The 41,830-nt window shown below is 67.4% G+C and carries 37 protein-coding genes, 1 tRNA gene and 1 pseudogene; 19 read left to right on the top strand and 20 right to left on the bottom strand.

What is annotated here, in order from left to right; translation table 11 throughout:
• The first annotated feature begins 220 nt into the window (after positions 1 to 220).
• Both HG543_RS18380 and HG543_RS18375 read left to right on the top strand, forming a co-directional pair.
• On the top strand, positions 221 to 1,483 hold the full coding sequence (locus HG543_RS18380; protein ID WP_169346093.1) for a hypothetical protein: 1,263 nt from the start codon (positions 221 to 223) through the stop codon (positions 1,481 to 1,483).
• Between the two features lie 56 nt (positions 1,484 to 1,539).
• A complete protein-coding gene (locus tag HG543_RS18375; RefSeq protein WP_169346092.1) occupies positions 1,540 to 2,151 on the top strand; it encodes a polysaccharide biosynthesis/export family protein in 612 nt (203 codons plus the stop codon).
• On the opposite strand, the gene HG543_RS18370 is transcribed toward HG543_RS18375, so the two are convergent.
• The 6 genes from HG543_RS18370 to HG543_RS18345 form a co-directional block, all read right to left on the bottom strand.
• Positions 2,148 to 2,963: an inositol monophosphatase family protein gene (locus HG543_RS18370; RefSeq protein WP_169346091.1), complete on the bottom strand. Its 816-nt coding sequence runs from the start codon at positions 2,961 to 2,963 to the stop codon at positions 2,148 to 2,150. The genes HG543_RS18375 and HG543_RS18370 overlap by 4 nt on opposite strands.
• Positions 2,964 to 2,976: 13 nt before the next feature.
• Complete coding sequence (locus HG543_RS18365; RefSeq protein ID WP_169346090.1) at positions 2,977 to 3,537, bottom strand: TlpA family protein disulfide reductase; 561 nt, start codon at positions 3,535 to 3,537, stop codon at positions 2,977 to 2,979.
• A gap of 2 nt (positions 3,538 to 3,539) precedes the next feature.
• The gene (gene mpl / locus HG543_RS18360) at positions 3,540 to 5,012 is read right to left on the bottom strand and encodes a UDP-N-acetylmuramate:L-alanyl-gamma-D-glutamyl-meso-diaminopimelate ligase (RefSeq protein ID WP_169346089.1); all 1,473 of its coding nucleotides are present in this window, start codon (positions 5,010 to 5,012) and stop codon (positions 3,540 to 3,542) included.
• Entirely contained in the window at positions 5,005 to 6,186 is a 1,182-nt protein-coding gene (locus HG543_RS18355) for a serine hydrolase domain-containing protein (RefSeq protein ID WP_169346088.1), read from the bottom strand. Before HG543_RS18355 ends, mpl begins: the two co-directional genes overlap by 8 nt.
• Positions 6,183 to 7,094: a S66 peptidase family protein gene (locus HG543_RS18350; RefSeq protein WP_169346087.1), complete on the bottom strand. Its 912-nt coding sequence runs from the start codon at positions 7,092 to 7,094 to the stop codon at positions 6,183 to 6,185. The genes HG543_RS18355 and HG543_RS18350 overlap by 4 nt, the downstream gene beginning before the upstream one ends.
• A gap of 108 nt (positions 7,095 to 7,202) precedes the next feature.
• The gene (locus tag HG543_RS18345) at positions 7,203 to 8,477 is read right to left on the bottom strand and encodes an RsmB/NOP family class I SAM-dependent RNA methyltransferase (protein WP_169346086.1); all 1,275 of its coding nucleotides are present in this window, start codon (positions 8,475 to 8,477) and stop codon (positions 7,203 to 7,205) included.
• A gap of 64 nt (positions 8,478 to 8,541) precedes the next feature.
• Between HG543_RS18345 and HG543_RS18340 the strand changes: the two genes are divergently transcribed.
• Both HG543_RS18340 and HG543_RS18335 read left to right on the top strand, forming a co-directional pair.
• Positions 8,542 to 8,614: transfer RNA gene (locus HG543_RS18340), tRNA-Asn, on the top strand.
• A gap of 377 nt (positions 8,615 to 8,991) precedes the next feature.
• On the top strand, positions 8,992 to 9,498 hold the full coding sequence (locus HG543_RS18335) for a hypothetical protein (RefSeq protein WP_169346085.1): 507 nt from the start codon (positions 8,992 to 8,994) through the stop codon (positions 9,496 to 9,498).
• A 10-nt stretch (positions 9,499 to 9,508) separates the two neighbouring features.
• Here HG543_RS18335 and HG543_RS18330 read toward each other — a convergent pair whose 3' ends face one another.
• Together HG543_RS18330 and HG543_RS57155 are read right to left on the bottom strand one after the other, a co-directional pair.
• Positions 9,509 to 9,982 carry an SMI1/KNR4 family protein gene (locus HG543_RS18330; protein WP_169346084.1) on the bottom strand — a complete coding sequence of 158 codons (474 nt, stop codon included), beginning with the start codon at positions 9,980 to 9,982 and terminating at the stop codon, positions 9,509 to 9,511.
• A gap of 267 nt (positions 9,983 to 10,249) precedes the next feature.
• On the bottom strand, positions 10,250 to 11,110 hold the full coding sequence (locus HG543_RS57155; protein WP_371876500.1) for a transposase family protein: 861 nt from the start codon (positions 11,108 to 11,110) through the stop codon (positions 10,250 to 10,252).
• A 495-nt stretch (positions 11,111 to 11,605) separates the two neighbouring features.
• Here HG543_RS57155 and HG543_RS18320 point away from each other — a divergent pair, with 495 nt between their 5' ends.
• The 6 genes from HG543_RS18320 to HG543_RS18295 are packed head-to-tail and all read left to right on the top strand — an operon-like array spanning position 11,606 to position 18,160.
• Positions 11,606 to 11,818, top strand: coding sequence for a helix-turn-helix domain-containing protein (locus tag HG543_RS18320; RefSeq protein WP_169346083.1), 213 nt, complete (start codon positions 11,606 to 11,608; stop codon positions 11,816 to 11,818).
• Positions 11,818 to 13,158 (top strand): metallophosphoesterase, encoded by a 1,341-nt coding sequence (locus tag HG543_RS18315; protein ID WP_169346082.1) that lies wholly within the window; start codon positions 11,818 to 11,820, stop codon positions 13,156 to 13,158. The genes HG543_RS18320 and HG543_RS18315 overlap by 1 nt, the downstream gene beginning before the upstream one ends.
• Positions 13,159 to 13,175: 17 nt before the next feature.
• Positions 13,176 to 14,279 carry a GTPase-associated system all-helical protein GASH gene (locus tag HG543_RS18310; RefSeq protein ID WP_169346081.1) on the top strand — a complete coding sequence of 368 codons (1,104 nt, stop codon included), beginning with the start codon at positions 13,176 to 13,178 and terminating at the stop codon, positions 14,277 to 14,279.
• A 1-nt stretch (position 14,280) separates the two neighbouring features.
• On the top strand, positions 14,281 to 15,234 hold the full coding sequence (locus tag HG543_RS18305; RefSeq protein ID WP_169346080.1) for a TRAFAC clade GTPase domain-containing protein: 954 nt from the start codon (positions 14,281 to 14,283) through the stop codon (positions 15,232 to 15,234).
• On the top strand, positions 15,231 to 16,106 hold the full coding sequence (locus tag HG543_RS18300; RefSeq protein ID WP_169346079.1) for a TRAFAC clade GTPase domain-containing protein: 876 nt from the start codon (positions 15,231 to 15,233) through the stop codon (positions 16,104 to 16,106). The genes HG543_RS18305 and HG543_RS18300 overlap by 4 nt, the downstream gene beginning before the upstream one ends.
• A 2-nt stretch (positions 16,107 to 16,108) precedes the next feature.
• A complete protein-coding gene (locus HG543_RS18295) occupies positions 16,109 to 18,160 on the top strand; it encodes a GAP1-N1 domain-containing protein (RefSeq protein WP_246357129.1) in 2,052 nt (683 codons plus the stop codon).
• A 182-nt stretch (positions 18,161 to 18,342) separates the two neighbouring features.
• Here the strand turns inward: HG543_RS18295 and HG543_RS18290 are convergent, their stop codons facing one another.
• Positions 18,343 to 19,770 (bottom strand): aminotransferase class I/II-fold pyridoxal phosphate-dependent enzyme, encoded by a 1,428-nt coding sequence (locus tag HG543_RS18290; RefSeq protein ID WP_169346077.1) that lies wholly within the window; start codon positions 19,768 to 19,770, stop codon positions 18,343 to 18,345.
• A gap of 118 nt (positions 19,771 to 19,888) precedes the next feature.
• Between HG543_RS18290 and HG543_RS18285 the strand changes: the two genes are divergently transcribed.
• A complete protein-coding gene (locus tag HG543_RS18285) occupies positions 19,889 to 21,346 on the top strand; it encodes a pyridoxal phosphate-dependent decarboxylase family protein (RefSeq protein WP_169346076.1) in 1,458 nt (485 codons plus the stop codon).
• A gap of 119 nt (positions 21,347 to 21,465) precedes the next feature.
• Here the strand turns inward: HG543_RS18285 and HG543_RS56360 are convergent, their stop codons facing one another.
• Complete coding sequence (locus tag HG543_RS56360; RefSeq protein ID WP_211194012.1) at positions 21,466 to 22,140, bottom strand: 2-hydroxymuconate tautomerase family protein; 675 nt, start codon at positions 22,138 to 22,140, stop codon at positions 21,466 to 21,468.
• Between the two features lie 18 nt (positions 22,141 to 22,158).
• A complete protein-coding gene (locus HG543_RS18270) occupies positions 22,159 to 22,758 on the bottom strand; it encodes a flavodoxin family protein (protein ID WP_169346075.1) in 600 nt (199 codons plus the stop codon).
• Between the two features lie 62 nt (positions 22,759 to 22,820).
• On the opposite strand from HG543_RS18270, the gene HG543_RS18265 reads away from it, so the two are divergent.
• Positions 22,821 to 23,792 (top strand): LysR family transcriptional regulator, encoded by a 972-nt coding sequence (locus tag HG543_RS18265; protein WP_281404425.1) that lies wholly within the window; start codon positions 22,821 to 22,823, stop codon positions 23,790 to 23,792.
• Between the two features lie 148 nt (positions 23,793 to 23,940).
• Here the strand turns inward: HG543_RS18265 and HG543_RS18260 are convergent, their stop codons facing one another.
• From HG543_RS18260 to HG543_RS18245, 4 genes are all read right to left on the bottom strand, one after another.
• Positions 23,941 to 26,217, bottom strand: coding sequence for a Kelch repeat-containing protein (locus HG543_RS18260; protein ID WP_169346073.1), 2,277 nt, complete (start codon positions 26,215 to 26,217; stop codon positions 23,941 to 23,943).
• A gap of 779 nt (positions 26,218 to 26,996) precedes the next feature.
• A complete protein-coding gene (locus tag HG543_RS18255) occupies positions 26,997 to 27,455 on the bottom strand; it encodes a hypothetical protein (protein ID WP_169346072.1) in 459 nt (152 codons plus the stop codon).
• Positions 27,456 to 27,529: 74 nt separating this feature from the next.
• On the bottom strand, positions 27,530 to 27,988 hold the full coding sequence (locus tag HG543_RS18250; RefSeq protein ID WP_169346071.1) for an ArsR/SmtB family transcription factor: 459 nt from the start codon (positions 27,986 to 27,988) through the stop codon (positions 27,530 to 27,532).
• Positions 27,989 to 28,589: 601 nt separating this feature from the next.
• Entirely contained in the window at positions 28,590 to 29,489 is a 900-nt protein-coding gene (locus HG543_RS18245; protein ID WP_171817850.1) for a LysR family transcriptional regulator, read from the bottom strand.
• A 117-nt stretch (positions 29,490 to 29,606) separates the two neighbouring features.
• On the opposite strand from HG543_RS18245, the gene HG543_RS18240 reads away from it, so the two are divergent.
• Entirely contained in the window at positions 29,607 to 30,479 is an 873-nt protein-coding gene (locus tag HG543_RS18240; RefSeq protein ID WP_169346070.1) for an oxidoreductase, read from the top strand.
• 187 nt (positions 30,480 to 30,666) lie between these two features.
• Positions 30,667 to 31,239 carry a DUF1579 domain-containing protein gene (locus HG543_RS18235; RefSeq protein ID WP_169346069.1) on the top strand — a complete coding sequence of 191 codons (573 nt, stop codon included), beginning with the start codon at positions 30,667 to 30,669 and terminating at the stop codon, positions 31,237 to 31,239.
• Between the two features lie 78 nt (positions 31,240 to 31,317).
• Here HG543_RS18235 and HG543_RS18230 read toward each other — a convergent pair whose 3' ends face one another.
• Complete coding sequence (locus tag HG543_RS18230) at positions 31,318 to 32,157, bottom strand: helix-turn-helix transcriptional regulator (RefSeq protein ID WP_343073388.1); 840 nt, start codon at positions 32,155 to 32,157, stop codon at positions 31,318 to 31,320.
• Between the two features lie 65 nt (positions 32,158 to 32,222).
• Between HG543_RS18230 and HG543_RS18225 the strand changes: the two genes are divergently transcribed.
• Entirely contained in the window at positions 32,223 to 32,876 is a 654-nt protein-coding gene (locus HG543_RS18225) for a glutathione S-transferase family protein (RefSeq protein WP_169346068.1), read from the top strand.
• 52 nt (positions 32,877 to 32,928) lie between these two features.
• Here the strand turns inward: HG543_RS18225 and HG543_RS18220 are convergent, their stop codons facing one another.
• Both HG543_RS18220 and HG543_RS18215 read right to left on the bottom strand, forming a co-directional pair.
• Complete coding sequence (locus tag HG543_RS18220; protein WP_246357126.1) at positions 32,929 to 33,906, bottom strand: RNA polymerase sigma-70 factor; 978 nt, start codon at positions 33,904 to 33,906, stop codon at positions 32,929 to 32,931.
• Positions 33,903 to 34,499 (bottom strand): carboxymuconolactone decarboxylase family protein, encoded by a 597-nt coding sequence (locus HG543_RS18215; RefSeq protein ID WP_169346067.1) that lies wholly within the window; start codon positions 34,497 to 34,499, stop codon positions 33,903 to 33,905. The genes HG543_RS18220 and HG543_RS18215 overlap by 4 nt, the downstream gene beginning before the upstream one ends.
• Before the next feature lie 220 nt (positions 34,500 to 34,719).
• On the opposite strand from HG543_RS18215, the gene HG543_RS18210 reads away from it, so the two are divergent.
• On the top strand, positions 34,720 to 35,343 hold the full coding sequence (locus tag HG543_RS18210) for a YdeI/OmpD-associated family protein (RefSeq protein ID WP_169346066.1): 624 nt from the start codon (positions 34,720 to 34,722) through the stop codon (positions 35,341 to 35,343).
• A 135-nt stretch (positions 35,344 to 35,478) separates the two neighbouring features.
• Here HG543_RS18210 and HG543_RS18205 read toward each other — a convergent pair whose 3' ends face one another.
• Complete coding sequence (locus tag HG543_RS18205; RefSeq protein WP_169346065.1) at positions 35,479 to 37,521, bottom strand: choice-of-anchor Q domain-containing protein; 2,043 nt, start codon at positions 37,519 to 37,521, stop codon at positions 35,479 to 35,481.
• 323 nt (positions 37,522 to 37,844) lie between these two features.
• Between HG543_RS18205 and HG543_RS18200 the strand changes: the two genes are divergently transcribed.
• Positions 37,845 to 38,825 carry an alpha/beta hydrolase family protein gene (locus HG543_RS18200; protein WP_246357125.1) on the top strand — a complete coding sequence of 327 codons (981 nt, stop codon included), beginning with the start codon at positions 37,845 to 37,847 and terminating at the stop codon, positions 38,823 to 38,825.
• A gap of 8 nt (positions 38,826 to 38,833) precedes the next feature.
• On the opposite strand, the pseudogene HG543_RS18195 reads toward HG543_RS18200, so the two are convergent.
• Positions 38,834 to 38,957 (bottom strand): annotated as a pseudogene (locus HG543_RS18195) (helix-turn-helix domain-containing protein); the annotation flags it as partial.
• Positions 38,958 to 39,163: 206 nt separating this feature from the next.
• Between HG543_RS18195 and HG543_RS18190 the strand changes: the two are divergent.
• Positions 39,164 to 41,074, top strand: coding sequence for a sensor histidine kinase (locus tag HG543_RS18190; protein WP_169346064.1), 1,911 nt, complete (start codon positions 39,164 to 39,166; stop codon positions 41,072 to 41,074).
• A complete protein-coding gene (locus HG543_RS18185; RefSeq protein ID WP_169346063.1) occupies positions 41,071 to 41,685 on the top strand; it encodes a response regulator transcription factor in 615 nt (204 codons plus the stop codon). The genes HG543_RS18190 and HG543_RS18185 overlap by 4 nt, the downstream gene beginning before the upstream one ends.
• Positions 41,686 to 41,830: the final 145 nt, after the last annotated feature.

The raw sequence follows: 41,830 nt of genomic DNA, 5'->3' as shown, positions 1-41,830 counted from the left end.
CCCTACCCGCCCCCCTCCGCCGGATGACGTCGTCGTCCGCCCGCCCCCGGCCAGTCCCATCCGCTAACGCCTCGGGTGCCCCGTGGCCCACCGAGCGAGGCTCCATCCAGTGTCCAACATTCATTTCGGCCCGGGGGAATGCGCGTGCTATGACGCTACGGGCCGTACGCGTGAAAGGTGGGAAAAGGTATCACTCCCGCCTGGGAAGTCCTTCTGAGCCATGAAGCAGCCTGCGACATTCTGGGGGGGTTGGGCTGCGCTGGCGCTGCTGGCGCTGGGCGGTACCGCCACGGCCCAGGACTCGGTGTCGGCGCCGGCCACGGGCGGCAACGGCATCAAGGTCGGTAGCGGGCGGCTGCACCCCTATTTCGACCTGGAGACGCGGCTGGACAGCGGCGTCGGCTACTTCACGGCGCGGCCGGATGATCCTCTGAGCCCCGTCTCGCCGGACCTGTCCGGCGAGCTGGCGATGCACTTCCGGCCGGGCTTCAAGCTGGAGATTCCCTCTCCCACGCTGGCCTTCAACCTGAACGGCAACCTGGACTACGTCCTCTACACGGGCCTGCTCACCGCCAACTCGGGCGCGGCGTCGCGCATGCAGGGGGCGGCGGACCTGCTGGCGCGCCTCAACCCGGACGCGCCGCTGTCGCTGGAGGTGTCGGACCAGTTCGTGCGCTCGGACCGCACGCGCACCGCGGCCATTGGCGCGGGCGTGCTCAGCCTCTTCAACGAGGCCCGGGTGAAGCTGCCGTGGCGGCCGGGCGGTGGCGCGGTGGAGCTCGCCCCCAACGCCGCCTACGCGGTGGAGTTCTTCGAGCCGCTGGGCTCCAACAGCCCGGTGGACTGCGGCGACGGCGTCTGCGACCCCATCGCGGCGGACCGGTTCGACTACGGCAACCTGCACTTCGGGCTGGAGGGCCGCTGGCGCTTCCTGCCGAAGACGGCGGTGGTGCTGGACACGGGCGTGGACCTGCGCAGCTACTTCAACGACGGCAGCCCGGACGCCACGCTGTTCCGGGCCATGGCCGGCGTGGCGGGCCTCGTGTCCCCCAAGGTGGCGGTGCTGGCCAAGGCCGGCTGGGGCCAGGACTTCTCCGGCGACGGCGGCGGCACCTTCATCGCGCAGCTCGAGGGCACGTACCTCTACAGCCCCAATCTGAGCTTCAAGGGCGGCTTCCTGCGCCAGTTCGAGCCGGTGGCGGCCTACGGCACGTTCACCGACAACCGTGGCTACGCGGAGGCGCGGGCCCTGTTCGGCGGCAAGCTGACGATGCGCCTGGGCGCGGCGGTGGACTTCCTGAGCTTCGCTGGCGGCCGCAGCGACACCCTCGTCAGCCTCGATGCGGGCCCCGAGTACCAGTTCCGCCCCTGGCTCACCGGCGCGGTCGGCTACACGTTGGGCTCCCGGTCGTCCTCGGTGGCTGGCGGCGGCCTCAACTACACGCGCCACGAGGGGTATGCTCGCCTCTCGGTGATGTACTGAGCGCTGTAGCCCCCCTGCCCCGGCGGCCTTTCGCCGGCATGCCCGACAAACGACGGATGAAGACCTCCCGCTCCTCCCTGGCCGTGGTGCTCCTCGCGGCGTTGCCCGCCTGCTTCGGCACGTCGCGCCCGCCGCCTCCGCCTCCCACGCCCGCCGCCGAGGCGGGTGAGGCGCGCTCGAGCGGGGGCGCGCTCGGCCCCGGGGACGTGGTGGAGGTGCGCGTCTTCCAGGAGCCCGAGCACTCGGGCACCTGGCGCGTGTCCCCCGAGGGCACCATCGACTACCCGCTGTGCGGCAAGGTGCCGCTGGCGGGCCAGACGCCCAGCGGGGCGGCGGACGCGCTGCAGACGTGCCTGGCGCGCTACGTGCGCCGGCCCCAGGTGTCGGTGCTCATCCGCGAGTACAACTCGCAGAAGATTTTCGTCTTCGGCGAGGTGCAGAAGCCCGGCACCTTCCCGGTGGACGGGGAGATGTCCATCGTCCAGGCGATTACGCTGGCTGGCGGCTTCACCAAGCTGGCGGCGAAGAACAACACGCTGGTGACGCGCGTGGTGGACGGGCAGGAGCGCAAGATTCGCGTGCCCGTCGAGGACATCGGCGTGGGGCGGGAGAAGAACTTCCTCCTCCAGCCCGGCGACATCGTCTTCGTGCCGGAGAGCTTCTTCTAGCGGGGCTTCCAGCCCAGGTCGTCCACGAAGCGCTTCGCCTCGGCCAGCAGCTCCGGGGCCAGCGCGGGCGCGGAGGCAATCACGTCTCCGCGCATGACGTTGAAGGGCGCGCCCGTCACGTGGCGGATGACGCCGCCAGCCTCCTCCACCAGCAGCGAGCCCGCGGCGATGTCCCACGGCTTGAGGCCGAATTCGAAGAAGCCGTCGAAGCGGCCCGCGGCCACGTAGGCCAGGTCCATGGCGGCGCTGCCGGTGCGGCGCATGCCCTGGGCGCGGAGGATGAAGCGGTTGAAGAGGCCCACCGGCCCCTCCGGGCGCTCGCGCACGTCGTACGGGAAGCCCGTGCACAACAGCGCCCGGTCCAGCGAGGCCACGGCGCTGGCGCGCAGCGGGCGGCCGTTGAGGGTGGCGCCCTCGCCGCGCGCGGCGGAGAAGAGCTCGTCCAGCATCGGGTCATACACGACGCCAGCGAGGATGCCGCCGGGGCCCTCCACCGCCACGCTGACGCAGAAGTGCGGCACGCGGTGCGAGTAGTTGGTGGTGCCGTCCAGCGGGTCCACCAGCCAGCGCAGCGAGTTGGTGCCGGCCTGCGCGCCGCTCTCCTCGGCGAGGATGGCGTGCGTGGGGTGGCGCTCGCGGATGAAGGCCAGCAGCGCTTCCTCGGACGCCTTGTCCGCGTCCGTCACCAGGTCGATGCCGCCCTTGAACTCGATGGTGCGCTCGCCCAGGAAGCGCTCCGCGAGGATGCGCCCGGCGAGGCGGGCCCCCTCCTCCGCGGTGCGACGCAGGGCGGCGGGCGTGTCCTGGGCCATGGCGATTCCCCTCCTACGGCGCGGGCTCGGCGAGCAGCGCCTCGATGTGCGACTGGTAGCGCGCGAAGAACTCCTCGGCGAAGCCCTCCTCCACGTGGCGGACCACTCCGCGCCGGTCGATGTAATAGGTCGTGGGCATGCCCTTCACCTTGAGGGTGCGCTCGGCCACCTGCGCGTTCTCGTCGAGGAGGACGGGCAGCCCCACCTTCGCCTCCTGGAGGAACGGAGCGATGGCGCGCGGGTCCTCGTCCACGCTGAGCGCGTACACCTTCAGGCCGCGGCCGCCGTACTCGCGGGCGAGATTCTCGTAGAAGGGCAGCGCGTCCCGGCACGGCTCGCACCAGGTGGCCCACACGTCCAGCAGCACCACGCTGCCCCGGTCGCTGGCGAGGTCATACGCCTCGCCGCTCGGGTAGCGCTTCACCTGGAAGACGAGCGGCGTCCTGGGAGCGGACTCCGGGGCCTGCGCGCTCCCCGCGCTCGTCTCCGGCGCGGGGCCGGTGAGGGGCGGCAGCGTGGACTTCGTGCAACCCGCGAGCGCGAGCGCACCGGCGAGGGCGAGCGGGAGGCGCATCCTCACGCCCCCTGCCCCGCGCGGGCCTTGAGGGCCGCGAGCAGCTTGTCGATGAAGCCGCCGAAGGAACCGTTGCTCATGACGAGCAGCACGTCGCCGGGGCGGGACTCGCGGACCGCCAGGTCCACCAGCGTCTGCACGTCCGTGGCGCCCTCCGCGGCGATGCCCTGGGCCTTGAGGTCCTCGACGAGCTTGCGCACGTCCAGCTCCTCGCCGACGGGCACCTTGTCATGGCGCTCGGGCACCTTGAGGCTGGCGCGGGCCGCGCCGGTGAAGGCGTGGGCGTAGTCCTCCTGGTGGATGTTGCGGCGGCTGGTGTTGGAGCGCGGCTCGAAGATGGCCCACAGCCGCCGCTCCGGGTAGCGGTTGTGGACGGCGGCGATGGTCTCCCGCACGGCGGTGGGGTGGTGCGCGAAGTCGTCCACCACCATGATGCCGCCGGGCTCGCCGCGGATCTCCTGCCGGCGCTTGACGCCGGAGAACGTCGCGAGGCCCTTGCGAATCTCCTCGAAGGACAGGCCCAGGCCGCGCGCGGCGGCGATGACGCCCAGCGCGTTCTCCACGTTGTGCGCGCCGCCCATCGGCAGCTCCACCGTGCCCAGCACCTGCCCGCGCTCCACCACGTCGAAGCGCGCGCCGGCGGCGCCGAAGGACACGTTGCGCGGCGTGTAGTCCGCCTCCGCGCCTTCCTTCGCCACGTACGTCACCACGCGGCCCTTGCAGCCCTCGCGCGAGAGCTTCACGGCGTTGGGGTACGCGGCGCACACCACGAGCTGCCCGTCCTGCGGAATCAGCCGGACGAACTTCTCGAAGGTGGCCTCGTAGTGGGGCAAATCCCTGAAGATGTCCGCGTGGTCGAACTCCACGCTGGTGAGGATGGCGGTGCGCGGCCGGTAGTGGAGGAACTTGGAGCCCTTGTCCCAGTACGCGGTGTCGTACTCGTCGCCCTCGACGACGAAATGCGGACCCTTGCCCACGCGGTAGTTGCCCGCGTAGTTCTGGGTGACGCCGCCCACGAGGAAGGACGGGTCCTTGCCGGCCTCCACGAGGACGTGGGCCATGAGCGAGGACGTCGTCGTCTTGCCGTGCGTGCCGGCCACCACCACCGAGTGCGAGCGCTCGAGGAAGAGCGAGCCCAGGGCGGCGGGGAAGCTCATCTGCTTGAGGCCGCGCTCGCGCACGGCGGTGGCCTCGGGATTCACGCGGCGGATGACGTTGCCGATGATGACGAGGTCCGGCTTCGCCGAGTCGAGGTTCTCCGGCTTGTAGGGCGTGGAGACGGGAATGCCCCACGTCCGGAGCATGTCGCTCATGGGCGGGTAGACATTCTCGTCGCTGCCGGTGACTTCGTAGCCGGCGGCCTTGAGCATGCCGGCGAAGGAGCCCATGCCGGTGCCGGCCACGCCCACGAGGTGGACGCGGCGCACGCTGCCGGGTTCGAGGGTATCGAGGACGTTTCCGTTGTCGTCAGCCATGAGTTCCCTGCTGGAGGTCTGAGAGTCCGAGGGCCTCCACGACGAGGTCGTGGAAGAGGGGTCGGAATTCGCGGATGCGCAGCTCCTGGCGGCCGTGGGCCACGCGGTTGGTGACGAGTGCCACCACCAGCGAGCGGCGCAGGTCCACCCAGAGGCTGGTGCCGGTGAAGCCCAGGTGCCCCACGGCACCCGGCGGCGTGTCGCCGATGTAGTGGCCCGCGCTGGAGCCCACGGCGGAGGGCGAGTCGAAGCCCATGGAGCGGGTGCTGCCTTGCACGAGCGGGTCGGTGGCCAGCACGCGGTGCCACAGCGGGCCGGGCGCAATCGCTGCGCCGCCGGAGCACCCGTCCAGCACGGCCTGACCGAAGCGGGCCACGTCCACCGCGGTGCCGAAGAGGCCCGCGTGTCCGGCGACACCGTCCATCACCCAGGCGTTGTCGTCGTCGACTTCTCCGGGGCGCGTGCGGCGCGAGGGCACGTCCTTCCACATCCCCTCCTGGCCGGGCGCGGGCTCGCGAGGGCGGGTGGCGCCGGTGGGCGCGGGGGCCGCGTCGGCGGGGAAGTCGGTGAGGCGGTGGAAGCGCGCGGACAGGCCGAGCGGCTCGGCGACGTAGCGCGAGAAGAGTGTGTCCAGCGGGGAGCCCGTGGCGCGGGAGAGGATTTCGCCGAGGAGGATGAAGCCCACGTCGCTGTACGCGGTGCGCGTGCGGGGCTCGGCGGCGAGCGGCGTGGAGGCGGCGGCCTGGATGACCTCCTCGCGGACGCGCGCCCGCATGGCGGAGGGGCAATCCGCGTCGAGCAGCTCCGGGTGCGCGGTGAGCGCCTGGGCGAAGAAGGGCACGAAGGGCGGCAGGCCCGAGCGGTGGTAGAGCAGGTCCGCGACGGTGGCGCCCGCGTCGCCCACGGGCGAGCCGGGGAAGAAGCGGGACACGAGCGTGTCGGGGCCCACCTTCCCTTCGGTCCACAGGCGCAGGAAGAGCGCGGTGGTGCTGAGCACCTTGGTGACGGAGGCGAGGTCGAAGCGCGTGTCGCCGGAGACGTTGCCCGCCACGTGGCCGAAGACCTGGGCGCCGCGGTGCAAGACGATGGCCTGGGCGGCGGGGAACACGCCGTTCTTGCAGGCGTCGTCGAGGACCGTCTGGAGGATGGTGATGGGATGGCGACTGCCGCTCATGCGCGCACGGCTCCTTCGAGGAAGGTGAGGCGCGCCGCGTCCGCCTCCAACCGCACGTGGGTGCCCAGGGCCACGGGGTAGTTGATGTCGCCATGGCCAATGGGGAAGCCGGCGGCGCAGGGAAGGCCCGCCTCCCTCGCCAGGTCGCGGAGCACGTCCGCGCTGGAGAAGTTGGCGTCGCGCTCCTCGCAGCCGGTGAAGTCGCCGAGGACGATGCCGCGCACGCGCGAGAAGACGCCCGCCAGCCGGAGGTGCGTCCACATGCGGTCGAGGCGGTAGGGGCGCTCGGTGACGTCCTCCAGGAGGAGCACCGCGCCGTCGAGCGGCGGCATGTACGAGGTGCCGATGAGGCGCGAGAAGACGGAGAGGTTGCCGCCGACGAGGTGCCCCTCGGCCATGCCGGGCACGTAGGTGGCGGAGCCCGTCAGGGGCGGTGGGGCCTCGGGTGACTCGAGGAGGCGGAAGAGGTAGTCGCGCACCTCCGGGGGCTGCCGGCCGAGCTGCGTGAGGACGGGCCCGTGGATGGAGACGCGGCCGAGCGCCTGCAGGGCGCCGTGCACGGAGGTGAGGTCGGAGAAGCCAACGAAGGCGCTGTGCGACGCATCCGCGAGCGGAAGGTCGGGGAGCAGGCGGGCGCTGCCGTAGCCGCCGCGGGCGCAGAAGATGCCGCGGGCGTCGCGGTCGGTCAGGGCGCGGGCCAGCTCTCCACCGCGCCGCGTGTCATCGCCGGCGAGGTAGCGGTGGGAGGAGAAGATGTCGGGAGCGTGAACGGCGTTGTAGCGCTCCGCGATGGCGGCGAGGCCCACGTCGAAGCCCGGGCGGTCGAAGGGACCTGCGGGGGCGACGACATGAACGGTGTCGCGGGGACGGAGCGGGAGGGGCTTGAGCCAGCGCACGGGGCGCTTCATAGCACCGGGGCCGTGCGGGGCACGTTGATTCGAGGCACGGGGCCGCGAAGCGTTGAGTACCCCTGTCCGTCGGAACGAGGACACTGCGGACGCTCGGTACCCCCGCCCCTACCCGGCCGACCGCTCCATCACCGCCGCGAAGAAGGCGTCGGTGCCGTGCCGGTGCGGCGCGACGAAGAGGCAGCCATCCCGGATGCAGGCTTCGGAGAGCCATCCCGCCCCGGGGCGCACGAGCTGGAAGTCGGGCCGTGAGGCGAGGAAGGCGTGGACGACGTCCTCGTTCTCCGCGCGGTTGACGGTGCAGGTGGCGTAGACGAGCCGTCCGCCCGGACGCACCAGGTCTCCCGCGTGCGAGAGGATGTCGCGCTGCAGCGGCGGGAAGCGGGTGAGCGCGTCCGGCTGGATGCGGAAGCGCTGGTCTGGGCCACGGCGCAGGGAGCCCAGCTCGGAGCACGGGGTGTCCACGAGGACGCGGTCGGCGCCGAGGCCCGCTGGGGGCCGGGTCCGGAGCACCTGGACGCGCGCGAGGCCGGCCCGGGCGGAGCGCTGGAGGAGCCGGTCGAGCCGCTCGGGGTCGGGGTCGTAGGCCAGGAGCCGGCCGGAGTCCTTCATCTCCGCACCGAGCAGGAGCGTCTTGCCGCCAGCACCGGCGCACAGGTCGAGCACCGTCTCGCCGGGGCGGGCCTCCACGACGAGGCCGAGGAGCTGGCTGCCCTCGTCCTGGACCTCGAAGAGGCCCTCGCGGAGGGAGGGCAGGCCATAGAGGTTGGGGCGCGGGCCCTCGATGTGGAGCGCCAGGGGGCTCCAGGGGCCGGGACGGGTGGAGACGCCCTCGGAGCGGAGGCGCTCGGCCAGGGCGTCGCGCGAGGTGCGCAGCGGGTTGGCGCGGAGGGTGATGGGGCCGGGGACGTTGAGGTGGGCGCAGAAGGCCTCGGCCTCGGGGCCCAGCTCGCGGGCGAAGTGGTCGGCGAGCCAGTCCGGCAGGGATGCCCGGAGGGCGAGCGTGGGGGCCTCACCCGGGGTGAGGACGGGAGGCGGGCCCTCCCCTACCCCACTCAAGGCCGCGGCTTCGGAGGCGGGGACGCCGGCCAGGCCATGCAGCAACGCGTACAGGAGGAAGGGGGGCGTGGCGTCCTCGCGGCCCAGGAGGAAGCCGAGGCGGCGCCGCCAGAGACCGACGTTGAAGACGGCCTCCTTGAGGGCCTGGCGCTGTTCGCGGGAGAGGTGGCGGTGGTCCCGGAGGGTGCGGTCCAGGACGCGCTCGGCGGGCGAGCCGGCGAGGACCTGGGCGATGGCCTCCGAGGTGACGGAGACCAGGCCGGCGAGCGAGGACCAGGGCTGGGAGTGAAGCCGAGAGAGTGGATCGAACGGGACTGTTGACACGGCGGGCTCCGTTCTCTACAAAGCGCGTCATCACGGCAACGCCGAACCGCCGTGAGGTACATATTCCCCGATAGCTCAGCCGGTAGAGCGGGTGACTGTTAATCACTAGGTCCGTGGTTCGAGTCCACGTCGGGGAGCTGAAGAAAAGAAGGCCCTGCCAGCGATGGCGGGGCCTTTTTGTTTTCTACACAGGCCTCGCGGCGCGCGCCGTGGGGCCTTCGTGCTGAAGCCCTGAACCCCAACAGCTCCCTCGCTCCCCCCGGAGTGCCTCGTGCACTGCGTCAGGGGACACGTGCGGCGAACACACCTCGTTTCCAGGCGCCAGCCCTCCGGCTGGCGTTTTCGTTTCCGGCCGCGAGCAATCGCGCGCCCTGCCCTTCCCTCCATCGAACGATGACGAGCGCCCGCCGCGTGGGGATGCCCCCGCGAATGGGGCGTCGTGCGTCCCGAGGTTCCCGCGATGCGTCGACCCGACCTGGTCCCCGACTGCGCCTCCTGCGCAGCCCTATGCTGTGTGGCTACCTCGTTCGAGCGCTCCGAGGACTTCGCCTTCGACAAGCCGGCGGGAGTCCCTTGCCGGTACCTGACGCGCGGGAATCGCTGCGCCATCCACGCCGACCTCATCGGGCGTGGATGCCGGGGCTGCGCCGTGTACGACTGCTACGGTGCCGGCCAGCGTGCCACGCGCGCCTTCGCGACCGCGCCCGCACGCCTCCGCAACCAGGCGTTCCTCGTCCTGCGCGGCCTTCACGAGCAACTCTGGCTGCTGACGGAAGCGGCGAAGCTCTGCCCACCGTCGTGCGGCGAGCTGCGCGCTGAGTTGGCTGCGCAGGTCGAGGTGCTCGACACCCTCGCACGGGGGGACGTGGCATCGCTGCTCGAGATCGATCCCAGCCACTACGACCAGCGGACGCGCGCGCTCCTATGCCGGGTGGGCGAGGCCCTCGGTGGCCGCGCACGGTGGGTTCGCTCCTCCCCCGAATGGGAACGAGAGTCTCCCGCCAACGATGAGATGAAGTGACGGGGAGATTTCATCTCTTCAGCCAGTAGAGGCGACGCCGGGTGCGCAGCACCTGCTCCAAGAACTCCGAGAAGCAGCGAGCGACCTGCTTGCAGTAGACCGGGTCCGGCCACGCTTCATGGTCACCATCGAAGAGGGGGTAACGGTCGTTGTCCGCGCGAGCCACATCCACCAGCACGTAGTTGCCGTCCTGCACGTCGCAGAGTGCATACACGGATGCCGGGCCCCACTTGTCGTCATCCTCGCCGTAGATGGCCACCCGCGCCCGGACAATCTTGTGCAGCGGGAGGACGCGATAGGGGGTGTCTGGCAGCCGCTCAACCAGTTCCGCCCCATTGCAGTGCAGGTAGAAGGCGCGCAGGTCCGGGTCCAGCGTCCAGCCCACCCGGCGCTCGAACGCATCGATTTCTTCAGGAGCGGCGGGCGAATACGGAAAGTGCTCGCGGGAGACCTCTTCAAGCAGGCTGCTCATGGGCGTGGCCATCGTCAGTTGTCAGAGTAGGGCAGATTGGGCCCCGCTGTATTCCAGGGTGCCTGACCTCCGTAGCAGGCGGGGTATGCCCTGTTGAATACGGTATGCACGCCCGGCTCGACGGGGATGATGTTGCTGGGATCCACCGGATCGCCGCCATGGTGAAGGTCTCGGATGTGGTGCCCGGGCCAGGCTACGCCCTCCTCTTCAGGCCAGTCTCCGAACTTCTTGCTCCAGTCCCTTCTGAAGGACGTCCGGAAGTTCTCCCATCCCTGACGCTCAGCATCCTTCTTGTCTGGCGACAGCTTGGGATAGTCGCATGCCGTAGCGGCTGCCAGCTTTGACAGGAAGCGGCGGGATGACGAGGCGCCCTTCCCAATCCAGCTTGATGTCGGCCAGCCACATGCAGCCCATGACCCGGGCGCACTCCCGCTGGCATGTTCGCATGAACTCCTGCCTGCACTGCCAGGGGCCGTAGAAGAGGGTCGTCTTCATCCGCCCGCCGAGCACTGGAATCCAGGGCAGCTCTTTCTTCGTCGCGGGTTGGGCTCCTGGAGATGGGGCGGAACCAGACCCGCCCGTCCCGTGAGTCGTGGAGCACCCGGCGAGAATCGCGACCAGCACCGTCGAGCGGACGAGGATGGAGCCGTAGGTACGCCCCTTGCGCAGCGCCCAGTCGTCGAGGCCCAGGATGCGAACGGGGCTGGGTGACGGCAACGGGGCACGACGAATCAGCCGCAGGAGGGTGTCTGGACTGGTGGGCATCGACAGAGGCTTGAGCAGCCTGGCTCCAGCCTCGGCCCCCGCAGTGATTGCAACAGCGCACTGTGCAGTGGCAAGCCGACGTGTCCGTCGAGCCCGAGCCGACAATAGGCGCACCGGCCGCTCCGCGAACGTACGGCGAGAGCATTCCGGGTTTCGACAGCAGAAGCGCCGCACGCGGAGGTCAAGTTGGACGGCACGCCCAGCGGAGGGCAGGTCTGCCGGGCGTCGGACGTAGCTGCCATGCACCGAGGTACTGGGCGTCTGGCAGGAGGGACACCGGGCACCAGTGCCCTCCAGGCGCACCGCGAGGACAACATCCGCCGAACTACCGTGGGTCACCCGGTCCACCCGACAGCGAGGAAGGGAGTACAGCATTTCCATTCCCAGGGTGTATTCGCCCAGCTGTCAGCTTGCCGCGTCTGCCTACTCCCCCGAGGTGAACCACACGAAGTGCGGGAGAGCCACGGAACTGGGCTACTCCCAACTCGGTGATTCTCACCAAGCCATCAGGGAGCACTTTCGAGCGATGCAACCACGTGAAGGTGCGCCCACACCCGTTCAGCCAGGAGAGGAACCCCAAGGGCTAGGCATGCAGCAGGCGGTCGAGCCCGTCCGAAGGGTGGCATGAAGTCCCACATGGCTCACCTAGCCTGTACGATGCCCCCCCCCCACAGCTTCCACTTCTGGAGGATGCTGGACGTCCCCCAAATGAAGGCCAGTGCGAACTCGCTCTCAGCTTCCTCTTCTGCAAAGACCGGGTTCTAAGGAGGCATGCGTACGGTCTTTTCGACTTAGCTTGACTCTTGGTGGGAAACCTCGACTTCGATACCCTGCGCGCGTGTTCAGATCCGCATCAGCAGGAGGGATCCGATGACAGCAGAGCCTTGGGCCTTGGTCGACGACGTCGCTAGGCATGTCGGGGTTGCGAAGGACTCCGCGTACCTCTGGATCGAGTTGCGGAACCTCCCGCCGCACAAGATCGGCCGTCTCTGGAAGTTCAATCTCTCTGGAGTCGACGAATGGGTCCGAGCCGGAGGTGCCGACGGCAATTACGGTGGCACCGTTGAGAAGGGCGGGCGCTGATGGACAAGCTCGTCCTCGTCCATCTCTCGGACATCCACTTCACCCGCGCGTCGGGTGTCTCTGTTCATGACCTCGACAAGAACGTGCGGAACGAGCTGGTCTTGGATGCAACCAAGGTCGCCAACGAGATAGGCCCGGTCACTGGTGTCCTTGTCACCGGCGACATCGCATTCTCGGGCAAACAAGTCGAATACGACCGCGCCACCGACTGGCTTCGGGATTTTTGTCGAGCGATCGGGTGCCCCGCAGAAAACGTCTGGGTCGTACCCGGGAACCACGACGTCGATCGAGAGAAGACGAAGCGGAAGGTCACTCGAACGTTCCACCAGGGCATCAGGAAGGAAGGCTCGGACGTCGATAGGGAGCTTCGCGAAATCCTCTCTGACGAGCAGTCTGCGGCCGCACTCCTTGACCCATTGACTGAGTACAACACTTTCGCGGGGCGCTTTGGCTGCTCGATCTCGGCCGGGAAGCACTACTGGGAGCGCGACCTCAAGCTCGCCTGCGGTACCGCCATTCGACTCCGTGGCCTCACGAGCTCGCTAGTGTCGAACGAGGAAGATAAGCGCACCGGGATTGTTCTCGGCGTGGCGCAAGCGGGCGTCGAACGTGCGCCCGGCGTGCTCCACATGACACTCTGCCACCATCCGCCGGACTGGCTTCGGGATAACGACGCCGTCGAAGACCACTTGAAGTCTAAGGTCCACATCCAACTCTTCGGGCATAAGCACTCCCAACGACTCTACGAAATCAACGGAAAGGTACGACTCGTCGCTGGGGCAATGCACCCCGAGCGTGGCGAGGGGGGCTGGCTTCCCACCTACAACTTCTTGGAGATCTCGCGCCGCGACAGTGAGCGCATTGGCCTTCGCGTCTACCAGCGCCAGTGGAACCAGCCGGACACTAACTTCGTCGCATGGCGAAACCCGGACAACGGAAAGGACCACCGAGAGTTCCTCTGGGCTGGCTTTCCAGCAGCCACGAAGGTCGCGACCCCGAGCGTTGTCTCTCACGAGGCGAGAGGCGCCGAGGTCACTGCATCGCCGCTGATCTCCGCGGTGGCAACCACCGTGACCGCGAAGGACGATGCCATGCCGGCTCCGAACAACGAGCGTCGGCTCACATACCGATTCCTCACACTTCCATTCCGCCACCAAATCACCGTTGCCAAGAACCTCGACGTACTCACGGACGCCGATCGAGGGCTCAGCGACGAGGCTCTCTTCCGCGTCCTGTTCAAGCGTGCCGCCGAAAAGGGCATCCTCGGGAAGCTCTGGGCCGAGACGGAAAAGCTTCACGACGATCCGGCGGACTGCAACCCATTTGAGGCCTCGAAGTAGCCGGGAGTGCAGCATACATGCACAAGAACTTTGGCGAATGGTATCGGCAAGTCTCGCTCCCCTGCACGGACGACAGCCTGAAGAAGCGATGGGCGGGCGTCGAGAGCTGGGTGACGACAATTCGTGGTGACGTTGCCGCACTGCTCGAGACGGTCCGCATCTTCCGAGGACTCCCCGAGAAGACCTCGCGCGAGGCGTTCCTCGACGCGTTCCGAAACCAAGACTCGACGTTCGCGCAGCGAGGCAATGCTCATGAGCAGCAGGTGCTCGCTGGAGCGGCACTGGTTCGCTGCGTTGGCACGCGTAAGAAGACCGATCATGACAGCCTGCAGGCGGCGGTGCTCGCCGCCACTGCTCTTGAAGCGTCTAGCCTTCGCGCTGCAGACGTGAACAAGACGCTGGACGAGCAGGCGGGAGAGGTTCGTGCGGGCCTCCACACGATTGCGCAAGAGCAGCGCCGACGACGGCCGTTCAAGACCATCCTTCTGAGTTCCGAAGAGGAGGCGGAATTCAAAAAGACCATCGCGACCAACGTCGGAGACCACAATCAGCTCAGGGCGAGCTTCGAGAAGGCCTTCCAGATGCTGCTGAGCGCCGTCAACGGCACTGAGAGCGCGCTCGCCGCAGCTGCGCACGGGCTCCGCTGTGCGGACGAGGAGACGAACATACTCTGGTGGCTCGCTGGGGGCAGTAGCAAGGATCTCGACAAGCCGTGGAGCGTGCTCAAGGACGCGGCCCCGCTTGTTGCTGCGTGGGAACTCGCTGACCTCACCGATTCCGCGCTTGGTCCACAAGATGCCGGGGCGCTCCTTGAGCGTGCCCTGCCGGAAGCGAAGGAGAACAAGAATAAGGAGCAGGCACTGCACGTCTACGTCAACGCAGTGCCAGATGAGTGGGCTAAGACCCGTGTTGCGAGTCTCGATGCGCGAGCGCTCGATCTTGCCTCGCTGTCCCTCGCTCTTTCGAAGCGAGTCGAGGGTAACCCGACGACCTGGCAGCCGTTCTTTGAGTCGGTCAGCGGCGGACTGAAGGCGGGAACCCCGCTGGCACCGGAGCGTGTCGCCCGGCTGGTGTACATAGAGGCGATGCTCTTCCGCACCCTCGCGGACATGGAGAGTTGACATGGCCGAAGCCGCTCCCGCCATAGCAGAAGAAGGCGATGTCGCCACCGCTCCGTCGGAAGCGCAAGCAGCCGTCGATGTGTTCGCTGGCAATGAGATGAGTGCAGCCGAGACGGAGGACATCACCCTGCGATGGCCCACCCAGCTCATCGTGCTTGCCGGGGCCGAGTATAGCGGCAAATCGACGATGCTCACCGCTATCTACGAGCACTTCGGACGAGGCTCGTTCGCTGGCTTCGACTTCGCAGGTTCGCGGTCGCTGATCGGATTCGAGAAGATCTGCCACGCTAACCGCGTCGCCTCTGGCGGCACACGTCCGACCACTGAGCGAACGATCCCTTCAGATGAGGCGGGGTATTACCACCTCGCGCTTCGCGAGACATTCGGCAAGCGCCGGCGCCGGCAGGTCCTATTCTCGGCTCTTTCGGGCGAGCTTTACGGGTGGGCCCGCGACTCGCGTGAGGACTGCGAGAAGCTCACCTTTTTACGTCGTGCGAACGCCATCGTCGTGTTAGTGGATGGGGAGAAACTCGCCAACTTAGAGACGCGCGTGAACGCATATGCGGACGCTGCTAGTCTCCTCGACGTCCTTTTGGACGCACAGATGGTGCCACCTGGCTGTCAAGTGGAGTTTGTTTTCTCCAAGCTAGACCGCATTCGCGCAGCGGGGGAGTCTGCGCTCGCCTTCCTGAAGCAGACTCAGGAGAAGCTCGAGACCAAGTTTCGGGTTCGCGTCCCGCAGCTCGTGTTCCGGGAAATCGCGGCCAGGCCTGGGCCGTCGAACGAAGTGGAGGAACTCGCCAACGGCCTTGCGAGTGCGTTCGCAACTTGGGTCGAGCCTCAATCCCGCGCCAATGTCGATGGTGGGCGTGGACCACAGCCGCCGAGCGATGCACGCGAGTTCAGCAAGTTTGGATGGCGGCGTGCGGAAGAGGGCAAGAGGGCGAAGCCGTGAGCAAACCGACGAACCTTCTCTTCGTTGGTCTTCCTAAGTCCGGGAAGACAACCTACCTCGCCGCGTTGTGGCATGTGCTTGAGGATCAGAGCAGCACCACCAAGTTGAGACGGAAGCAGCTCAGTGGCGATAGGACTTACTTGAACCTGATCGTGAAGGCGTGGCGTGCATGCGCGCCCGTGCCGCGCACTACGCTTCAGACCTTCGACACCACGGTGACCTTGCATTTGGAGGGCGATGGCTTCGGTGAGTTCACGCTCTCGGTGCCCGATTTGGGTGGCGAAGCGTTCGAACAGCAGATCGAGCACAGGAAGGTGAGTGCCGCGCATGTAGCCCTCTTCCGTGAAGCCAATGGCGTGCTCCTGTTCGTGCATCCCGACGTGACGAAGGGGACGCAGATCAGCGACCAGGACCAGATCACAGCGAGTATCGGAGGTGCGACTGAGTCAGTGAGCGAGGCAAAGTCAGTGATCGAGGCAAATGGTCATGCCGAGGTGCCAATACCCTGGAAGGTCGAGATGCTGCCTACGCAAGCGAAGCTCGTCGAGTTACTCCAGTTTCTGCTTGAACTGGTCGACCAGCGACTACGCGTAGCTGTCGTGGTGTCCGCGTGGGACCTCGTTGAACACGTTGGGGCAACTCCGCGCGAATACGTGTCAGGGCGCATGCCGCTCCTGCGCCAGTTCCTTGACGCAAACGATGACATCGTCGACCACGCCGTATTCGGTATCAGTGCTCAAGGCGGCGAGATACCGAAGGACAAGTCCAAGCTGCTCGAACTCGATTCTCTGAAGCGCATCAGGGTGTATCACGACAGCGAGAACAACCACGACATCACGAAGCCTCTCGCGTGGCTACTCGGAGGCAAGTAGGGATGGCGTCCAAAAGCATCCACCAAGCTGTCCACGGATACCGAGACGGGCACCGTCTGCTCAGCAGTTCGACTCCCTTGGGCTCGGATGCGGCTCGCGCGATGCTCATTTTGAGCGACATGTCGGGCCCGTCGATGCAACCCGGCTTCGGCGAGTACCTCACGGGTTACCCGCTTCCTGGTACCGACTTCTTCGTCTTCGCGAAGACTTGGTACGCCCCGGAGATGCAGCGCCCTGGCTGCGTGTGGACCCATTCGTTGCTTGTCCCGCGAGCACAGGTCGCGAGCGTGAGAGCCGCGCAGTTGATGGGGAGGTTTCGGCGTCCACAAGTTGACGGTGTCGATGCGACCGCAACCTCGCCCGTGGACATTGACGAGGAGGCGCCCGTCGGAGGCACTGGTGATGGGTTCGCCGACGAGGGGCTCGCCGCCACGATGATTGGTGCGGTCTTGGGCCAGTCCCGCCCGGTGCTGGTGGTCGCCGACACGGCGGCCCAGTTCGAGGCGGTCTTCCTGCGCCTCTGGGAGGAACTGTGGCCTGCGGAGAGGATGCGCTTCTCGTTTTGCACGGGCGCGCTCATGCCGCGTGCGAACGCTGGCACGTTGCTCGATCTCCAAGCCGTCCCAAGGGCGATTCCGCCGTCGCAGTTCCGCAAAAGCGCCAGCGCAGCGCTCGTCCTCGACCTTCGTACGTCGGGTAAGCCAGAGGGCTGGGTGGACTTGGTACTCGATGGCGCAGTGCGGGGCGACGCGACCTTCCGCTCATGGCTTGAGGCAGCCGCCGGAGCGGATGCAGGTCGCGGAGTCGTCCCGAGCCTCGCCCCGCTCTTTGGCACATGGCACGCACCGGGCTCGTCGGCACGGTCCGCTCTCGCGAGTGTGGTGGACGCGAAGGACCTCGATCCGGGCGTGCGCAGTCGACTCATCGGCATGGTGTTCGACCGGGCCAACACGGAGTCAGGTACGGCCGGTCGGCGCGAACTCATTCAAGACCTCTGCGGGCCTCAAGACAACGACCTCGCTCCGATCGCCACGATGCTCAAGGACCAGACGCTGCGGCTCTTTGAGGATTCGCGAGCCGAGGGCGTAGCGCTCGTTCTGTCTCTGTTGGGCGGCGAGCTGACGGAGGTTGGAGAACGCATGCTTCGCGCTGCTGTGCTCCTGCTCAAGCCGAGCGACCTTGAGTCCTTCGGCGATGCGCATGCACCGTACCTTCCGACCATCGTTGGTGCGAACCACGATCTCGCGTCCTCCCCCATGCTCTGGAGTCGGGTCGGCAGTCGAAGTGGAGAGGTTCTCTCCCAGCTTGGCGGCATGAACCTGAAGGACGAGGAGCGCGCGGCGATCGTCGATGCGCTCCTTTCCTCGGGGTGCGATGTGTCCGTAGACGCACTCATTCGCTTCGGAGGGAAGACTGCGGTCTTTCGAGCGTTGTCCGCGATTACGTCGGAACAGATTCAACTCTCCTGGCCGTGGCGCTCCGCGCTCGGTAGTCAGCGGGACACGGTGCTTGAGTGGCTTGAGAGCCTCTCATCTCCGTCAATCCGCGACCTCGAGCTCGGCAGTCGTTTCCTGAGCCCGAGGACCACGCAGTCGCGGCTAGCGACGGTGTGGAAAGCTGGGACCGCCAGCACCGGAGTAATCGTGTCGCGCGTAGCGGCGTTCGGTCTGGCTCTGGCCTTCTGGGAAGGGAACCATGAGTCGCCGCTCTTCGCAGTGTGCTTCCAGCCCACGTACGATGCGGCCGGCAACTCGCGCCTCGAGTACGACGAATGGGAATGGTTGCGGGAGTACGCGCCGCCATTGTCCTACTGGAGGGACTGGGATAGGTGCGAGCGTCTCGCCAGGGCAATGGCGTGCCTGCTTGAGAAGCAAAGCGCTTCCTTAGAGACGGTCTTCGCGATCGTTCACAGCCGCCAAGCAATAAGGAAGGTTGCTGCGATCCTCGATGACGATAGGGACACGCGACCGTACCTGAGGTCGCTGCGAAAGGCGGTCGACTCGTCGTCCATAGGGACCCGCGAGCAACGCGACGCGCTCTTGGATAATTGGTGAGGGCCAACGGAAGCATGAGGGCGAGCAGTGCCTCTGGAGTTGCCCGCGCCTGCATAGGGGGCCCTGCACTCTTGCGGGCCCATTCGAAGTACCGTGCATGAAATGACGCGTTCGCTGACGCACGCGTGGCCCGGACCCGAATTTCCGGTAGCCACAGCGCCTCGGGAGGCTGACAGCGAGCGTCACGCCACTCGGGTACCCGGGACGAGCTCCTTCGCGAGCTCACCCAGCTTCCGCAGCGCACGCGCGAGGACGGGCGACCAGCGGTTGCCGCAATTGAGCCGCACATGGTTGCGATAGGAATGACTCGCCGAGAAAAGGATGCCCGGGGAGATGCTGATGCCGTGCTCCAGCGCACGCCGGTACAGCTCCACTGCGTCCGTTCCTCGGGGCAGCTCCACCCAGAGGACGAAGCCACCCCGGGGCGCGGTCAGCCGAGTGCCCTCGGGGAAGCACTGCTGCACGGCCTGCGAGACGCGGCCCACCTGGAGGGAGAAGTGCGTGCGCAGGCCCGCCATGTGCCGCTCGTATTCCTTCGACGCGAGGAAGCTCGCGAGGACCGCCTGCGCGAGCGAGCCGCCGCCCATGCTGGAGCTGAGCTGGAGCGCCTTCACGCGCTCCAGGTAGCGACCCGGGAGCAGCCACCCTGCCCGGAGGCCCGGAGTGACGGTCTTCGAGAAGGAGGCACACGTCAGCACGCCGCCACGCCGGTCGAAGGCCTTGAGCGGCCGGGGTCGTGCCCCCTGGAATGAGAGTTCCGCATAGATGTCGTCCTCGATGAGCGGCACGTCATGCCGGGCGAAGAGGTCGACGAGCTGCGCCTTTCGCGCGTCATCCATCAGCGACCCCAGGGGGTTGCTGAAGTTCGGGATGAAGAGCCCCGCCCCGATGTCGAACTTCTCGAGCGCCTCCTCCACCTGGGCCAGGTCCGCCCCGTCGCGCGGATGCGCCGGCAGCTCCACCACGCGGAGTTGGAGCTGCTGGAGCGCCTGGAGGATGCCGAAGTACTGGGGCGACTCGATGAGGACCGCGCTTCCCGGTGCACACGTGGCGCGCAGCGCCAGCGAGAGCGCCTCCATGGCGCCGTTGGTGGCCACGACTTCCGCCGGGTCGATGGTGCACCCGTGCCTCGCGAGCCGGCGGGACACCTGCCGCCGGTACTCGAACTGCCCCGGTGGCAGCGCGTACCCGCCCGGCAGCTCCGGCACCTCGCGAAGGACCTGGCGCGTGAAGCGGTTGATGGCCTCGCACGGGTACAGGTCCGGGGACAGGCATGCCGCTCCGAGTGGCACGACGTCCTGCGCCTGGGCGGACTCGAAGACAAGCGACACCAGCCCGGGGACGTCGACCTCTCGGGGCATCGACAACCGGCGGCGCGGTGGAGTGACGCCAGTGTCCCGCCGCGGCCCCACCACGTACGTGCCGGACTGCGGCCGGGTGACGACGAGCCCGCGGTCCTCGAGGATTTCATGGGCCCGCACCGCCGTGTTGAGCCCCACGCCCTTGAGGCGGCTCAGCTCGCGCACCGAGTCGATGCGCTCTCCGGGCTTCAGCAGCCCGCTGGAAATATGGGCCTCGATTTCCGCCGCCAGCAGCTCCGGCTTCCTCACCGCTCGCCTCCCGCGAAGGGGAAACTGTATCCACGAAACATCCGAAACCTGGCTCTGTCGCCAGCCGCACCGCGACGCTAGCTTGCCCTCGTTGCCGTCACTTCGCCACGGGAGCCCCATGAACCTGGACTTTGAGCCCGAGCGCTTCCGGCGCCTGCTCGCGCAGGCGAGCGAGCAGGTGCTCAGCCTCCATGCCTCACTGCCCCGAAGCCGCGTTACCCACGCGAGCAGCCCTCGCACGGTGGCCGAGCCCTTCCTGGGAATCCTGCCCGAGACAGGGATGGAGCCGGAGGCGGTCATCCAGGACTTCATCCCCTTCATTTTCGAGCACAGCACCCTCAACCTCAGCCCGCGCTTCTTCGCGTACATCATGTCCGGCGGCAGCCAGGTGGGCGTCCTCGCGGACCTGCTGTGCGCCGGACTCAACGTGAACAGCGCCAAGTGGCACCTCGCCTCGGCGGCGGCAGAAGTCGAGCGGACGGCCGTGCGATGGCTGGGTGAGTTCATCGGCTACCGGAGCGGCCCCGGCGGCGCGCTGGTAAGCGGCGGCTCCGAGGCCAACCTATACGGGCTGCGGGTGGCTCGCGATGTCCACGCGCCGGACGTCCGCGAACAGGGCCTCGCGGGAAGTCGGCCTCTGACGCTCTATGCCTCGGAGGAGACGCACTCGTGCATCACGAAGTCCGTCGAGATGCTGGGGCTCGGGAGCAGCCACCTGCGCAAGGTGCCCGTGCACGCGGACTTCCGCGTGGACGTGGACCGCCTGGAGCAGGCGGTGCGGCGCGACGCGAACGCGGGCCTGAAGCCCTTCTGCATCGTCGGCAATGCGGGCACGGTGAACACCGGGGCGGTGGACGACCTGGAGGCGTTGGCGGATGTGGCGGAGCGGCACGGGCTGTGGTTCCACGTCGACGGCGCCTACGGCGCGGCGGCCGCGCGGGTGGAAGGTGTTCGCGGGCGGTTCAAGGGGTTGGAGCGGGCGGACTCCGTCGCGCTCGATCCGCATAAGTGGTTGCAGGTTCCCTTCGAGGCGGGCTGCGCGCTGATCCGCGACTGGGACGGGCTGCGCCGTGCATTCACCTATTCCGCCGCATACCTGCAGGCGCGAAGCGACAGCGAGGAGCGGTGGGACTGGATGGGGCATACCTTCCAGCTCTCCAGGGCCTTCCGCGCGCTGAAGGTCTGGATGCAGCTCCAGGTGTATGGGAGCGGCAAGCTGCGGGCCGTCATCGCGGACAACCTCCAGCTCATGCAGCAGCTCGGCGCCGAGGTGGACGCGGCCTGCGACTTCGAGCGGCTCGCGCCGGTGTCGCTGTCCATCCTGTGCTTCCGTTACGTCCCCTCCGTCGGCCGTCGTTGGGATGAGGCGTCGTTGGACATGCTCAACGCGCGGCTGCTGGAGGAGTGTGAGCGGCGCGGGCAGTTCTTCCTCACAGGCACCCGCCTGAGAGGCCGCACCGCGCTGCGGGCCTGTCTCGTCAATCACCGGACCACGGCGGCGGAGACTCACGGCCTGCTCGCTCACCTGCGCTCCGTGGGCGAGGAGCTCGCCGCCTCATGGGAGGGCGGAGCGTGACGCTGGCTGCATGTTCGTAGGTGTTCGCCGCGCCCGTTCCGACGCCACGCTGCTCCGGCTGGGCCGCTCGGCGGAAGCGGGCGTCAGGCCTCGGGCTCTCGATGTCGGCGAGCGCCGCGCTAGTTGGGCGCAGCGGGGAGCTGCCTCACCTCGAAGACCTTCGAAATGATTCTCCAGCAACCCTCGTCCTTCACCAGGCTCAGGTAGTCCGTGAAGTGGCGCGGGGCCAAGGCGCACTCCAGCTTCACCAGGGCGGTGTGGGGACCGGCGATGTCCAGCGCCATGAGCCGGTCGTATCGAGGCTGCTGGCTCGCCGCCGCGGCGACCCGGCCGCGCACCACCTCGAAATAGGTGGGCATGTCCATCTCCTTGAGATGCCCCTCCGCCGTGCTGAAGTAGCGCGCGCGAGGATGGAACACACGGGCCAGGCGCTCGGCATCGGCGAAGTACAGGCCGTCCAGGTAGGTGGCGATGCACGCGAGCAGCGCGGGCACCTCGCCTGCGCTGTCGGCCAGCAGGCCAGGGCTGATGACGGAGGCCGGCGGGAGCGCTGCCTGCGGCGTGGAAGCGGGGAACGTTGCGGCGGGAGCTGCGGCCTTCCCGCGACGAAGGTCTGTGACGAGCTCGCCGCCGACTCCCCAGTTGTCGGTGTCAATCTCGTCGATGGTGACGAACGTCAGCGCGGGGTCCTTGTTCAGCACCTGCTGCAGCAGCCTCGTCACTCCCTGCACGAGCGAGAGCTTCTGCTCACGCGTCACACCGTCGCGCGTCACTTCAATCTTCACGTAGGGCATGTGGCACTCTCCTCGCGCTCAAGCGAACTGCGGTGATGGGGTCCAGGACAGCGCCGCCAGTGCAACGCGTCGGCCCAGGTGCTCCGCCGTCCGGCGGTCGGAGTCGGGTGGAGCGCTCTCGGAGCCGAGGTCCGCGTGAGACTGCGCCATGGCCCCCACGAAGCTGGCCAGTCGATTCAAGTCCTCGGGCGAGCCGCGGCTGGTGTGATTGCCGGGCAGCAGGCCGAGGCCCACCCAAACCATCCCGTGCTGCATGGCGAAGAGCGTCAGTGTGGTGAGGGTGTGCAGCTTGTCGCCATTCATCCCGGCGGAGTTGGTGAAGCCAGCAGCCAGTTTGCCACGCCACCGCTGCTCGGCCCATCGGCTCGAGGTCGAGTCCATGAAGGCCTTGAAGGGCGCGGACACGCTCGCCAGATAGGTCGGGCTGCCCAGGATGATGGCGTCCGCCGCATCCAACGCGTCCCAGTGCTGCGCGACCTCACTCACGTCGAAGAGCGTCGCCTGGACGCCTTTGATGGCCGCTGCCCCCCGATGCACGGCCTCCGCCTGCACCCGGGTGTGACCATATCCACTGTGATAGATGACCGCCACGCGGGCAGCGGGCTTCTGCGTTGTCATGATGACCTCCGTGAACCACGCCGCAGATATGCAGGAGGGCCGCGTCAGCTGGCAGTCCTCCGATGGGGAAAGGACCGTGTCCTGTGGGTGAACGAAGGCGGCGCGGGCATGACGCGAGTGCGCACGACGTGGAGTCCCTTCGCGTTTTCGTGGAGGTGGTCCGGGCGGGCTCCCTCTCCGCGGCCGCCCGGCAACTCGGAGTGGCGACCTCCGCGGTGAGCAAGCGGTTGGCTCAGATGGAGAAGGGCTTGGGCGTCCCACTGCTCGTGCGCAGCTCCCGGAGCATGCGGCTCACGGAGGCGGGACAGGCACTCGCCGAACGCGCCCCCTCCGCGCTGAAGGAGGTCGACGACGTGTTCGCCTCCGCGCGCGAGCTGGGCACCGCCACCATGGGCGCCGTGCGAGTCTCGGCGCCGGTGACTCTGACGGAGATGCACGTGGCGCCGCTCACCGCGGATTTCCTCCAGGCCGAGCCGTCCATGCGCGTCGAGCTGGTGGTCGACGACCGCTTCGTGGACCCGGTGAAGGACGGATTCGACCTCGTCATCCGCTCAGGGCCAGCCACCCATGTGAGCCTGGTCGTGAAGAAGCTCGCGCGTGATGCACGGGTGCTGTGCGCATCTCCTGCCTACCTGGCGCGGGCGGGGACGCCGACCACCCCGGAAGACCTTTCGCGCCACAACTGCATGCGCCACGCGCTCAACGACTCCAGCGGCCGGTGGGAGCTGAATGTGGACGGACGCATTCGCACGGTTCCGGTGCGTAGCAACCTGCGGCTCAACCATGGAGGCGCACTCAAGGCGGCGCTGCTTCGCGGGCTGGGCATCGGGTACCTGCCGCTCTTCGTCGTCCAGGACGAGCTGGACAGGGGGGAACTCGTGCGCGTCCTACCCGAGGTGGTGGTGGAAGCCCCCCCATTCCTTATCGCCCTGCATCCGTATGGACGACGGCCACCCCGCCGGGTTCACAGCTATCTGGAGTACCTGTCGACGCATCTGCCCCAGCGAATGGGGCAGTCGCCCTTGCTCCGCTGAGAGCCTTGCTTCGCCTTCGACGAGCCGGCGGGAGTCGCGTGTCGGTACCTGACGGCGACGGAGTTCCGATGTCAGTCGGAGCGAATCTGCCTCGGCGCGGGCCCACGGGGTGCCGTTCGGTGACACCCCGTGGACCTCTGCTCGAACTTCAGTCAGAGGAGCCTTGGGGGGCCCACTCCCAGGTGTCGTTGACATCGACGAACACGGTGCCGCTCTTCCTCTCCCTCCCCCCGAAGAGGACGACGCGCTGACGGGCCGAGTCGTACGCCAGCGCGTGGCTCATGCGCGCGCCAGGAGCAGCGGCAGGCGCTTTCTGCTCCCAATTCGTGCCGTCCCACTCCCAGGTGTCGTCCCAGGAGCTGCCCTTCCCCCCTCCCCCGAAGAGGACGATGCGCTGACGGGCCGAGTCGTACGCCAGCGCGTGGCTCAGGCGAACGCCAGGAGCAGCGGCGGGCGCTTCCTGCACCCAGTTCGTTCCGTCCCACTCCCAGGTGTCGTTGAGCACGACGTACTCGCTGACGCTCTTCATCTCCGACCCCCCGAAGAGGACGACACGCTGACGGGCCGAGTCGTACGCCAGCGCGTGGCCCAGGCGAGCGCTAGGAGCAGTGGCGGGAAATATCTGTACCCAGTTCGTGCCGTCCCACTCCCAGGTGTCTCCCCCGGAGACGCCGAACCGCTGCCCCCCGAAGAGGACAACGCGCTGACGGGCCGAGTCGTACGCCAGGGCGTGGCGTTCGCGTGCGTACGGAGGATTGCTGGGAGATTTCTGCACCCAGTCCGTGCCGTCCCACTCCCAGGTGTCGTCCAACAAGTCGCTCCCTCGAGACCCTCCGAAGAGGACAACGCGCTGACGGGTCGAGTCGTACGCCAGCGCGTGGTAGGCGCGTGACCTGGGAGCCGCGGCGGGAGCTTTCTGCTCCCAATTCGTGCCGTCCCACTCCCAGGTGTCGTTGAGGGGCTGATTGTGCTGCACGTCGAACCCTCCGAAGAGGACGACGCGCTGACGGGCCGAGTCGTAGACCATCGCGTAGCCTCTGCGGACGGAGGGGACGGTGGCCGGGTGGGCCTGGCGCCATGGCGGGCTGTTCGTTGCACAGCCTCCGTTCACGCAGGTTTGCCCGCTGGCGCACCCCACCGTTTGGGGGGAGTAGCCGCACGCTCCGGTGGACGGAGCGCAGGTGCCGGGCGAGACGTACTGCCGCACCGTGGTGGCATCGAGACAGGTGGAGGCCGGAGGCTGGTCGCAGGTGACGCCCTGGCACAGATTGACGCACGCCCCTGCCTGGCACACCGACTCGCTGGCGCACGCCACCGTTTGGGGGGAATAGCTGCACGTGCCGGTGGACGGAGCGCAGGTGCCGGGCGAGACGTACTGCTGCACAGTGGTGGCATCGAGACAGGTGGAGGCCGGAGGCTGGTCGCAGGTGACGCCCTGGCACAGGTTGACGCACGCTCCTGCCTGGCACACCGGCTCGCTCGAGCCACACGCCTCGCAGGAGTTGCCTCCGCTGCCGCACCGCCCGTTGGACTGGGACGAGACGGCCACGCACGTCGTCCCGTTGCAGCACCCATTGCAGTTGGACGCGTTGCAGGTGGGAGGAGGCGTCACACACCGACCTCCGCTGCACTGTTGCCCGCCAGTGCAGGTCACCCGCTGGGGGGAGTAGCTGCACGTCGTGGTGGACGGAGCGCAGGTGCCAGGCGAGACATACTGCTGCACCGTGGTGGCGTCGAGACAGGTGGAGGCCGGAGGCTGGTTGCAGGCGACACCCTGGCACTGGCCGGGGTTGTCCACCCAGAGGAAATGCGGGCCGCTGAGGATGTGCCCACAAGGACCCATGTCGCCGCCGCAGAGGGGCCAGGGCGTACTGAGCTGGAGCGAAGGCGTCCCGGGAGATTGCAGCGCGGAGGCCGGGAGCTCCACCTCCAGCGTGTCGGTGCTCCGGACCGTCGTGAGGTAGGTGCTCGACTCGAAGGAAGCCTGGGTGCCGATGACGAAGTTGCGGCCCGTCACCGTCAAACGGACCGGCCCCTCGGGCTTCGCTTGGATTGCCTTGGGGCTGATGGAGAGGATTTCCAGCCTGGGATGGGGCAGCGGCCTGGCCGAAGACAAGGCTCCCTCCGGGCTCCGCACGGTGATTTCATCTGCGTCTTCGTCCGACCAGATGTCCGTCGTCGCCGACAGCACGGCGGTCAGCTCCGTGGCGCTCACGAAGGTGGTCGGCAGTGCCCGGCCCTTCCAATACACGGCGCAGTCGTGGGTGAACTGCGAGCCACTCACCTGCAACCGGACCGTCGTGCCGTCCACGCTTTCGAACGTCGTGGTCACGGCTTCCAACTGCGGCTGGGGGCCCATCCAGCCCTGCACCCCGGGCCCGCATGCGCTCAGCAGCCCGAGCGCCAGCGCCCACATCAGTCCCATCCAATATTGCCTCACGGACTCCCTTTCATGGCGATGAACGTGTCTCGCCGTGAAGAACCCCCGAGGGCAGGAGATTGCGCAGCGACGCCGGCAGCGATGGCGCGAGCGTCCAGCCCACCCGCCCCTCCGAGGACTGCCGCAAGAACTGCACGCCCGCCTCGGGGGCCCGTGGAGGCCTCGAAGGCGCCACGCCGGACGCCCCACTGGTAGCCCAACACCATGCCCCCCTGGATTGCGCAAATCCTCCAGTCGAATGGAGGAGAAGGCCCACGGAGCGAGCGTGAAGACGCGCGTCGTCGTGGGGTGGGGGCGCGGTTCCCGAGACAGGGCTGGCCGGGCGGCAGGCGGGGAACACCTCGCCTCCAGGGGCCAGCCCTCCGGCTGGCGTTTCGTTTCCGGCCGCGAGCCACCGCGCGCCCTTCCCTCTTCCACCCAACGATGACGAGCGCCCGCCCGGCGAAGCTCCTCCCGTCGTCCTGCGGCGAGCTGCGCAAGGAACTCGTTGCGCATGTCTAAGCCATCCGGGGTAAATCTTTGCCTACCCTTCGAGGGCGGGCAGGCGGCATGAGACATCGGAAGCCTCCTGGGCGGCCCAGCTGCTCCAGGAGGTGGACGACCGCAGCATAGAAGACCTCCCGTTGCTTCGTCAGCTCGGCATGTCAGCCGAGGCGACAACTTCCCTGACACAGGGGGCCCCTGTCCCCCCTATGGCGGGGGGCTCAGTTCTCATCCATGGGGGGCTTTCCTCCAGCCCGTCAGCGCTCCTGCTCAGCGGAGGGTCAGATTGAGGCACCAATGCGTGACGCGAACAGGCTGAACTTCTGGCTGTGACCCTCGCGCCCGCACCAGTCCTTGATGACGTTCAAGTCCACCTCATTGGCCCGTGCGTGGAAGACGGCGAGCGCCTGTTCCAGGCCGCTGAAGTCGTTCCAGAAGAGAAAGGACGCGAGTCGATCACGGCATGAGTCCGTGGGCGTCAGGACGTACAGCACCTCGTCGTTACGACGGACGGTGCTCCAGTTCTTGATGAAGTCGTCCCCCACCGCCAGCGGCCCCCTTGGGAACTCCAAAAGGAAGTGCGAGAGCGGATGACGGTAGAAGTCTCCCTTCTTGAAGAAACCGAGCGCGGCCAGCGCCGCTTCGCCTCCCGTTCCCCTGAGGGTGATCACGAAGTCGAGGTCTCCTGACTGGTACGCCTCCGGCGCGTAGTAGGTCGCCGCGCTTCCTCCCGTGAGCACTGCGTGGAAGCCCTGGCGATCCAGTGCTGTGCACACGGTGAAGGCAACGTCCGTGAGCGACGACGTGGGCCCGATCACAAAAGTCCCGGCTTGCCAGCGCGGCGGGGACGGCGTCGTCGCGCGGCGAGCTTGGCCTGGAGGTCCATGTCGTGCTCCCCGAGCTTCCAAAGCAGCGCGCCGAGTTCGGCGTGCGCGAAGTATCGAGGGTTCAGGGAGACTGTACGCGTTCGTCCCATCAACCGACTGACGACGATCGCGTCCCGTTCGAGGGACGCCAGAATGGATTGGACGGTGAATGGGCGTACGCCGAGCAGATCCGCCAACTCGCTGGAATAGGTCTCCTCGAGCAGACGGATGGCCACGAGCACCGCTGTCCTGGTCGAAGTACCAAAAAGCTGAGAACTCTCTTCGAGCACGAAGCGAATATACCAGTGTTCTTGGTGATCTTGCCAAGAATGTTGGCGATCTTGCCAATAATCTTGGCGATCTTGCCAAGAATGCTGGTAATGATGCCAAGCCTCTTGGTCATGCAACGCAGACGACTGCCTCCTCGGCTGCCCTCCTTCAGGCGGAGGTGGAGCGCCAGTTGGTTCTTGGCTGCAGTGGTGGGCAGCCAAAAGTACGCCGGCAAATAACGCCTGGCCTCCTCGGCGTTGCCTCTACCGAGGAGGTGGCGCCATGCTCGTACCGCTGCGCACCCACCCGCGACCAGGCAGGTGGACCTGGAGAATTGGCGCAAGGTGCCGGTGCGCGTCAGCGAGCGTTCCGCCCCAGTTGAGTGTTGCGTGGTCACGACCTTCGAGCGCTCCGAGGACTTCGCCTTCGATAAGCCGGCGGGGGTGGCCTGCCGGTACCTGACGCGTGGCAACCGGTGCGCCATCCACCACGAGCAACTCTGGCTGTTCACGGAGGCGGCGAAGCCCCTCCCGTCGTCCTACGGAAGGAACTCGCTGCGCATGTCCGGGCGCTCGACACTCTCGCCCCAATCCTCAGGCGCTCTGCGCACCTCCGCTGCGCCGCTCCTCTGCATCCTGCTAGAGCCTCGCCACCGCGGTCCCTCGAGCGGATCGCGACACGGCCACCCGCTCGTTCTCGCCGGTCCCAGCGGACTGAGGCACTTGCGTCCCAGCCGCATCAGGGCCGCATCGATTTGACGAAGTCGATGAACGCACGCAGCGGCGTCGGGAGGTGGTGACGGCCGGGGTAGTAGAGAAACGGCCCAGGGAAGCTCGGCCACCAGGATTCGAGCACGGGTTCGAGCTCGCCTCGGTCGATGAAGGGGCGAAGCCAATCCTCGAAGTCGTAGATGATTCCGGTGCCAGCCACGGCTGCATCCACTGCGAGGTCGGTGGTCGTGCCAAGGCCGACAATCAGCGGTCCCTTCGGGTCGACGCTGAGGGTCTCTCCGTCGCGTTCGAACTCCCACGCATGCAGTGCACCACTCGCGAACCGCCCTCCCAGGCAATCATGGTCCAGCAGCTCGCGCGGATGTTGGGGGCGCCCACGACGAGCGAGGTATGCGGGCGAGGCGGCTGCCGCGAATCGCTGGACGCGAGGACCGATGGGAACCGTCACCATGTCCTGCGCGAGCCGCTCTTCGTAGCGGATGCCCGCGTCATAGCCCTCGGCCACCACGTCGACGAGGCGCTCCTCGGCGATCACCTCCAGGCAGATGTCGGGGTACTTCGCGAGGAACGGCGGCACGATGCGCGGCAGCACGAGCCGCGCTGCCGCGATGGGGACGTTGAGCCGCAGGCGTCCCGCGGGTCGGTCGCGGAAGTCGTTGACCACGTCCAACGCCGAGCGCACCTCGCTGAGCGCGGGCGCGAGCCGCTCGAGCAGCCGGGCCCCCGCGTCCGTCAGCGTCACGCTGCGCGTGGTTCGATGGAGCAGCCGGACGCCGAGCCGGGTTTCCAGCCGACGGACAGCGTCTCCCATGCGCGAAGCGCTGCTGCCCGCCACGCGAGCAGCGCTGCGGAATCCGCCCTCGCGAGCGACCGTCATGAAGGCCGTGAGATCAGTGAGTTCATCCATCACTGTGCGGATTTTCGCACGACCTGTGCGGATTGCCACCGATTGTCGTGCAGTGCCTCCTTGCGTAGTTCCTTGCGTCGAGGGGTGGGCAACCTCGCTCGACAAAGGACCTTCGCCGTGACCAACAGGCACATCTCAGGCAGCTATCGCATCGGCACACACACCGTTCGCCGCGTGGGTTACGGCGCAATGCAGCTCGCCGGCCCCGGCGTCTTCGGCCCGCCCAAGGACCGCAAGGCGGCGGTCGCAGTGCTGCGAGAGGCCATCGCCCAGGGCGTCGACCATATCGACACCAGTGACATCTACGGCCCCCACGTGACCAACCAGATCATCCGTGAGGCGCTGCACCCGTATCGCGACGGTCTGCTGATCGCCACGAAGGTCGGCGCGGTGCGCGGTCCCAACGGTTCGTGGGAGCCTGCGTACTCCCCCGCTGACCTCGAGCGCGCGGTCCACGACAACCTGCGCAATCTCGGGCTCGATGTGCTCGATGTGGTGAACTTCCGAGCGATGTTCAGCGCCGAGGGCCCGGTTGAAGGCTCGATCGAGGCGCCACTCACCGCGCTCGCGGAGCTTCAGCAGCGCGGCCTCATCCGCCACATCGGCTTGAGCAACGTCACGCCGACGCAGGTCGCCGAGGGCCGCAAGATCGCCGAAATCGTCTGCGTGCAGAACCACTACAACCTGACGCACCGGCGTGATGACGCCCTGATCGACCAGCTCGCCGCCACGGGTACGGCCTACGTGCCGTTCTTCCCGCTGGGCGGGTTCACGCCGCTGCAGTCGAGCGCGCTGAACGACGTGGCCACGCGGCTGGGCGCGACACCGATGCAGGTGGCTCTGGCCTGGCTCCTGCACCGGTCCCCCAACGTGCTGCTCATCCCGGGCACATCGTCGGTCACACACCTCAGGGAGAACCTCGCAAGTGCCACGCTCATCCTGAGCGCTGAGGACATGGACATCTTGAACCGTCTCGCCGAGCGGACCTGACCGGCGCGCTGCGCGCTGCGCGCGGTGCGCAGGTCGAAGTGCTCGAGGAGGCCACGTCGGGTGCGCAGCACTGCGCTCGAGCGCACCCCAGGATCCGCCGATCCAGGCATAAGCGACGCTCTTTCCGCATGGCGAGAGACCGGTTTAGCTGCAATCCGGTTGCACGGATATTCCTCCGGAGGAATGCATGCTCATACGTCCATCCGCCTTCTTGTGTGTCGCCATTGCCAGTCTATTCGGATGTAGAAGCACCCCAGGGTCCAACGCTGTTGCGAATGCTGCCGCTGCGCAAGCCGCGGCCTCAACGGTCGAGCCCGCGGTCACTGCCGCGTCCGCGCTCGTTGACTCCGCCAGGGCCCTGGCGGGAACGTGGACCTGTAGCGGATGGGTCCATGGGCCAGGTGGCGCGAGCCCAAGCGAGGTCACCCTTGAGGTCAGGCCGGACCTCGACAAGGCATGGCTGCGAACCGATTTCGCGGTGTTGTCCGGCGAGTACAAATACAAGTTCACCTCGTACCGCACGTTCGACGCCGCATCGAGCGAGTGGGTGAATGTCATCGTCGACAACATGGGCGGTCACGCCAGGGCTTCGTCCAAGGACAGCCACATATGGATCGGCGAGTCGAGCGGCCCCATGGGCGAGATGAAAATCAGGGACACAGAGCATCTCGTTTCGCCAGGCGTGATGAACATGCGGGGGCAGTACTCGCTGGACGGCCGGAACTGGAGCACCGGGTACGAGCTGTCCTGTAAGAAGTGAGAGGACAGGACGGCACTTCGAGTCCGTGGCCCCTGCCCTCGCATTTGTTGAGCGCTCTTGGCCACGAGACGCTCGGCGTTACTCGGCAAGCTCGCGAATGAGCTGTTCGACTCCACGCGCGGAAGCGTCGTCCGCCGGTGAGAGGACAAACATGCTGAGGCCGTCGCTGTCGTCGACGGAAAACACCGACACCTCGAACACGAGCTCGCCGACATTCGGTCGGACGAGTCGCCTGTATCTCACGCCGTGTGTGTGCATTTCACTCTCGGCCCACAGCCGACGGAAGTCCTCGCTCGTCGCCATCAACTCGTCGACGAGCGCGGCTGCTTCTTCCGATGCTCCCGCACGCTCGATGTCGACGCGAAACGCGGCGAGGCACGTGCGACGCATGTCATCGCCATGCGGTAGAAACGTGGCGGCTTCGGGATGAAAAACCCGGCGCAGCATGTTGCGATCGCGCTCGGGTATCGCGGCGTAATCGCCAATCACCGCCACGGCGGCGCGATTCCACGCCACGATTTGGAACGTCGGCGTCTTCACGAACGCGGGCACGCGCAGGTTGTCGAGCACGCGCTGCAGCGCCGGCGTGACCCCGGCTGGCCGCGTGTGGCGGCGCGGAGGCGGACGCGCGTGAGCGAGCAGGAACAACATTTCACGATTCGTGTCGTCGAGTTCGAGTGCGCGAGCGAGGCGTTCGAGCACGTCGTCGGAAGGCACGCCGCCGCGCCCCTGCTCGAGCCACGTGTACCAGGTGACGCTCACGCCAGCGCGCGCCGCGACTTCCTCGCGACGAAGTCCGGGAGTGCGACGCCGCTCGGTCGACGCAGGGCGAAGCCGTTCGCGGCGAGCGCGGAGAAATTCGGGGAGGGTGGTAGTCGCCATACCGGTATGCGGGCACGCCTTTTCCAGCGCCGTCACGGAGCTTACGGTTCGCGCATGACCAGGACAATGCTTCGGACGAGGAAGCACAGGACGGGGTCCACATGCTGACGCTGCATCATCTCGGACGTTCGCAATCGGAGCGGATCGTCTGGCTCTGCGAAGAACTCGGGCTCGACTATGAGCTGAAGCGCTATCAGCGCCGGGCCGACAACCGAATGGCCCCGCCGGAATACAAGGCGCTTCATCCGATGGGCACCGCCCCCATTCTCACCGACGGCGACCTCGTCCTCGGGGAATCCGGGGCGATTTGCGAATACCTGCTCCAGACCCATGGCGATGGCCGGCTCGCCGTGAAACGCGGCGAACCCGGGTTCGCCGACTATCTCTACTGGTTCCATTTCGCCAACGGGACGCTGCAACCGCTCATCTTGCTGGTGAGATATCTGGAGCGCGCCGATCCTTCGGACAAGAACGCGCCGCTGCAGGCGGCCAGGGACCGGTTCGAGCAGGTCTTCTCGAGCGTGGAGAAGCGGCTGGGGGAGGCGCCCTATCTCGCCGGCAACGCGTTGACGGCGGCGGATATCATGACCGTGTTCTCGTTGACCACGATGCGGCTGTTCAAGCCGTATGACCTCTCGCCCTGGCCCAACATCCTGGCCTATCTGCAACGCATCGGCGCACGGCCGGCCTACCGTCGGGCGATGCAGAAGGCCGAACCGGACCTGACGCCGGTACTGGGGGCTGTCCCGGAATAGGAGCTCATTGCTCCCATTCCTCCGATGCCTGGGCGCAGCCGAGCCACGCTCGCTACCGGCTCAGCGTCACCTGCTTGTCGAGCCGGGCCATCTTGTGCGGGTTGCGCATGGCATAGATCCGGGTGATCCGGCCGCTCTCGACGACGACGCTGACGGCTGTATCGAAGTTGCCGGCTGCGTCGATTCGCAGCGCGGGCGCGCCGTTGATCCACACGGTCGCGATACGAGCGCCGGGCGCGGCCGTGGGGAAGCGGGACAGGAACCCGGCCACGCGAGCGCCTCCGATGACCGGGCGCCGTGCCGCCGTCGCCTGGCCGCCGCCGTCGGCGACCAGCACCACGTCGGGGGCGAGCACGTCGAGCAGGCCCTGCAGGTCGCCGGAGTTGACCGCGGCCAGGAACCGCTCCAGCACGGCCTGCTGCTCCGCCCGGTCGACCTGCATCCGGGGCCGGCGTGCCGCCACGTGCTCTCGCGCCCTGTGGGCGAGCTGCCGGACGGCGGCTGGCGTCTTGTCGAGCGCCAGGGCGATCTCGTCGTACGGCAGGTCGAAGACCTCCCGGAGCACGAATACCGCCCGCTCGGCCGGAGTAAGGGTCTCCAGCACGGTGAGCATCGCGATGGAGATGCTCTCCGCGAACTCGACATCCTTGGCGACGTCGGGGCTGGTGAGCAGCGGCTCGGGCAACCACTCGCCGACATACTCCTCCTTGCGGCGTGCGAGCGTACGCAGCCGGTTGAGGGCCTGCCGGGTGACGATTCGGACCAGGTAGACGCGCGGGTCGCGCACCTCGGCCCGGCCCGCGTCACCGAGGTCCGCCCACCGCAGCCAGGTCTCCTGCACGACGTCCTCGGCGTCGGCCGCGGAGCCGAGCATCTCGTACGCGACCGTGAAGAGCAGGCTGCGGTGGGTGACGAAGGGGGCCTCCGAGCCTGGCGGAGCGCGGGCCTCATCAGGCGAGGAGGTCGGGTCAGCCCCGTCGCCAGAAGAAGGCTCGCCTCCCGGCGACGTCGGGCGCATCGAGGCGGTCATGACGCGGACGCTCCCGCCAGCCGTGCGCTCGGCTGGGCCATCGGCTTCAGGCCGCACGAGGCGGCGAAGCCCTCCGACTCGATGCCCAGGGCGGTGTTGGAGCGGGTTGTCAGGTTGGCGAACCCGATGACCGTGGTGAGCTCGATGAGCGCCGCGGCACCGAGCCGCTCTCTCAGGCTCGCGACCATCTCGTCGGTCACCGTGGGGGGCGTCTGGCTCATCGCCTCGGCATACGCCAGCACCTCCCGCTCCAGCGGGGTGAACACGTCCGACTCCCGCCACCGCGGAATCTCCCTCGCCTTGTCCACGTCCAACCCACGGTTGCGGGCCATGAAGTAGTTGAAGTCCAGGCACCACGAGCAGCCCACCAGCGACGCCACCGCCATGTGCGCGTACGACTTCAGGCTCTCGTCGCACCGGTCCCACTTCTGGAGCTTCTGCCCGAAGCCCATGCTGGCCTTGAGCACTGGCAGGTGGTGCCACATCACGCCGAGCGACTGGGGGACCTGCCCGAACATCCGGCTGGCGAACTTCTTCACCATCGCGCCGTAGAGCCCGGTGATCTCCTTCGGGGGAATCCTGGTCGAGGTCATGTCTTCTCCTGGTGTCCGTATCGGGTTCCGACGACCTGGAGACACCGGCCGCTCGCGGGATGTGACATCCGGGCCGGCTATTCTCTACTCCGACCTCTTCCTACATGCTCCCTTCGCGTACGGGGCCCGGCAGAACGCGCATCGGGAGGGTTCCAGCGATACCCTCCACCGGCGGGGTTGGCCGGCGGTGGCCAGAACCGTCGTGGAGCAAAGAGGAGCCATGAACAACACGAGCGTCGATTCCTACCTCCGGGACGGCTGTGGCCGCTGCGAGCACTACAAGACGCCGGCGTGCAAGGTGCATCGCTGGACGAAGGCGCTCGAAGCCCTGCGCGAGCTTGTCCTGGCCAGCGGCCTGGTCGAGGAGATGAAGTGGGGCTGCCCCTGCTACACGCTGGGCGGCAAGAACGTCGTCATGGTGACGGCGTTCAAGGAGTACTGCGCGCTCCAGTTCTTCAAGGGCGCGGCGCTCGTCGACGACGCAGGTGTGCTGGAGAGTCCCGGTCCGAACTCGAGGTTTGCGCGGTTCCTCAAGTTCCAGTCCGTCGAGGACGTCATCGCAAGACGCCCTGTCGCCAGGCGGCTCGTCGACCAGGCCATCGCGCTGGAGCGCGCGGGGACGAAGGTGGCGCCCAAGGCCGCGCCCGAGCCGGTGCCCGTCGAGCTCGAGCGCAGGCTCGCGGCCGACCCCGCCCTGCGGCGGGCGTTCGAAGCGCTCACCCCGGGCCGACAGCGGAGCCACATCCTCCACATTTCCGGCGCGAAGCAGAGCGAGACGCGCGAGCGACGGGTCGACCGGTGTGCGCCGGACATCCTGTCCGGCCGTGGTTTCAACGAGCGGTAGGCCATCATGGCTGGCGCGGCTTCTTCAGCTGACGTAGGTGTTGGCGTCCTGAAGACCCTCGCTCTTCATCGACGTGTGCGCGTCGACGCTCCTCGACGCGCGGCATGAGGCCGTCCGAGAACGACGCCCGGTCGTTCAGTTCGCCAGGGTTTGCGAGAGAGCGCTGTTATCACCCGCGGCCGAAGACGTCGCTCCCGGATAGAACAACTTGTACGACGCCGTCCCGCCATGGGGAGCGGCTGTGTCGTAGCTGCCAGTAAAGGCTGCCTTGTTCTCGGTGTAGGTCCATCCCGTCGCCGTCTCGAAGTCCGCGTTCGTGACGGTCACTCCGTCGATCGCCACGTCATCGATGTTGACGGAGATGGGATAGTTCGAGACGCCCGCCTTGCTGATCAGCCTGAACTGGAGCACGAAGCTGGGGCTGGCCGGCGCGATGGTGACCGTGTGCGACTGCCAGGCGGTGCCATCCGCCGTGACGTCACTCTCCCACACGACCACGCCATCGATGAGCGCTTGCTTGAACCAGTATCCGGCCGTCGTGCCGGCCTCGCTGTCCTTCTCCCAGAACGTGAGCGTCTTCCTCGTGCTCACCGTCTGCGAGATGCTGCTGTTGTCCCCCGCAGTGGAGGCCGTGGCGCCCGGATAGGACAGCTTGTACGACTTCGCGCCCCCATGGAATGCGGTGTCATACGCGCCCGTGAAGGCTGCTCGGTTCTCGGCATAGGTCCACCCCGTCGTGGACTCGAAGTCCGCGTTCACGAGGGTCGCGCCATTGATGGCGACATCATCCACATTGAAGGAGATGGGGTAGTTCGAGACGCCGGCCTTGCTGACCAGCCTGAACTGGAGCTCGAAATGCGAGCCCGCGGGATGGATTCTGACCGAGTGCGACTGCCAGGCGGTGCCATCCGCGGTGACGTCGCTCTCCCACACGACCACGCCATCCACGAGCGCTTGCTTGTACCAATAGCCGGAGGTGGTGCCGGCCTCGCTGTCCTTCTCCCAGAACGTGAGCGTCTGACCGGAAGGAGAAGAGGCGCCGTACTCGTAGGCCCCGATGTCATACGCGGGGCCGGCGGGGCGGGCATTGCCATCCAGGTCGACGGACGGTGCAAAGGTCGGGGAGCCTCGGTCAATCGCCGGCGAGCCGGGCGCCAGGTGGAAATCCCTTTCGGCGTAGTTCACGAATTGGGGAGTCGCGATGACCGTCCCGGTATGAACCGCGCCGGGGCTGAAGTGGTAGATGCTGTTCTGGTACACCAGATTGTTCGTGTACGTGTTGTGCGTCCCGGTCTGCCCCTGCAACGAGATGCCGTAGTCGTTGTCGTAGACGATGTTGTTGGACACATCCACGTAATCGGCGGGGCCGTTGGTCTCGTAGTAGTTGCCGCCGCCGACGATGATGCCCATCCACGTGTTGGCGACCGTGTTGTTCGCAATCGTGACGTAGCGGGCGTCATGCCAGAGATGAATGCCTGCCCCGCCGGGATTGTTGTAGGAGACGTTGTTCGTGACCGTGGCCCGGGTGCTGATGTAGATGTTCTGGATCTTGTCGCAGGTGTAGCCGATGTCGTGGACCCGATTCCCGGTCACCACCGTGCCTGTCATCAGGCCGGGAATGTCGTAGTCGTGGATGTTGATGCCGGAGCCTCCCGCCCCGTTGCACAGCTGGCCGGGTCCATGAACGATGTGATGGACGTGGTTGTTCTTGATGGTCACGTAGGAGCCCTGGTTGATCAGGCCATTCGGCATCTTGGTGCCCGTGCCATCGAACTCGAACCCTTCGATGTCGACGTAGGCACCGCGGTTCTCCCAGATGCTCCCTGTCGTCGCGGTGCTGTTCGGCGGGACGATCCTGGCTCTCGCTCCGGTGGCGGCATCCGTGTCGGAGACGTAGCGGATGCGGGCACCTGCCATTCCGCTCTTGGTGGTCATGAAGCCGCCGCTGTAGGTTCCCGGGGCGACATGAATGGTCGCGCCGGGAGTGGCGACCTGCGAGGCTTTCAAAATCGTCCTGAAGGGGCTGCCGGACGAACCGTCGCCCGCCGTGTCATTTCCGGTGGTGGCGACATGGATGTCGGTCGCCGCTGCAGGGGTGGAGAACACCATCAGGCAAAGACAGGCTATCAAAGCTGACCCACGCCGCGGTTCTTTTCCGAAGTGGTCGATGATGTGCATGTTTTCACTCCTCCAGCATTCCTTCGCGCCGTTTCCTTGCGTCTGGCCTTGCTCCACTGTCGACACCGGTGAAGCCACGCGAGCATCACATTGGGAATGCCGGCCGTAAAGTGAAATACAAGTTAATCTTGATTTACATGAATGATGGAACCTTGAATCCACGTGCGACAGGACCTCGGCCGGAGGGCCGGAGTCGCGAGAGGCCACCATGGGCCGGGACTTGCCTTGTTCCGTTTCGCTCGGTACTCGAAGCCCGTGTTCGGGTGCAGCAGGATGTCACGCGGAGTTGACACGCTTTGCGGTTCCAAGGAGGAGAGATGTCGATGGACAGGTTCACCCGCGGCGAGAAGCAAAGAGGGCTCCGGATGGTGGTCGCCCTGCTCGCAATCGCTCTCCCGGCGGCGGCGGGGGCGCAGGGCTTCAAGCTCTACTACGACCTCGTGAGCCGGGAGCCGAAGGTGGCGCCAGCGGACCACCGCATCTACTACGGCAGCGAGTTGGTGCATTTCGGGGACCTCCGGCTGCCGAAGGGTCCCGGTCCGCACCCGGTGGCCATCGTCATCCACGGTGGAGCGTGGAGCTCCTCGGTGGCGCTCCACTACACGTCGCCGCTCTCGGCGGAGCTCACCTGCATGGGTGTCGCCACCTGGAATATCGAGTACCGCCGGCTGGGCGGTGGTGGAGGCTGGCCGACCACGTTCCAGGACGTGAGCGCGGCGGCGGATTTCCTGCGCGAGCTGGCGAAGCGCTTCCCGCTGGACCTCTCGCGGGTGGTGGTGACGGGCCACTCCGCGGGGGGCCAACTGGGTTTGTGGCTGGCGGCGCGTCACCGGCTGCCACCGACGGCGACCCTCCACACCCCCAATCCCTTGCCCATCCGCGGCGTGGTGGCGCTGGCGGGCCCGGGGGACCTGGCGCGATTCATCCAGGAGGTCCCCCGCTACACGGACGCGGTGAATCAGCTCTTCGGGGGTGGAACTCCGGAGCAGATCGCCGCGCGGATGAAGGAGGGCTCACCGGTGGAGCTCCTGCCGTTGGGCGTCCCGCAGGTCTTCGTGAACGGCACGAAGGACACGTCGGTCCCCCTCGAGCTCGTCGAGGAGTTCGTGGCGAAGGCGAAGGAGGCGGGAGACACGACGACGCTCATTCCGGTCCCGGACGGCCAGCACTTCGAGTCTGTGGACCCCGCGAACCCGGTGGCGGGGCCTGCGATTGTGCGCTCGGTTCTCGGAATGCTCGGCGTCAAGGCGCCTCGCGGCACGCATGAAGCAGGAGCGTGCCGGGCCGCCCGGAAGTCTCGCTGAGCGGGCGCGGCCCGCACGCAGGTAGCGACTCACCGTATTGCGCGCCACGCCCACCTCGCGCGCAATGCGCCTGGCGCCCCAGCCCATCTCCGCCAGCACGCGCATCTGCCGCACCATTTCCTGCTCGACCATCGCCTCCTCCGCTGCCTACCTCCGTGGTTCGCAGGTCAGTGGCGTGAGGGTTCAATCTTGCTGTCACTCTACACCGCCATCGGGAACGCTGGCACCGTCACTCTGCCGATGTGCCACGACTGACGTTGGCCGTCCGGTGCGCCCTGGCCTCGTCAACCGCGCGCTGGAAGGGGACACGGTGAATCCATACGTGCAGAGTGTCCACCATGTCCTGGCGCATCATCTTTCTCTTATGCAGCCTATTGCTGCTGCCCCTCCAGGCGGTTGCCCAGGAGCCGCGTCCGGCTGGAAAGTCCGTGCTCCTGCTCATTCCCGAGGATACGGCGCTGCCCGCCATGGCGACGCTCGTCGCCAGTCTCCGCTCCTCCTTGTGGGAGGCCCAGGACGGCCCCATCACCCTGGATGTCGAGAGCCTGGATCTGGGTTGGGCCCGCGAGCCTGCCTACACACACGCCCTGCATACCTGGTATCTGGCCAAGTACCGGGAGCGCCGGCCGGATGCCCTCATCGCCTTCCGCTCCGACGCCATTCAGCTGGCCCTGCAGCTGCGCCGGGAGCTGTGGCCGGACATCCCGATGATTGTCCTCTCAGAGGACGAGCGGCTCTGGGAGAAGCAGACTCGTCCGGAGCGGGTGGCGGGCCTCTGGCTGCGTTATGACCTGCGGGCCACCGCGGAGCTGGCCCTGCAGCTGCTGCCCGGCACACGGAGGCTGGCGCTCGTCAACGGCTCCAGTCCCTGGGAGCGCGCGCAGCAGGAGCAGCTGGTGCGAGAGCTGCAACCGCTGCTGACGCAGCGGGGGCTGGAGTTCATCGACCTGAGCAACCTGCCGTTGGCCGAGCTGCTCGAGCGCGCAAGGACCCTGCCGGACGACACCACTGTTCTCACCTTCACCTTCATGACCGATCCCAGCGGGAAACCCTTCGTGGGGCGCGAGATCGCACGCATGTTGCTCTCCGCCAGCAACCGGCCCTGCTTCGCCCTCCACGAGACCGTCCTGGGGCTGGGGTTCGTCGGAGGAGCGCTCGTCAGCTACGAGGCCGTGGGCCAACAGCTGGGTCTGCTCACCTCCCGCGTGTTGCGTGGAGCGCGAGAGGCATTCCTCGCGCCCCTGAATCCGGCATCCGTGGACACGCTGACGGTCGACGCCCGCGCGCTGCGGCGCTGGGACATCCCCCGTGAGCGGGTGCCTCCCGGGGCGCGGCTCGCCTTCGACGAGCCCACGCTCTGGGAGCGCTACCGCTGGTGGGTCCTGGGGGCCCTGACGATCATCGGCCTGCAGGCGCTGGTGGCCGGGGGGCTCGTGGCGGAGCGCCGGCGCCGCAGGCGTGCCCAGGCCGAGCTCCTCGAGCGCCAACGCCTGGAGAAGCTCGCGGAGATGGAGGCACGTCGAACCCTGGACCAGCTGGCCCACGTGAGCCGGGTGGCCGCGCTGGGCGAACTGGCCGCCTCACTGGCGCATGAGCTCAACCAGCCCCTGGCCGCGATTCTCAGCAACGCCCAGGCCGCACGCCGCATGCTGAACGCCACCCCCGTGGAGCTGGACGAGGTGCGCGAGGCCCTCGGGGACATCATCTCCGACGACAAGCGCGCGGGCGAAGTCATTCACCGCATGCGCGCGCTGCTCAAGCGGGGGGAGCCCCGGCAGGAGTTCCACTCGCTCAATGACCTGGTGTGCGAGGTGGCGCGCCTGCTGGCCAATGACATGCATCTGCGCGGCGCGACCCTGCAGCTGGCGCTGGCCCCGTCGTTGCCCGCCGTCAAGGGGGACGGAATCCAGCTCCAACAGGTGGTGCTCAACCTGCTCATCAACGCCATGGATGCCATGGCCGATGTCCCCGCGGGCCAGCGCCAGCTGCGGGTCCGCACCGCCTCGCCAGTCCCGGGGCAGGTGGAGCTGAGCGTGCAGGACTCGGGGGGAGGCATCGAGCCATCGCGACTGACCCTCATCTTCGAGCCCTTCTACTCCACCAAGGAGCATGGGCTGGGCATGGGGCTGTCCATCAGCCGCTCCATCGTCGAGGCGCACGGCGGCCGCTTGCAAGCCGAGAGTCCTCCCGGTCAAGGGGCTTTGTTACGGTGCGTGCTTCCCGCGGCGCACACGGAGTTCTGGCCATGACACAAGTCCCCACCACCATCTTTCTCGTGGACGACGATGAGTCCGTGCTGCGTGGGCTGACGCGGCTGCTGCGGGCCGCCGGCCATGCCACGAAGCCCTTCGCCTCGCCCGCCGAGTTCCTCGCACAGCTGTCCGGAGACGCGCCGGGCTGCGCCGTACTCGACCTGCGGATGCCGGGGCTGAACGGGCTGGAGCTGCATCAGGCCATGGCGTCCAAGGACTGCCACCTGCCTGTCATCTTCATCTCCGGCCACGGGGATGTGCCGGCCAGCGTCAGGGCCATGAAGGCCGGCGCCGTGGACTTCCTTCTCAAGCCCTTTGATGAGCAACAACTGCTGGGAGCCATCTCCCAGGCCTTGCTGAAGGACGCGGCGGCCCGCGCCGGCCGCGCCGAGACAGCCGCGCTGCAGGCCCGTCATGCCGTCCTCACTCCCCGCGAGCGCGAGGTCTGCGCGCTGGTGGCCCAGGGGCTGACCAACAAGGAGGTCGCCCAGCGGTTGGGCACCACCGAGAAGACCATCAAGGTGCACCGCGCCCGCGTCCTCCAGAAGCTGGACGTGGACTCGGTGGCGGAGTTGGTGCGGTTCGTGGATCGGCTGGACCAGGGCTGAGCCCGCGCTGTGTAAGCACTAGTACCCCGGCACAGAGATTCTGAGGGGTTCAGGCGGCAGCGGCGACGGCCGCCTGGGCCTGGGGGTACGCGCGCCCGAGTTTGGTGCGGGCGCCCTCGATCGTGAAGCGCCAGCGGACTCGAGC

The sequence above is a fragment of the Pyxidicoccus fallax genome (assembly GCF_012933655.1).
GTDB lineage: Bacteria > Myxococcota > Myxococcia > Myxococcales > Myxococcaceae > Myxococcus > Myxococcus fallax.
Note: the sequence above shows the minus strand (reverse complement) of the source record. Positions and strands in the feature narration are given on the sequence as shown.

Excerpts from the sequence above, each read along its gene's own strand:
- HG543_RS18380 (WP_169346093.1), top strand. The coding sequence starts at position 221 with ATGAAGCAGCCTGCGACATTCTGGGGGGGTTGGGCTGCGCTGGCGCTG.
- HG543_RS18375 (WP_169346092.1), top strand. The coding sequence starts at position 1,540 with ATGAAGACCTCCCGCTCCTCCCTGGCCGTGGTGCTCCTCGCGGCGTTG.
- HG543_RS18370 (WP_169346091.1), bottom strand. The coding sequence starts at position 2,963 with ATGGCCCAGGACACGCCCGCCGCCCTGCGTCGCACCGCGGAGGAGGGG.
- HG543_RS18365 (WP_169346090.1), bottom strand. The coding sequence starts at position 3,537 with ATGCGCCTCCCGCTCGCCCTCGCCGGTGCGCTCGCGCTCGCGGGTTGC.
- mpl (WP_169346089.1), bottom strand. The coding sequence starts at position 5,012 with ATGGCTGACGACAACGGAAACGTCCTCGATACCCTCGAACCCGGCAGC.
- HG543_RS18355 (WP_169346088.1), bottom strand. The coding sequence starts at position 6,186 with ATGAGCGGCAGTCGCCATCCCATCACCATCCTCCAGACGGTCCTCGAC.
- HG543_RS18350 (WP_169346087.1), bottom strand. The coding sequence starts at position 7,094 with ATGAAGCGCCCCGTGCGCTGGCTCAAGCCCCTCCCGCTCCGTCCCCGC.
- HG543_RS18330 (WP_169346084.1), bottom strand. The coding sequence starts at position 9,982 with ATGGCCACGCCCATGAGCAGCCTGCTTGAAGAGGTCTCCCGCGAGCAC.
- HG543_RS57155 (WP_371876500.1), bottom strand. The coding sequence starts at position 11,110 with ATGCTGTACTCCCTTCCTCGCTGTCGGGTGGACCGGGTGACCCACGGT.
- HG543_RS18320 (WP_169346083.1), top strand. The coding sequence starts at position 11,606 with ATGACAGCAGAGCCTTGGGCCTTGGTCGACGACGTCGCTAGGCATGTC.
- HG543_RS18315 (WP_169346082.1), top strand. The coding sequence starts at position 11,818 with ATGGACAAGCTCGTCCTCGTCCATCTCTCGGACATCCACTTCACCCGC.
- HG543_RS18310 (WP_169346081.1), top strand. The coding sequence starts at position 13,176 with ATGCACAAGAACTTTGGCGAATGGTATCGGCAAGTCTCGCTCCCCTGC.
- HG543_RS18305 (WP_169346080.1), top strand. The coding sequence starts at position 14,281 with ATGGCCGAAGCCGCTCCCGCCATAGCAGAAGAAGGCGATGTCGCCACC.
- HG543_RS18295 (WP_246357129.1), top strand. The coding sequence starts at position 16,109 with ATGGCGTCCAAAAGCATCCACCAAGCTGTCCACGGATACCGAGACGGG.
- HG543_RS18285 (WP_169346076.1), top strand. The coding sequence starts at position 19,889 with ATGAACCTGGACTTTGAGCCCGAGCGCTTCCGGCGCCTGCTCGCGCAG.
- HG543_RS56360 (WP_211194012.1), bottom strand. The coding sequence starts at position 22,140 with ATGCCCTACGTGAAGATTGAAGTGACGCGCGACGGTGTGACGCGTGAG.
- HG543_RS18270 (WP_169346075.1), bottom strand. The coding sequence starts at position 22,758 with ATGACAACGCAGAAGCCCGCTGCCCGCGTGGCGGTCATCTATCACAGT.
- HG543_RS18265 (WP_281404425.1), top strand. The coding sequence starts at position 22,821 with ATGGGGAAAGGACCGTGTCCTGTGGGTGAACGAAGGCGGCGCGGGCAT.
- HG543_RS18260 (WP_169346073.1), bottom strand. The coding sequence starts at position 26,217 with ATGGGACTGATGTGGGCGCTGGCGCTCGGGCTGCTGAGCGCATGCGGG.
- HG543_RS18245 (WP_171817850.1), bottom strand. The coding sequence starts at position 29,489 with ATGGATGAACTCACTGATCTCACGGCCTTCATGACGGTCGCTCGCGAG.
- HG543_RS18235 (WP_169346069.1), top strand. The coding sequence starts at position 30,667 with ATGCTCATACGTCCATCCGCCTTCTTGTGTGTCGCCATTGCCAGTCTA.
- HG543_RS18225 (WP_169346068.1), top strand. The coding sequence starts at position 32,223 with ATGCTGACGCTGCATCATCTCGGACGTTCGCAATCGGAGCGGATCGTC.
- HG543_RS18220 (WP_246357126.1), bottom strand. The coding sequence starts at position 33,906 with ATGACCGCCTCGATGCGCCCGACGTCGCCGGGAGGCGAGCCTTCTTCT.
- HG543_RS18215 (WP_169346067.1), bottom strand. The coding sequence starts at position 34,499 with ATGACCTCGACCAGGATTCCCCCGAAGGAGATCACCGGGCTCTACGGC.
- HG543_RS18210 (WP_169346066.1), top strand. The coding sequence starts at position 34,720 with ATGAACAACACGAGCGTCGATTCCTACCTCCGGGACGGCTGTGGCCGC.
- HG543_RS18205 (WP_169346065.1), bottom strand. The coding sequence starts at position 37,521 with ATGCACATCATCGACCACTTCGGAAAAGAACCGCGGCGTGGGTCAGCT.
- HG543_RS18200 (WP_246357125.1), top strand. The coding sequence starts at position 37,845 with ATGGACAGGTTCACCCGCGGCGAGAAGCAAAGAGGGCTCCGGATGGTG.
- HG543_RS18190 (WP_169346064.1), top strand. The coding sequence starts at position 39,164 with ATGTCCTGGCGCATCATCTTTCTCTTATGCAGCCTATTGCTGCTGCCC.
- HG543_RS18185 (WP_169346063.1), top strand. The coding sequence starts at position 41,071 with ATGACACAAGTCCCCACCACCATCTTTCTCGTGGACGACGATGAGTCC.